Annotated in this window: 58 protein-coding genes, 1 tRNA gene, 1 rRNA gene and 2 riboswitches; of the genes, 41 read left to right on the top strand and 19 right to left on the bottom strand. The window is 43.4% G+C overall.

Annotation, left to right across the window (positions count from 1 at the left end):
• Positions 1–5: 5 nt before the first annotated feature.
• The 3 genes from WA279_RS19695 to WA279_RS19685 all read right to left on the bottom strand — a co-directional run bounded on the left by WA279_RS19695 (position 6) and on the right by WA279_RS19685 (position 3,615).
• Positions 6–419, bottom strand: a complete 414-nt coding sequence (locus WA279_RS19695) for a thiol-disulfide oxidoreductase DCC family protein (RefSeq protein ID WP_015384506.1) — start codon at positions 417–419, stop codon at positions 6–8.
• A gap of 20 nt (positions 420–439) precedes the next feature.
• Positions 440–2,314, bottom strand: coding sequence for a transglycosylase domain-containing protein (locus WA279_RS19690; protein WP_336156415.1), 1,875 nt, complete (start codon positions 2,312–2,314; stop codon positions 440–442).
• A 92-nt stretch (positions 2,315–2,406) separates the two neighbouring features.
• The gene (locus WA279_RS19685; RefSeq protein ID WP_442894670.1) at positions 2,407–3,615 is read right to left on the bottom strand and encodes a multidrug efflux MFS transporter; all 1,209 of its coding nucleotides are present in this window, start codon (positions 3,613–3,615) and stop codon (positions 2,407–2,409) included.
• On the opposite strand from WA279_RS19685, the gene WA279_RS19680 reads away from it, so the two are divergent.
• Positions 3,518–3,721 carry a hypothetical protein gene (locus WA279_RS19680; RefSeq protein WP_003243502.1) on the top strand — a complete coding sequence of 68 codons (204 nt, stop codon included), beginning with the start codon at positions 3,518–3,520 and terminating at the stop codon, positions 3,719–3,721. The two genes, WA279_RS19685 and WA279_RS19680, sit on opposite strands and share 98 nt — an antisense overlap.
• A 75-nt stretch (positions 3,722–3,796) precedes the next feature.
• Positions 3,797–4,414, top strand: coding sequence for a 3'-5' exonuclease KapD (kapD, locus tag WA279_RS19675; RefSeq protein WP_003228846.1), 618 nt, complete (start codon positions 3,797–3,799; stop codon positions 4,412–4,414).
• Positions 4,415–4,440: 26 nt separating this feature from the next.
• Here kapD and kapB read toward each other — a convergent pair whose 3' ends face one another.
• The 3 genes from kapB to patB form a co-directional block, all read right to left on the bottom strand.
• On the bottom strand, positions 4,441–4,827 hold the full coding sequence (gene kapB / locus WA279_RS19670; protein WP_336156412.1) for a kinase-associated lipoprotein KapB: 387 nt from the start codon (positions 4,825–4,827) through the stop codon (positions 4,441–4,443).
• A 45-nt stretch (positions 4,828–4,872) separates the two neighbouring features.
• A complete protein-coding gene (gene kinB, locus WA279_RS19665) occupies positions 4,873–6,159 on the bottom strand; it encodes a sporulation sensor histidine kinase KinB (protein WP_327828686.1) in 1,287 nt (428 codons plus the stop codon).
• 126 nt (positions 6,160–6,285) lie between these two features.
• Entirely contained in the window at positions 6,286–7,449 is a 1,164-nt protein-coding gene (gene patB / locus WA279_RS19660; RefSeq protein WP_336156411.1) for a cystathionine beta-lyase PatB, read from the bottom strand.
• A gap of 86 nt (positions 7,450–7,535) precedes the next feature.
• Here patB and WA279_RS19655 point away from each other — a divergent pair, with 86 nt between their 5' ends.
• The gene (locus WA279_RS19655; RefSeq protein WP_014480684.1) at positions 7,536–7,796 is read left to right on the top strand and encodes a YugE family protein; all 261 of its coding nucleotides are present in this window, start codon (positions 7,536–7,538) and stop codon (positions 7,794–7,796) included.
• Positions 7,797–7,824: 28 nt separating this feature from the next.
• Here WA279_RS19655 and WA279_RS19650 read toward each other — a convergent pair whose 3' ends face one another.
• Positions 7,825–8,646, bottom strand: a complete 822-nt coding sequence (locus WA279_RS19650) for an alpha/beta fold hydrolase (RefSeq protein WP_336156410.1) — start codon at positions 8,644–8,646, stop codon at positions 7,825–7,827.
• 147 nt (positions 8,647–8,793) lie between these two features.
• Here WA279_RS19650 and WA279_RS19645 point away from each other — a divergent pair, with 147 nt between their 5' ends.
• From WA279_RS19645 to yugI, 3 genes are all read left to right on the top strand, one after another.
• On the top strand, positions 8,794–9,294 hold the full coding sequence (locus tag WA279_RS19645) for an Lrp/AsnC family transcriptional regulator (protein WP_009968070.1): 501 nt from the start codon (positions 8,794–8,796) through the stop codon (positions 9,292–9,294).
• Positions 9,295–10,455 (top strand): aminotransferase, encoded by a 1,161-nt coding sequence (locus WA279_RS19640; RefSeq protein WP_003228862.1) that lies wholly within the window; start codon positions 9,295–9,297, stop codon positions 10,453–10,455. It begins immediately after the preceding gene.
• A 201-nt stretch (positions 10,456–10,656) separates the two neighbouring features.
• Positions 10,657–11,049, top strand: coding sequence for a S1 domain-containing post-transcriptional regulator GSP13 (gene yugI / locus WA279_RS19635; protein WP_003228864.1), 393 nt, complete (start codon positions 10,657–10,659; stop codon positions 11,047–11,049).
• Between the two features lie 76 nt (positions 11,050–11,125).
• Here the strand turns inward: yugI and WA279_RS19630 are convergent, their stop codons facing one another.
• Positions 11,126–11,362 (bottom strand): DUF378 domain-containing protein, encoded by a 237-nt coding sequence (locus WA279_RS19630; RefSeq protein ID WP_003220771.1) that lies wholly within the window; start codon positions 11,360–11,362, stop codon positions 11,126–11,128.
• A 229-nt stretch (positions 11,363–11,591) separates the two neighbouring features.
• Here WA279_RS19630 and WA279_RS19625 point away from each other — a divergent pair, with 229 nt between their 5' ends.
• The 5 genes from WA279_RS19625 to WA279_RS19605 all read left to right on the top strand — a co-directional run bounded on the left by WA279_RS19625 (position 11,592) and on the right by WA279_RS19605 (position 16,388).
• On the top strand, positions 11,592–12,755 hold the full coding sequence (locus tag WA279_RS19625) for an iron-containing alcohol dehydrogenase (protein WP_003228869.1): 1,164 nt from the start codon (positions 11,592–11,594) through the stop codon (positions 12,753–12,755).
• 102 nt (positions 12,756–12,857) lie between these two features.
• Positions 12,858–14,030 (top strand): iron-containing alcohol dehydrogenase, encoded by a 1,173-nt coding sequence (locus tag WA279_RS19620; protein ID WP_336156409.1) that lies wholly within the window; start codon positions 12,858–12,860, stop codon positions 14,028–14,030.
• 111 nt (positions 14,031–14,141) lie between these two features.
• A complete protein-coding gene (locus WA279_RS19615) occupies positions 14,142–15,494 on the top strand; it encodes a glucose-6-phosphate isomerase (protein ID WP_003243401.1) in 1,353 nt (450 codons plus the stop codon).
• 58 nt (positions 15,495–15,552) lie between these two features.
• Positions 15,553–15,924: a hypothetical protein gene (locus tag WA279_RS19610; protein ID WP_015251349.1), complete on the top strand. Its 372-nt coding sequence runs from the start codon at positions 15,553–15,555 to the stop codon at positions 15,922–15,924.
• Between the two features lie 59 nt (positions 15,925–15,983).
• Positions 15,984–16,388 carry a YugN-like family protein gene (locus WA279_RS19605; RefSeq protein WP_003228878.1) on the top strand — a complete coding sequence of 135 codons (405 nt, stop codon included), beginning with the start codon at positions 15,984–15,986 and terminating at the stop codon, positions 16,386–16,388.
• On the opposite strand, the gene kbfO is transcribed toward WA279_RS19605, so the two are convergent.
• Both kbfO and mstX read right to left on the bottom strand, forming a co-directional pair.
• A complete protein-coding gene (kbfO, locus tag WA279_RS19600; protein WP_003228881.1) occupies positions 16,385–17,371 on the bottom strand; it encodes a potassium channel protein KbfO in 987 nt (328 codons plus the stop codon). The two genes, WA279_RS19605 and kbfO, sit on opposite strands and share 4 nt — an antisense overlap.
• Positions 17,368–17,700, bottom strand: coding sequence for a biofilm formation protein MstX (gene mstX / locus WA279_RS19595; RefSeq protein ID WP_336156408.1), 333 nt, complete (start codon positions 17,698–17,700; stop codon positions 17,368–17,370). The genes kbfO and mstX overlap by 4 nt, the downstream gene beginning before the upstream one ends.
• 46 nt (positions 17,701–17,746) lie before the next feature.
• Between mstX and WA279_RS19590 the strand changes: the two genes are divergently transcribed.
• The 8 genes from WA279_RS19590 to WA279_RS19555 all read left to right on the top strand — a co-directional run bounded on the left by WA279_RS19590 (position 17,747) and on the right by WA279_RS19555 (position 22,881).
• Complete coding sequence (locus tag WA279_RS19590; RefSeq protein ID WP_015483620.1) at positions 17,747–18,010, top strand: membrane protein; 264 nt, start codon at positions 17,747–17,749, stop codon at positions 18,008–18,010.
• A gap of 41 nt (positions 18,011–18,051) precedes the next feature.
• Entirely contained in the window at positions 18,052–18,729 is a 678-nt protein-coding gene (locus tag WA279_RS19585) for a zinc metallopeptidase (protein WP_003228889.1), read from the top strand.
• Between the two features lie 43 nt (positions 18,730–18,772).
• Positions 18,773–20,062 carry a hemolysin family protein gene (locus tag WA279_RS19580; protein ID WP_336156406.1) on the top strand — a complete coding sequence of 430 codons (1,290 nt, stop codon included), beginning with the start codon at positions 18,773–18,775 and terminating at the stop codon, positions 20,060–20,062.
• Positions 20,063–20,188: 126 nt separating this feature from the next.
• On the top strand, positions 20,189–21,853 hold the full coding sequence (locus tag WA279_RS19575) for a glycoside hydrolase family 13 protein (RefSeq protein WP_336156405.1): 1,665 nt from the start codon (positions 20,189–20,191) through the stop codon (positions 21,851–21,853).
• Positions 21,854–21,878: 25 nt separating this feature from the next.
• Entirely contained in the window at positions 21,879–22,013 is a 135-nt protein-coding gene (locus WA279_RS19570; protein ID WP_003243642.1) for a hypothetical protein, read from the top strand.
• Positions 21,973–22,371, top strand: a complete 399-nt coding sequence (locus WA279_RS19565; protein ID WP_003243483.1) for a secondary thiamine-phosphate synthase enzyme YjbQ — start codon at positions 21,973–21,975, stop codon at positions 22,369–22,371. The genes WA279_RS19570 and WA279_RS19565 overlap by 41 nt, the downstream gene beginning before the upstream one ends.
• A 24-nt stretch (positions 22,372–22,395) precedes the next feature.
• A complete protein-coding gene (locus WA279_RS19560) occupies positions 22,396–22,533 on the top strand; it encodes a hypothetical protein (protein WP_336156404.1) in 138 nt (45 codons plus the stop codon).
• Between the two features lie 93 nt (positions 22,534–22,626).
• Positions 22,627–22,881, top strand: coding sequence for a hypothetical protein (locus WA279_RS19555; RefSeq protein WP_069322855.1), 255 nt, complete (start codon positions 22,627–22,629; stop codon positions 22,879–22,881).
• A gap of 13 nt (positions 22,882–22,894) precedes the next feature.
• Here WA279_RS19555 and WA279_RS19550 read toward each other — a convergent pair whose 3' ends face one another.
• Complete coding sequence (locus WA279_RS19550) at positions 22,895–23,632, bottom strand: protein-glutamine gamma-glutamyltransferase (protein ID WP_015384485.1); 738 nt, start codon at positions 23,630–23,632, stop codon at positions 22,895–22,897.
• A gap of 157 nt (positions 23,633–23,789) precedes the next feature.
• Between WA279_RS19550 and mcpB the strand changes: the two genes are divergently transcribed.
• From mcpB to rhaA, 9 genes are all read left to right on the top strand, one after another.
• Positions 23,790–25,778 carry a methyl-accepting chemotaxis protein McpB gene (gene mcpB / locus WA279_RS19545; RefSeq protein WP_336156401.1) on the top strand — a complete coding sequence of 663 codons (1,989 nt, stop codon included), beginning with the start codon at positions 23,790–23,792 and terminating at the stop codon, positions 25,776–25,778.
• 176 nt (positions 25,779–25,954) lie between these two features.
• Positions 25,955–27,943, top strand: a complete 1,989-nt coding sequence (tlpA, locus tag WA279_RS19540) for a methyl-accepting chemotaxis protein TlpA (RefSeq protein ID WP_336156400.1) — start codon at positions 25,955–25,957, stop codon at positions 27,941–27,943.
• Positions 27,944–28,065: 122 nt separating this feature from the next.
• Complete coding sequence (gene mcpA / locus WA279_RS19535; RefSeq protein ID WP_003228911.1) at positions 28,066–30,054, top strand: methyl-accepting chemotaxis protein; 1,989 nt, start codon at positions 28,066–28,068, stop codon at positions 30,052–30,054.
• A 112-nt stretch (positions 30,055–30,166) separates the two neighbouring features.
• Entirely contained in the window at positions 30,167–32,155 is a 1,989-nt protein-coding gene (tlpB, locus tag WA279_RS19530) for a methyl-accepting chemotaxis protein TlpB (RefSeq protein ID WP_336156399.1), read from the top strand.
• 136 nt (positions 32,156–32,291) lie between these two features.
• Positions 32,292–34,361, top strand: a complete 2,070-nt coding sequence (locus tag WA279_RS19525) for a bifunctional aldolase/short-chain dehydrogenase (protein ID WP_336156397.1) — start codon at positions 32,292–32,294, stop codon at positions 34,359–34,361.
• 57 nt (positions 34,362–34,418) lie between these two features.
• Positions 34,419–35,195 (top strand): rhamnose catabolism operon transcriptional regulator RhaR, encoded by a 777-nt coding sequence (gene rhaR / locus WA279_RS19520; protein WP_181220077.1) that lies wholly within the window; start codon positions 34,419–34,421, stop codon positions 35,193–35,195.
• Between the two features lie 4 nt (positions 35,196–35,199).
• The gene (gene rhaB, locus WA279_RS19515) at positions 35,200–36,657 is read left to right on the top strand and encodes a rhamnulokinase (RefSeq protein ID WP_336156396.1); all 1,458 of its coding nucleotides are present in this window, start codon (positions 35,200–35,202) and stop codon (positions 36,655–36,657) included.
• A 17-nt stretch (positions 36,658–36,674) separates the two neighbouring features.
• Positions 36,675–36,989, top strand: coding sequence for an L-rhamnose mutarotase (gene rhaM, locus WA279_RS19510; protein WP_003243762.1), 315 nt, complete (start codon positions 36,675–36,677; stop codon positions 36,987–36,989).
• 24 nt (positions 36,990–37,013) lie between these two features.
• Positions 37,014–38,288 (top strand): L-rhamnose isomerase, encoded by a 1,275-nt coding sequence (gene rhaA, locus WA279_RS19505; protein WP_336156395.1) that lies wholly within the window; start codon positions 37,014–37,016, stop codon positions 38,286–38,288.
• 40 nt (positions 38,289–38,328) lie between these two features.
• On the opposite strand, the gene iolU is transcribed toward rhaA, so the two are convergent.
• Positions 38,329–39,315, bottom strand: a complete 987-nt coding sequence (gene iolU, locus WA279_RS19500) for a scyllo-inositol 2-dehydrogenase (RefSeq protein ID WP_003228926.1) — start codon at positions 39,313–39,315, stop codon at positions 38,329–38,331.
• Positions 39,316–39,496: 181 nt separating this feature from the next.
• Here iolU and WA279_RS19495 point away from each other — a divergent pair, with 181 nt between their 5' ends.
• The 3 genes from WA279_RS19495 to WA279_RS19485 all read left to right on the top strand — a co-directional run bounded on the left by WA279_RS19495 (position 39,497) and on the right by WA279_RS19485 (position 41,765).
• On the top strand, positions 39,497–40,663 hold the full coding sequence (locus tag WA279_RS19495; RefSeq protein WP_336156393.1) for an AI-2E family transporter: 1,167 nt from the start codon (positions 39,497–39,499) through the stop codon (positions 40,661–40,663).
• A gap of 92 nt (positions 40,664–40,755) precedes the next feature.
• Positions 40,756–41,586, top strand: a complete 831-nt coding sequence (locus tag WA279_RS19490; protein WP_014477785.1) for an undecaprenyl-diphosphate phosphatase — start codon at positions 40,756–40,758, stop codon at positions 41,584–41,586.
• Positions 41,587–41,692: 106 nt separating this feature from the next.
• Positions 41,693–41,765 (top strand) — tRNA-Ala (locus WA279_RS19485).
• Between the two features lie 105 nt (positions 41,766–41,870).
• On the opposite strand, the gene cdoA is transcribed toward WA279_RS19485, so the two are convergent.
• Positions 41,871–42,356 (bottom strand): cysteine dioxygenase, encoded by a 486-nt coding sequence (gene cdoA / locus WA279_RS19480; protein ID WP_021480465.1) that lies wholly within the window; start codon positions 42,354–42,356, stop codon positions 41,871–41,873.
• 502 nt (positions 42,357–42,858) lie between these two features.
• Between cdoA and WA279_RS19475 the strand changes: the two genes are divergently transcribed.
• The 3 genes from WA279_RS19475 to WA279_RS19465 all read left to right on the top strand — a co-directional run bounded on the left by WA279_RS19475 (position 42,859) and on the right by WA279_RS19465 (position 45,775).
• Positions 42,859–44,394: an MFS transporter gene (locus WA279_RS19475; protein ID WP_251188254.1), complete on the top strand. Its 1,536-nt coding sequence runs from the start codon at positions 42,859–42,861 to the stop codon at positions 44,392–44,394.
• A 160-nt stretch (positions 44,395–44,554) separates the two neighbouring features.
• Positions 44,555–45,403, top strand: coding sequence for an exo-glucosaminidase LytG (gene lytG, locus WA279_RS19470; RefSeq protein WP_336156392.1), 849 nt, complete (start codon positions 44,555–44,557; stop codon positions 45,401–45,403).
• Between the two features lie 108 nt (positions 45,404–45,511).
• Positions 45,512–45,775 carry a YiaA/YiaB family inner membrane protein gene (locus WA279_RS19465; RefSeq protein ID WP_003222348.1) on the top strand — a complete coding sequence of 88 codons (264 nt, stop codon included), beginning with the start codon at positions 45,512–45,514 and terminating at the stop codon, positions 45,773–45,775.
• Between the two features lie 36 nt (positions 45,776–45,811).
• Here WA279_RS19465 and ktrB read toward each other — a convergent pair whose 3' ends face one another.
• The 4 genes from ktrB to gbsR all read right to left on the bottom strand — a co-directional run bounded on the left by ktrB (position 45,812) and on the right by gbsR (position 49,475).
• Complete coding sequence (gene ktrB / locus WA279_RS19460) at positions 45,812–47,149, bottom strand: Ktr system potassium transporter KtrB (RefSeq protein ID WP_336156391.1); 1,338 nt, start codon at positions 47,147–47,149, stop codon at positions 45,812–45,814.
• A gap of 6 nt (positions 47,150–47,155) precedes the next feature.
• Complete coding sequence (gene ktrA, locus WA279_RS19455) at positions 47,156–47,824, bottom strand: potassium uptake protein KtrA (protein ID WP_003228942.1); 669 nt, start codon at positions 47,822–47,824, stop codon at positions 47,156–47,158.
• A 72-nt stretch (positions 47,825–47,896) separates the two neighbouring features.
• Positions 47,897–48,045: riboswitch (cyclic di-AMP (ydaO/yuaA leader) on the bottom strand.
• A gap of 144 nt (positions 48,046–48,189) precedes the next feature.
• Positions 48,190–48,735, bottom strand: coding sequence for a biofilm surface layer hydrophobin BslA (bslA, locus tag WA279_RS19450; protein ID WP_187954175.1), 546 nt, complete (start codon positions 48,733–48,735; stop codon positions 48,190–48,192).
• A 197-nt stretch (positions 48,736–48,932) separates the two neighbouring features.
• Complete coding sequence (gene gbsR, locus WA279_RS19445; RefSeq protein WP_336156389.1) at positions 48,933–49,475, bottom strand: transcriptional regulator GbsR; 543 nt, start codon at positions 49,473–49,475, stop codon at positions 48,933–48,935.
• Between the two features lie 198 nt (positions 49,476–49,673).
• Here gbsR and betB point away from each other — a divergent pair, with 198 nt between their 5' ends.
• From betB to WA279_RS19430, 3 genes are all read left to right on the top strand, one after another.
• Entirely contained in the window at positions 49,674–51,146 is a 1,473-nt protein-coding gene (betB, locus tag WA279_RS19440) for a betaine-aldehyde dehydrogenase (RefSeq protein ID WP_336156388.1), read from the top strand.
• A 16-nt stretch (positions 51,147–51,162) separates the two neighbouring features.
• A complete protein-coding gene (gene gbsB / locus WA279_RS19435) occupies positions 51,163–52,371 on the top strand; it encodes a choline dehydrogenase (protein ID WP_014477776.1) in 1,209 nt (402 codons plus the stop codon).
• A gap of 86 nt (positions 52,372–52,457) precedes the next feature.
• The gene (locus WA279_RS19430) at positions 52,458–53,036 is read left to right on the top strand and encodes an MOSC domain-containing protein (protein ID WP_123373916.1); all 579 of its coding nucleotides are present in this window, start codon (positions 52,458–52,460) and stop codon (positions 53,034–53,036) included.
• Between the two features lie 5 nt (positions 53,037–53,041).
• Here the strand turns inward: WA279_RS19430 and WA279_RS19425 are convergent, their stop codons facing one another.
• Entirely contained in the window at positions 53,042–53,530 is a 489-nt protein-coding gene (locus tag WA279_RS19425) for a DinB family protein (RefSeq protein WP_003242867.1), read from the bottom strand.
• Positions 53,531–53,697: 167 nt separating this feature from the next.
• Here WA279_RS19425 and WA279_RS19420 point away from each other — a divergent pair, with 167 nt between their 5' ends.
• From WA279_RS19420 to WA279_RS19410, 3 genes are read left to right on the top strand one after another with little or no spacing between them, the layout of a single operon-like run.
• Entirely contained in the window at positions 53,698–54,222 is a 525-nt protein-coding gene (locus WA279_RS19420) for a hypothetical protein (RefSeq protein ID WP_336156387.1), read from the top strand.
• Between the two features lie 20 nt (positions 54,223–54,242).
• Positions 54,243–55,772 carry a flotillin lipid rafts scaffold protein FloT gene (gene floT, locus WA279_RS19415; RefSeq protein WP_336156386.1) on the top strand — a complete coding sequence of 510 codons (1,530 nt, stop codon included), beginning with the start codon at positions 54,243–54,245 and terminating at the stop codon, positions 55,770–55,772.
• 17 nt (positions 55,773–55,789) lie between these two features.
• Positions 55,790–56,311, top strand: coding sequence for a GNAT family N-acetyltransferase (locus WA279_RS19410; protein ID WP_047183082.1), 522 nt, complete (start codon positions 55,790–55,792; stop codon positions 56,309–56,311).
• Positions 56,312–56,352: 41 nt separating this feature from the next.
• Here the strand turns inward: WA279_RS19410 and thiT are convergent, their stop codons facing one another.
• Positions 56,353–56,931, bottom strand: a complete 579-nt coding sequence (thiT, locus tag WA279_RS19405) for an energy-coupled thiamine transporter ThiT (protein WP_326208120.1) — start codon at positions 56,929–56,931, stop codon at positions 56,353–56,355.
• A 99-nt stretch (positions 56,932–57,030) separates the two neighbouring features.
• A riboswitch (TPP riboswitch) is annotated at positions 57,031–57,132 on the bottom strand.
• A 465-nt stretch (positions 57,133–57,597) separates the two neighbouring features.
• On the opposite strand from thiT, the gene WA279_RS19400 reads away from it, so the two are divergent.
• Positions 57,598–57,671: ribosomal RNA gene (locus WA279_RS19400) — 16S ribosomal RNA — on the top strand; the annotation flags it as partial.

Raw genomic sequence — 57,671 nt, 5'->3', positions numbered from 1 at the left:
TTTATTTACGGTAAAAATCTTTTTTTAATAGAAGGGGAGGGGAGCATACATTCATTTTTTTTGCCAAACCACTTATAGCGGTTGTTGGCAATGAAAGAATAGACCATATCTCTGACAGGCTTCGGCACTGCGAAAAACAGGACGAAGAGCCGCCATGGGCCTCGCAGATGCCTGAAAACCTTAATGGCTGCAGTTGACTTTGTGTACACTTGGCCGTCTTCAATAAAGACAAAGCTGTCAAACCGATCAGTCGGAAGCCCGCTTTTTTTCAGCAGGCTCTGTCCTGTTTCCGACTGCAGCGATGTGAAAGAAATCAATCCGTCCGGATCACGTTTAATGATAAACTGCACGGCGCCATTGCATAAATTGCAGACACCGTCAAACAGCAAAACGCGATTTGGAATTTGTTCTGAAGTCACTCCATATCCCCTCCGATCCTTTAATAAGCCGCTTGCAGCGTTCCTTTCCAGATGGAAAGCTGAGGGCTGATGCTGTGAAGATATTCAACGCTGGTCGGTGTATCCTTTCCGACCCAGACACCCATTGTATACGTATCAGTCAGGCCGACAAACCACATATCGTGATAATCATTTGATGTTCCGGTTTTACCGCCGATGTAAGGCGCATTGAAATATGCTTTTTTCCCTGTTCCGCTTTTCACAACGGAAGACATCAGTTTTTTCAGCTGCATGTTCGTGCGGACGCTGAATATTTGAGTCGCTTTATCATTCCATTTGTAAAGCGTTTTTCCTTTAAGGTCTGTAACCTTTGTAATCGCATGGCTCGGCGTATAGCTTCCGCTGTTTCCGAATGTCGTATAAGCCTTTGTCATCTCAAGAGGCGTCATGCCGTTTGTAAATCCGCCAAGCGCCGCCGGAAGAAGATAGTCACTGTCGACAAGTTTGGCAAAATGATACGGCTCAATATAACTGAATGCCTTTTGGATGCCGACGCGGTCGAGCATTCTAATAGCCGGGGTATTATATGAATTTTTAAACGCCGTATCAAGCGTCACTGTGCCGTAAGTGCGGTTATTGTAGTTTTGCGGACAGTAGTCTTTGCTGCAAAACTTGCTGGCATCAATGTTGCTGCTTGTTGTCGCGCCGGTCTGTTCAATATAAGGGCCGTAATCAAGAAGCGGCTTAATGGATGAACCCGGCTGCCTGTACGCCTGGTAGGCGCGGTTAAAGTCATATTTTTGATAGTTTTTCCCGCCGGATAGAGCGATGATTTGATGCGTCTGGTGATTAATCACAGCCGCTCCGCCCTGTACGTCCGCATACGGGAGCTTGGAATTCATTTGTGCCACAACTTGATTTTGCATATACGGATCAAGTGCAGTATAAATTTTCACACCGTCTTTCATCAGCGTGCTGACTCTTGCGGACAGCTCGTTCTCGATCTTTTCTTTTTGTTTTCCTGATGCTTTTTGAAGTCGTTTATCAAAGCCTTCTGATTCAGACACCAGCTGAGTGAATTCATCATTGACGTAGGAAACGTAGTCAGGATATTTGTCTTCTCTTTTTTCAACATCCAGTTTGATTTTTTGTTTTACGGCTTTTTTCAGCTCTTTGTCCGTAATGACCCCGGCATCTTTTAGCCCTTTAAGCAAACGTTCTTGACGGCTTTTCGTGTAGTCAAAATGCTTGAGAGGATCATATAATGTAGGGTTATTAGGTATAGCACAGATAAAAGCCATTTCTCCCACTGTGAGAGATTTCAGCGGTTTGCTGAAATAGAATTGAGCTGCTGAACCGACGCCGTAAACACCGTTGTTGAAATAAATGGTATTTAAGTAAGCTTCAAGAATTTCATTTTTCGTATATTTTTTCTCCAGCTGATAGGAATACGCGAGCTCTGTCAGCTTGCGGCTGAAGGAGCGTTCGTGGCTCAAATACAAGTTTCTTGAAAGCTGCTGTGTGATGGTGCTGGCACCCTGGTCAATTTTCTTGTCTTTTACGTTAGAAGCAGTAGCCCGCACCATTCCCATAAAGTCAAAGCCTTTATGCTCGTAAAAATGGCGGTCCTCAGATGTTAAGAAAATCTGTTTGACTTCCTCGGGAATCTTGTTAAATGGAACGAGCACACGGTTTTCGTGGTCGCTAACGATTTCCGAGACAAGGGAGCCGTCCCTGTCATACATGTAGCTGTTCTGAACAAGGCTGATATCTTTCAGATCAATATTTTTATCAAGCACCTGATCCAGGGACTTCATTTGTTTTACTTCTTTTCCGGAAGCGATAACTGTAAATGCAAACAATGGGATTATGCAAAGGAGCAAAATCCATCCGATTATTTTTCGTAACATGGTCACTCTCTTTTCTCCTAAATTCTAGCCATATCGTACCATTCTTTTGAGATTACGAGAAGGTTAAATTTAGAAGATTCCTCAGTTTTTTCTCGGAATCAGCTTGCTTTGGCATAAGAATCTTTCCGAAGTTTCTGCATGATCCAAAGCATGCAGGCGCCGGCGAAAAAGAGAAACGCCGTGACGTAAAAGATGGCCGAAATGGTAAAATGGCTCGATATGATTCCGCCGAGCAGAGGCCCGAGCACGTTTCCTAAAAAGCGAAAGCTGACATTGTAGCCGAGAACTTCACCTTGAATGCTGCCGGGAGCCTGAACGCGGATCGCTGCCGTAATGCATGGCAGCAAACCGCCCATCGCCATTCCGAATAAAAATCTGAAAACAAGGAGCACGCTGAGTGAGGACGCGAGCGCCTGCGGAATAAAAAAGAAAGAGGCTGCGAGCAAAAGTCCGATTAAAATGCGGCGGTGGCCGTAGCGGTCGCCCAGATCACCCCATTTTCTAGCCAGCAGCAAACTTCCGAGTCCCGTTGCTGAAAATGCCATGCCGGAGAAAAAGGCAAGATTGACAGGTCCGTGCAGCTCATTTACATATAAAGCGAGCAGGGGCTGGATACTGAAATTGCCTGTTTGAATCAGCATGGTTAACAGCATCATGACCCACAGCGCCGGATGGTGAAAAATATAGGAGAGCACTTCTTTTCTCGAGTAAGACGTACGTTTGGCTGTTTTCTCTGCAAGAGGCTTTTCTTTGACACCAAATAACACGAGAAGAACAGACGAGAAAATCACAAAGGATGTGATAAAAAAGGTATACGTAAAGCCGAAACGATCAGCAAGCATGCCTCCCAAAAGCGGGCCGAACAAGCTTCCGGACACTTGCCCCATTTGCAGCGTGCCAAGTGTTTTGCCGGCTGAGCTCTTCGGAGTCTGTGCCGAAATCATCGCAAGAGATGTCGGGATGAATCCGGTTACAAGACCCATTGCCATACGCAGAAAAAACAATTGGTACACCGATGTAACAAAGCCCATGAAGAAAATGCTGAGGGCAATGCCCGTTCCGGTTGCCATAAGGATTTTCTTGTATCCGCGTTTGTCTCCGAACCGTCCCCAAAACGGGGATACCAAAAACGCCATGAGAAATGTAATGCCGAACACATAGCCGCTCCACCTTTGCACAAAGCCGTTTGAAAAAGAGCTGAGCGTCTCAATGTATAAGGAGAGAAAAGGAACGATCATCGTTGTGCTAGCGGAGACAAAAAAATTCGCCAGCCACACAATGACAAAGTTTTTCTTACGGATAGAAATAACATCACCTTCTTATTATTTCGGGTTCCTTACTAATTATAAAGAAACGATTCACAATTTAAAAGAAACGAAGCGGCTGGGAAAATTCATTATTTTTAGAAAATGAAGAAATGTCGAGAAGGGGAATTGATATACTATAAAGATAGCATTTTCTGATCGGAGGAAAGGCAGGTGTAAAAAGGTGACGACAAACAGCTTACTCATTATTGATTTCGAATTTACAATGCCTGATGGAAAGTACAGTCCTCAAAACTTCTTCCCGGAAATCATTGAAGCCGGAATTGTAAAGTCGATTGATGATGAAGTGGTTGAGACGTTTTCTAGCTATGTTAGACCGAAAAAGTTCCCGAAGCTTACGAAACGCTGCAAATCATTTTTAAAAATAACCCAAAAACAGGTAGACGAAGGAATGAGATTCGAGGATTTCATCCGTAAACTAAACGAGCTGGATCCTGAGAAAAACAGCACAATTATTACGTGGGGAAACATGGATATGAAAGTGCTGAAGCAAAACTGTATGTTTAACCATATCCCTTTCCCGTTTAAGGGAGAAATGAGAGATTTATCGCTTGAATACAAAAACTTTTTTGGAGACCGGACATTGACGGGTTTATGGAAAGCTGCCGAAGAGTATGGAGATTCCGGAACCGGCACCCATCATAAAGCGCTTGATGATGCCCTCACAGCATATAAACTTTTTAAGCTTGTTGAGCAGGATAAGCAGTATCTTGAAAAGCCAAAACCGCCCACAATCGGCGAAAGAATTGATTTAACCGAACTGTTGAAGCGCGCGACGTAAAAAACCCAATCTTTTGTCAGACTGGGTTATGGCAGGTTAAAATATTCTTTTTCTAAAATGTCCAGATTATGAAGGGAGCGTTTTGCCCACTCCGAACCATCCTCATTCAATTTGGCTCTCAGCTGTGCTGTCGCCTCCCGCAGAGATTCGGTATAATCCGGCACTTCACCGTCATAAGGCTTCACCATATGGTGGGGGATATTGGTCTGTTCACCATATGCGAGCGCTTTTCTCTCATGAAAAAATGGCACATCCGCCTGTTTTGGATGATGAAGGTCTCCTTGAGAGGGATGGGTAAGAACCGCTTTCACTTTCACTAAATAGTGCTGCGGCCTGCAAGCCGTGATTTCTCCTATGTATACACCTGTTTTGTAAAATCCTTTAACGATAGAGCCTGTCTCAAACGTGCTCATCTGTCATCACCTCGCATTTATTCTATTAAAGTTCCAATCGATTTGCTAGTGAGGAAGATCAGCGGGAAGCTTAATGGTCACCGTAGTGCCTTTTTGGAAGCTGCTGTTAAATGAAATGGTCCCGTGATGATGTTCAATAATGGAAAAGGTTACGGTGAGGCCGAGTCCCGTTCCGTTCGTTTTTAAGGAATAATAAGGTTCGCCGAGTTTTTGCATTTGATGGTCTGTCATCCCGACCCCATTGTCTGTGATGTTAATCATGATCGTATGGCCGTTTCTTTTGGCTGATATGTGGATTACACCCTTCCCGTGAGGAACCGCTTCAATACTGTTTTTCATCAGGTTGATGACAGCCTGCTTCAGCTTTGTTGCGTCTCCGTATATCAAAAGGTCCGGTTCTGTTTCAGCCTCGACGGTTACTGACTTGTAATTGGCGTACGACACCATAAGGGAGCTTGTCTCTTTGATAAGGGCTGATAGGTCAAAAACCTCTTTTTCGTATAATTGCTGTTTGGCCATATCGAGATAGTTTGTAATAATGCCTTGCGCCCGGTCAAGCTCTGACAGTACAAGCTTTTTGTAATCCGCACTCGACTTGTTTTGTAGAGTTTCGTCATTAAAAAGCAGCTGGACAAACCCGCGGACAACTGTCAGCGGATTCCTGACCTCATGAGCGACGCTCGCTGCCAGTTCACTCACAATCGTCATTTTTTCTGAATGGATAAGCTGCGAACGCAGGGCGATATTTTCGGCGATGCTTTCGATAATATAGATGCTTAATAGAAGAACACTGGAGCGGAAAAGCCCTGAGACTGCCGCCTCGTAAACAAAAATTCCTGATTTTTGAAAATTTAAAATATTCAAGGCGGTTAGAATCCAGCTTGAGGCGAAAAATAGGAAAATCTCCACGCAACTGATCAATAAAGACAGCAGCAGTTTTTTCGCTTTGGACATGAATGGCCATTTTTTCTGAAATAAGATTGGGATAATGATAAGAAAAGGCAGCAAAGTGAAAACAAACATTGCGGAAGGTTCGTAAAAAAGCAGTTCAAAACATAGGACAGATGCGGCGACTGTAAGTCCGGAAGCGGTACTAATGTAAAATAAACAAATGATGACGGGAATCATCTGAAGGCCGTATTGTATGTAGTCCATTTCATGAATCGGGAAAATAATGCATAAAACGGAGGCGCCGCAGGCGAAGAGCGTGACCAAACCGCTGTTTATTTTTGGCACAAGAATCGCAGGTTTTCCAAGCCAAAACACTTGGTAAAGAAGAATAGGAAACAAAATAAAGCAGATGTGCAGGAGATAGTCTTTTAGAATTTCCATTCGTGTGAAATCCTTTCGTATAAAATATGAATCTATTATAACACTAAATATTAGAAGTAAAATATAAAATTCCTTTATTAAGAACGCCTTTACAAATGAAGACGTAAAGGCGTTTAACAGCTATATTTACGATAATGCGGCTTTGATGCGGCGCAGGCCGTCCTGCAGGGTTGCAAGAGAGCATCCTGCGTTCAGGCGCATAAATCCTTCTCCGCCAGGCCCGTATTTCGTCCCGGGCTCTAAAATAACTCTTCCTTTTTTTAGCATTCTTTGCTGAAGCTCTGTATCGGACAAGCCGTAAGCGCTGAAGTCGAGCCAAATCAAGTATGATGCATCCGGCTTCATCATTTTGACCTTTGGCAGCTCGTTGCTCAAAAAGGCTTCCGCTTCGTTCATGTTTTTCTCAATGTAAGAGATCAATTCATCAAGCCACGGTCCCCCTTTTGAATACGCGGCTTCGATTGCAGTGACGGCAAATGCGTTTAGTCCGCCTAAACCATTGCGCTGAAGGCTTGCGGAAAACTTGGCGCGCTTCAGGCGATCCGGAATAATGATCGCTGAAGCCTGCAATCCGGCGATATTAAATGTTTTGCTTGGAGCAGCACATGTTACGGAAATATCAGCGAAATCGTCAGAGAGCGAAGCGAACGGCGTGTGTTTATGTCCGTACAGCATTAAATCGGAATGGATTTCATCCGATACAACTGTGACGCCATGCTCAAGACACAATTCGCCTAGCTTCAGTAAATCTTCCCGGCCCCATGAACGCCCAGAAGGGTTATGAGGATTGCATAAAATAAACAATGTAACGCTTGGGTCACGAAGCTTCGTCTCCAAATCTTCAAAATCCATTGCATATGCGCCGTCTTTTTCTAGCAGCGGATTATGTAAAATGTGCCGGCCGTTTTTCTCAACCATATGGTAAAAAGGCGTATAAACTGGAGGCTGAACAACTACTTGATCGCCCGGCTCCGTAAAAGCTTGTACCGCCATGCTCAAAGCCGTTACAACGCCGGGGCTGAATGTGATGCTTTCCGGATTCACCTTCCAGCCGTGCCTGTTTTGCATCCATCCGCACACAGCATCCTTCGTTTTTTGATCTGGAGTTGTATAACCAAAAATACCGTGGTCAAGACGCTCTTTTAACGCTTCAGTTATCGCTTCTGGCGCGCGAAAATCCATATCCGCCACCCACATCGGGAGTGCGTCTGTCACGCCAAATAATTCGCCTGTTTTGTCCCATTTGACAGATTGGGTGCCAAGGCGTTCTTCTCGTTTATCAAAGTTCATTCTGTTACCCCCTCATGTATGTTTATTCTTCTAAGCTTCACTATGATAAGATAGAACTGCAAATTTTATTATAAGCGGTGATGAATATGGAAGAAAGTCAAGCGGTCAGGGAAATGATTAAGATCATTGCCAAATGGGACCCGTTTAAATATGGAGAAGAGTTTTACGAAACGGAGGCTGTTGATGTCGTGCAGGCAGTCTATGATGAAGACGATCCTGACGTGCTGGCGAAAAGCATTCAGCAAATATTTGAAACTTCTTTTGAACAAACGCTGCCGATCGACAGCTGCCGGGAAGTGGCTGGCCAGCTTTTATTCATTAAAAACAGCAGCTCTTGCACGCCTTAAAAAAACCGGTTCAGCACCGGTTTTTTTGTTATTTGATAAAATCAGCAATGTGTTCAGACACAAGTTCAGGCCGTTCTTCAGGCACCAGATGTCCGGTCTGGCCAAGTGAGTACAGCACGGAATTAGGCAAATCTGCGTGCAGCCGTTTACCGATCTCCATTGGGACAATTCGATCCTCCTCGCCCCAAATCAATAGAGCAGGCTTGTTCATTTTCTTCAATTGCTCGGGTTCTAAATCTCCTTCTCTGTGGCGGATAAACCTTGTCATGGCTTTGAAAATCTGCTCGTCCTGAAACGGTCTGCCATAGCCGTCAATCATCTCCTCATCAATCAGCGATTTGTCATGCACCACATTTAATAAATTTTTCATCACGCCTTCTTTCGAGAGCCAGCGTTTGATGTAAAGATGAAAATACGGGATATGGGTCCCGAAAATGATCGTCGGGTGTGAACGTTTTAAATACCCTGAACTGCAAAGCAGCACAACCTTTGAAAAAAGCTCAGGCTTTTGGAGAGCAGCAGACAGCGATATCTGCCCGCCCATAGAATGCCCGACAAGCACAGCCTGTTTCACTTGCAAGTGCTCCAAAATCCCAATGACAAGCTTAGCAAGGTTTTGATAGGTATAGATAAACGTTCTTGATTTTTCAGATTGGCCGAAAGGAGGCAAATCAAGCGCGATGATGTCGTACTTGTCCCGAAGGAGAGGAATTACTTTTCTGAAGCTGAATGCAGATGATAAAAAACCGTGTACGCAGACCAGCGTTTGCTTGCCGGGATTTTGATAATGTTCGTAGTATACATTGACTCCATCGACCGTAAACCGCCTTATTGGTGAAACCGCCTCCATTCTGTGTCACTCCCTTTTTTTGATGGTTGTATTATGCCCTGAAATTGTCAATTCTAGCGGAAGTTTCTCCTCGTTTTTTCTTAGCATTCGTCAAAAAACGTGATATAATGTCATGAGATTTCTTGACATTGCAAAGGTGTGAATCAAATGAAATTGACAGAAAAAGAAACAGAAATATTAGAAATTTTAGACGAAAACAGCCGCGCCGATTTAGAAACAATCGCAAAGATGGCGGGCATCCCTGTAAATGAAGTAAAAACAATTATTGACAAACTGGAGAAAGAAAAGGTTATTATCGATTATTCCGCTATGATTGACTGGCGAAAAGTCGACGGACATGAGGGCGTTACGGCCATGATTGACGTCAAAGTAACGCCGAAGCGGGGCGTCGGTTTTGATGAAGTGGCGGAACGGATTTACCGATTCCAAGAGGTTGAATCAGTTTACCTGATGTCAGGCGTATACGATTTGTCTGTCGTGATTCGCGGCAATTCGATGTCTGACGTAGCGCGTTTTGTTTCGGATAAACTGTCCACACTTGATTCAGTTGTATCTACGACAACTCATTTTATCCTGAAAAAATACAAGCATGACGGCAAAGTGTTTGAAACAGGAGACGACGACAAAAGAATCGTGGTGTCACCGTAAATGACTTCGTATTTATCTGACTATGTACAACAAATAAAGCCGTCCGGCATCCGCAAATTCTTTGATTTGGCGGCAACGATGGAAGGCGTCATTTCTTTAGGCGTCGGCGAGCCTGATTTTGTTACCGCGTGGAATGTCCGCGAAGCAAGCATTCTCTCTCTTGAACAAGGATATACGTCATACACGGCCAATGCGGGTTTATACTCATTGCGGGAGGAAATCAGCCGTTATTTGAGCAACAGGTTTGACCTTAGCTACTCGCCAGATAATGAGCTGATTGTGACAGTGGGGGCAAGTCAGGCTTTGGATATTGCGATCCGCGCCATTGTGAATCCAGGTGAGGAGGTCATCATTCCTGAGCCGTGTTTTGTGGCGTACGATGCGCTTGTTTCTTTGGCAGGCGGTATCCCGGTTCACGTTCATACAACGGCAGACAAAGGATTTAAAGCAACGGCTGCTGATTTTGAAGCGGCAGTCACTGAAAAAACAAAGGCCATTCTCATCTGCTCACCATCGAATCCGACAGGTTCGGTTTATTCGAAGGAAGAGCTGAATGAGATTGCTGAGTTTGCCAAAAAACATGATGTCATCGTTTTAGCCGACGAGATCTACGCAGAGCTGACATATGATGAGGAATTTACAAGTATAGCGGCATTACCGGGAATGAAGGAACGGACGGTAGTCATCTCAGGCTTTTCAAAAGCATTTGCAATGACGGGCTGGAGGCTCGGTTTTGCCGCGGCACCATCCTTGCTTCGGGATGCCATGCTTAAAATTCATCAGTATGCGATGATGTGCGCGCCCGCAATGGCGCAGTTTGCCGCCCTTGAAGGCCTGAAGAACGGCATGGAAGACGTAGAAAAAATGAAAAAAAGCTATCGAAGAAGACGGAATCTGTTTGTAGAATCGCTCAATGAAATCGGTCTCAGCTGTCATCATCCGGGCGGCGCTTTCTATGCTTTTCCATCAATTAAAAGCACGGGAATGAGTTCAGAACAGTTTGCTGAGGAGCTACTGACGCAGGAAAAAGTGGCCGTTGTTCCTGGAAGTGTGTTTGGTCCGAGTGGTGAGGGGTATATCCGTTGTTCATACGCAACCTCGATTGAACAGCTTCAAGAAGCGTTAGTCAGAATGAAACGCTTCCTGCACAAAACAACATAAAAAAAGATACGAACCTTTTGTTCGCATCCAATAAAAGGGGGGAATACTAGAAAGCCTTTGGTATTTTCAGTTTACCCCCTTTTTGCTGTGCATAAACCTGATTTTTTATAAAAAAGTTTTCTTTGCGGAAATAAGACATGTATGATATAATTTTAAATTGCGTATAAACAGATATATAATTTAACTTAGGAGTTGTTATGAATGGCAGCAAAATTTGAAGTGGGCAGTGTTTACACTGGTAAAGTTACAGGATTACAAGCGTATGGTGCGTTTGTTGCATTAGATGAAGAAACTCAAGGTTTAGTACACATTTCTGAAGTGACTCACGGTTTCGTAAAAGATATCAACGAGCACCTTTCAGTTGGCGACGAAGTACAAGTAAAAGTACTTGCTGTTGATGAAGAAAAAGGCAAAATCAGCCTTTCAATTCGTGCGACACAAGCTGCGCCTGAGAAAAAAGAAAGCAAACCAAGAAAACCTAAAGCTGCTCAAGTAAGCGAAGAAGCTTCTACACCACAAGGTTTCAACACATTAAAAGATAAGCTTGAAGAGTGGATCGAAATGTCCAACCGCAAAGATCTTATCAAAAAATAAGTATGAAAAAAGCACCGGACAGGAATGTTCGGTGCTTTTGCTTTCATGCAAAATCCTATTTCAGCGTATTGATATCCTATCGCATTTCAGGATTTGCTGCTTCTTCACGTGATCTTTCCTCGTTTGGCTTAAATAGCAGACCGAGGTTGATTAAGCCGGCGATTCCGACAAGTCCGTAAATGATTCGGGAAAGGGCTGACCCTTGACCGCCGAAAATAGCCGCTACTAAGTCAAATTGGAAAAATCCGATCAGTCCCCAGTTAATAGCGCCAATGATGGTTAATACAAGACAAATTCTCTGAATGGTACTCATGTTTTGCAACCTCCTCCATGAATTATTAAAACAGTTATAGATTGTGACATATTGGAGAATCTATACATGCTTTCTCCATATGAGGGAAACTGGCCTGCCCTCGCTTATATCAGCTTCTTTCCCAGCATTTTGCAAGATAAAACCATCAGATATGCTGAGAGGCGAGAGCTGATTGCTTTACATGTGGTGAGGACATTCTGCATAATAAAAAATCTAAGGAGGAGATGTCATGCAAAACTTTACATACTGGAATCCGACCAAATTAATTTTCGGGCGCGGCGAAGTGGAAAGACTTCCGGAGGAACTCAAACCTTACGGAAAAAACGTATTGCTTGTGTACGGAGGCGGCAGCATTAAACGCAGCGGTCTGTATGATCAAGTGATTGAACAGCTGAATAAAGCCGGAGCGACCGTGCATGAATTAGCAGGTGTGGAACCGAATCCTCGTGTGTCGACTGTTAATAAAGGTGTTGCCATCTGTAAAGAACAAAACATTGATTTCTTGCTGGCTGTCGGAGGCGGAAGCGTAATCGACTGTACAAAAGCGATTGCCGCAGGAGCGAAGTATGATGGTGATGCGTGGGATATCGTTACGAAAAAGCATCAGCCAAAAGATGCTTTGCCATTCGGAACGGTATTGACTCTCGCTGCAACTGGTTCAGAAATGAACTCAGGATCTGTTATTACAAACTGGGAAACAAAAGAAAAATACGGCTGGGGCAGCCCGCTCGTATTCCCTAAATTCTCGATTCTTGATCCGGTGAATACATTCACCGTACCTAAAAACCACACGATCTACGGGATGGTTGACATGATGAGCCACGTATTCGAACAATACTTCCATCATGTATCAAACACGCCGTATCAGGACCGCATGTGTGAATCACTTTTGCGTACAGTCATTGAAACAGCGCCTAAGCTGATCAATGATCTCGAAAATTACGAATTGCGTGAGACGATCCTGTACACAGGAACAATCGCATTAAACGGCATGCTTTCTATGGGGGCAAGAGGGGATTGGGCTACTCATAATATTGAACATGCAGTATCAGCCGTTTATGATATTCCGCATGCCGGCGGACTGGCAATTTTGTTCCCGAACTGGATGAGACACACATTGTCTGAAAACCCTGCCCGCATGAAACAGCTTGCAGTTCGCGTGTTTGATGTTGAAGAAGCAGGTAAAACAGATGAAGAAATCGCCCTTGAAGGTATCGATAAGCTGTCCGCATTCTGGACAAGCCTTGGCGCTCCGAACCGTCTTGCTGATTATGATATTAATGATGAGCAGCTTGACACAATTGCTGACAAGGCAATGGCTAACGGTACATTCGGTCAATTTAAATCACTCAACAAAGAAGATGTGCTGTCAATTTTGAAAGCATCTCTATAAAAAAAGGGGAAATAGCTGTTTGGCTGCTTCCCTTTTTCTTTTTGTCAACTTATGTTACAATGGAAAATCTGTTTTTTACCAGCATCATTTGGAGGTTTTACTATGGAAAATTTCACTTATTATAATCCGACAAAGCTGATTTTTGGAAAAGGTCAGCTTGAACAATTAAGAAAAGAATTCAAACGATACGGCAAAAATGTACTGCTTGTTTACGGGGGCGGCAGCATTAAACGCAACGGCCTTTATGATCAAGTCACAGGCATTTTAAAAGAAGAGGGCGCTGTTGTTCATGAGCTGTCAGGTGTAGAGCCGAACCCGCGTCTTGCAACAGTGGAAAAAGGCATAGGACTTTGCAGAGAGCATGACATTGATTTTCTGCTTGCTGTCGGCGGAGGCAGTGTGATTGACTGTACAAAGGCAATCGCAGCTGGCGTCAAATACGATGGCGACGCTTGGGATATTTTCAGCAAAAAAGTAACAGCGGAGGATGCGCTGCCGTTTGGCACTGTTTTAACTCTTGCTGCAACAGGGTCTGAAATGAACCCTGATTCCGTGATTACAAACTGGGAAACAAACGAGAAATTTGTATGGGGCAGCAATGTCACTCATCCGCGTTTCTCTATTTTAGACCCTGAAAATACGTTCACCGTTCCAGAAAATCAAACAGTATACGGCATGGTTGACATGATGAGCCACGTATTCGAACAATACTTCCATAATGTTGAAAACACGCCGCTTCAGGATAGAATGTGCTTTGCTGTTTTGCAGACGGTCATCGAAACAGCTCCTAAGCTTCTTGAAGATCTGGAAAACTACAAACTTCGTGAAACGATTTTGTACGCTGGTACTATTGCTTTAAACGGCACGCTCCAAATGGGCTACTTTGGTGACTGGGCTTCTCATACAATGGAACACGCTGTTTCAGCTGTATATGATATTCCGCACGCGGGCGGTTTGGCTATACTGTTCCCAAACTGGATGAGATACACGCTTGATACAAATGTAGGCCGTTTTAAAAACCTAATGCTCAACATGTTTGACATTGATACTGAAGGCAAAACAGATAAAGAAATTGCGCTTGAAGGAATCGATAAACTGTCTGCGTTCTGGACAAGCCTCGGTGCACCTTCTCGTCTTGCTGATTACAATATTGGAGAAGAAAAGCTTGAACTGATTGCTGATATCGCAGCCAAGGAAATGGAACACGGCGGCTTCGGCAACTTCCAAAAACTGAACAAAGATGACGTGCTTGCCATCCTTCGCGCGTCTCTATAAACCCAAAGGGCGGAATCCAGTCATTCCGCCCTTTCTTCTTGACTTGATTTCACAGATAAGTTCATATAAAGTGAAAGATGAAAACATTATACCGTTATGGAGGGACAAGCAATGACGCATGTACGCTTTGACTACTCAAAAGCGTTGACTTTCTTCAACGAACATGAACTTACATATCTGCGGGACTTTGTAAAAACAGCACACCATAATATCCATGAAAAAACAGGCGCGGGCAGCGATTTTCTAGGCTGGGTGGACCTCCCTGAACATTATGATAAAGAAGAATTCGCGCGTATCAAAAAAAGCGCGGAAAAAATCAAATCTGACTCTGATGTCTTGCTTGTTGTCGGCATCGGCGGTTCTTATCTTGGAGCGCGGGCAGCGATTGAAGCGCTGAATCACGCGTTTTATAACACTTTGCCAAAAGCAAAACGCGGCAATCCGCAAGTCATTTTTATCGGGAACAACATCAGTTCATCCTATATGAGAGACGTCATGGATCTTCTTGAAGATGTTGACTTCTCTATTAATGTGATTTCTAAATCAGGTACGACAACTGAACCTGCAATCGCTTTCCGTATTTTCCGCAAGCTTCTTGAAGAGAAATACGGTAAAGAAGAAGCGAAAGCGCGGATTTATGCAACAACTGATAAAGAGCGCGGCGCATTAAAAACGCTTTCTAACGAAGAAGGCTTCGAATCATTCGTTATTCCTGACGATGTCGGCGGCCGTTATTCAGTTTTAACAGCTGTAGGTCTCCTGCCGATTGCTGTCAGCGGCGTCAACATTGATGACATGATGAAAGGCGCCCTGGATGCGAGCAAAGATTTTGCAACATCTGAACTGGAAGATAACCCAGCATACCAATATGCGGTTGTTCGCAATGTCCTTTATAATAAGGGCAAAACAATTGAAATGCTCATCAACTACGAACCGGCGCTTCAATACTTTGCGGAATGGTGGAAGCAGCTGTTCGGAGAAAGCGAAGGGAAAGATGAGAAGGGCATTTATCCTTCTTCAGCGAACTATTCAACAGACCTTCATTCTTTAGGCCAGTATGTACAAGAAGGCCGCAGAGATTTATTCGAAACGGTCCTGAACGTAGAGAAGCCTAAACATGAACTGACAATTGAGGAAGCGGATAACGATCTTGACGGCTTGAACTATTTAGCCGGTAAAACTGTTGATTTCGTTAACAAAAAAGCATTCCAAGGCACGATGCTTGCCCATACAGACGGAAATGTTCCGAACTTAATCGTTAACATTCCTGAGCTGAATGCATATACTTTTGGATACCTTGTATATTTCTTCGAAAAAGCCTGCGCGATGAGCGGTTACCTCCTTGGCGTCAATCCGTTTGACCAGCCTGGTGTAGAAGCGTATAAAGTCAATATGTTTGCGTTACTCGGCAAACCTGGCTTTGAAGAGAAAAAAGCAGAGCTTGAAAAACGTCTGGAAGATTAATGTGAGAAAGCTGACTGGCATTTGCCGGTCGGCTTTTTATAAAATCAGAAAGGTGCTGATGTTCATGAAACAATTGGTTAAACATCTCATCATTGCCGGTTTTTCTGCAGCTATTTTAAGTTTCCTTATCTCCTTTGATGCCGTGTATACAGAGTTTTCTTCAAGCTTTGGCGGCACGCTGTCACATTTTTTCATCCACGCCTTTCTTCTCATTGGTTTGCCGCTTGCCCTTTTTACCGATGCGGTACATCGGATTTTGCATTTAAAACGAACCCATACTCTTTTCACTAAATTAGGACTCTATGCAACGGTTGTTTATGTGTCTTGGGATTCAGCTGTATGGCTTGCAGCGGCAATGGCTGTTTACTTCTTAATTGAATGCGCTTTCTTTTCTGTTGGCCGCGCGAAAGAAACAACGATTTCCATGTAGGCGCCTCTGAATGAAGTCTTGTTCGGCGGGACAGGATAAGTGAAAAAAGGGGCATTCTGATGATACCAATACCTTCCGCGATAGATGGGCAGTCTTTTCTGCTTCAAGAACTGGAACAAGTGATGAAGCCGCTCGGTTATGTGATAAACGGCGGCTGGGAATACGATCATGGCTACTTTGATTATAAAATTGATGATAGAGACGGCTATTTATTTTTAAGAATTCCCGTCAATGCGGTACAGGGCAGTCTCGATGAACGAGGGGCGGCCGTCCGGATCGGAACGCCATTTATGCTGAGACAGGTGTTTCAGGCGGATGTTGACGATCACGCCGAGGGAGGGCCTTTCCAATCACTGTTTAATCAATTTTCCGAACCGGAAAGGCGGGACGCGGAAATTGATCCGGCATTTTTGGATATCGGCGCCTCTCTCGTGAAAGAATTGGAGGATGTTCTGTTACACTAGATGGCAAGGAATTGGTCTGTTTCGAGCACCTTGTATGTAAGAGGAGGGGAAAGCATCGGTCCCTCCTTTTTTTGTACGCCTATAATTGTTGTGTTGTGATCAAGGAAATAGAGAACACAGGTTTTGTAAGCCGCTCCCTTTAGTTCGTCAGGAACAGCAAGAAGCTCCACATGCTGATCAAGTGTCAGCTTGATTCCGTTCTGCTGTTTAGACGGCCGTAACTTGACTTGGTAATGCTGCAGCATCGCCCGGCTGATAAATTCTGAAGTTCCGATGATTTGGTTTGCGCCTGCCCGCTCCGCATTGGTGACAAAACGGTCAGTCAAAATCTCGACGATGCAGTAAGCAAGGGGATTAAGCCCTTTAACAGATAAAAGAGTCAGCACTGACAGCATATCAGCATCAGTTTCACTTTTATACTGATCGGCAGTAATCATCACTGATTCCGCTTCAGTAATATTGGCCCGTTTCAGTGTCCCATCATCGGCAGCGTGCCCGCGTATGAAATGAACGTTTTCAATAAGCGGGCCTTCTGTTAAGGATTCATCGATTAGTACGACTGTTTTGGAAGGGGCGGCAAGCTGAAGGTCCTTCAAAAGCCGGTTTGTTTTTTCATTCCACCCGATCAGAATGATGTGGTCCCGGCCTTTGTAAGCAACTTTTCCTTCGATGTAGCGATGCTGTCTGCTGAATGCGGCCGCTGATAACGTAGCGAAATACGCTGTGACAAAGCTTGCTCCGCTCAAAATCAGCAGTATTCCGGCTGCCTGTCCCAGCGGCGTGTGCGGCACATAGTCTCCATAACCAACTGTCGAAACCGTAACGACAGCCCACCAAATGCCTTCGAATACCGAAGTGAACTGCTTAGGCTCAAGTATATAAATGATTTGGCCGAACAAAAGAATCAGACATAAAATAATTACCCCGATTCGGATAAATAACGGCCACCTGAGCCATGAAATAAATATCCGATTTGATTTCATTCTTTTTCTCCTTCTTCAGATACTGAGATGGATAAAATCTGTTTAATAATTGTATTTAATTTCTCATTTAGCTTTTGCTGGCCGTACTTATCTCGGGCCTGCTTCATTAACACGGCTGTATCATCATCAAGCTGAATAAGCGGTTCATCAATTTCCGATTCATTATACAGCTGGATAAACGCGTCCAGTCCTTCATTCATTCGGTCGATTGCTGTGCTCAGCTGTTCCTTTTCCTCACTCGTCACTTTCATAGCTTCCATCACACCCGTGCTTTTTTCTAACAGTATGTCCCACTTCCGGTGATGTTTTTCAAAAAATGTACAAAACATATAAAACCGGATTTCTCCATAAACTAAAACAAAAAGGATGAAAAAGATGACGATCTTTCAAAGAACGATCGTGGTTTTGATCGGTACGCAGCTGGCGGCATCCGCGGTGATTTTGTTTATTTTCGATTTGAATTCATATAATCACTTTTCCGGAAGCTTCTCCTGGCTTCATTTTCTGAAAGAACTGGCCGGCAGTTTCGCCTTTTATTTGTTTTCAGCAGGCCTGTTCTTTTTGCTGATTGGATTGTGTGCTCCAAGCCGGAAGAAAAAGCGCATTTCTGTACACGGGAAAGAAAACTCATTAAAATAATCGTAATAGAGAAATGATCATGGAAAAAGGATGATGAAAAAATGCTGTTTATATTTTTAACAATAGCCGCATTGGGATTGTCGTTTTGGGCACAATTTAAAGTAAAGAGCAACTTTGAAAAATATTCAAAAGTGGAAGCCTCAAGCGGACGTACAGGGGCAGAAACGGCAAGACGGATTTTAGATATAAACGGTCTTTACGACGTGCCGGTCGAACCGGTAAGAGGCACTTTAACAGACCATTACGACCCGACAAGACGGGTGGTGCGTTTATCTGAGCCGGTCTATTACGGCCGCTCAATTTCCGCCATATCCGTAGCTTCCCATGAAGTCGGACATGCCTTGCAGCATCAGGAGTCATATGGTGCGCTTGTGCTGAGACATAAAATCTTCCCAGTCGTGAATTTTGCATCCGGTGTAGCTCCTTTGCTTTTCTTAGGAGGCATGCTTCTCGGCAGCCTGAATTTGATCGGGCTTGGCATCATACTGTTTTCAGCGGCAGTCTTTTTCCAGCTGATTACATTGCCTGTCGAATTCAATGCAAGTTCACGTGCGAAGCAGATTATTGTGTCAGAAGGATTCATCCGAAACAATGAAGAAAATGGGGTAAATAAAGTGCTGAGTGCTGCTGCCTTAACGTATGTGGCTGCCGCCCTGGTTTCCCTGTTTGAACTACTTCGTTTTGTGATGATTTTCTTAAACGGTCGTGATGAGAATTAACGTTAAGGAGGTGGCCCCTTACCATTTATGGTAAGGGCTTTTTTTGCTTATTTTACAATTGATCGCCATTTTTGTTTTGATTGGCATTACGGCTGTTTTCGTTGCAGCGGAATTTGCGATCGTCAAAATCAGAGGTTCAAAAATCAATCAGCTCATCGAAAGCGGTGACAGCCGAGCACTAGCCGCACATAAAATCATCTCCAATCTTGACGAGTATTTATCAGCCTGCCAGCTCGGGATTACGATTACTGCCCTCGGCCTTGGATGGCTTGGTGAACCGACATTTGAACGCATTCTTCATCCCTTATTTACAATGACAGGCATGCCGGAACCGTTTAACCACATTGTCACATTTGTAGTTGCATTTATCATCGTCACTTTTTTGCATGTGGTGATGGGGGAGCTTGCTCCGAAAACGGTTTCTATTCAAAAAGCTGAAGCTGTAAGCTTATGGATTGCAAAGCCGCTGATCTGGTTTTATAAAATCACGTACCCGTTTATTAAGGCATTAAACGGCTCTGCAAGCTTTCTTGTGAAATTGTTTGGCTTTCATTCAGTAAAGGAGCATGAGGTTGTCATCAGCGAGGAGGAACTAAGACTGATCCTTTCAGAAAGCTATGAAAAGGGAGAAATCAATCAGTCTGAATTCCGCTATGTAAATAAGATTTTTGAATTTGACAACCGGGTAGCGAGAGAGATTATGATTCCGCGGACAGAAATTGCGGTTATCTCTCTGGAGCAGTCGCTTGAAGAGGCAATTCATCACATCATTAATGAACGGTATACACGCTACCCTGTCATCAAAGATGACAAGGATCATATTTTAGGGATCATCAACAGCAAAGATATGTTTAAAGCTTATTTTCTCGGCCAGCCGATAAAGCTGAATCAAATCATGAGGCCCGTTATCAGAGTCATTGAAAGCATTCCTGTTCAGCAGCTGTTAATCCGCATGCAGAAGGAGCGGATTCACATGGCGATTCTCGTGGATGAATATGGGGGAACTGCGGGGCTTGTCACTGTAGAGGATATTATCGAGGAAATCGTCGGGGAAATTCGCGATGAGTATGATCAGGATGAAACACCGCATATCCTGAAAAAGGGCGAGCACCATTATGTGATGGATGGAAAAGCGTTAATAGACGAAGTGAATGACCTTCTCGACATTGCGATTGAAAATGAAGAAATTGATACGATTGCAGGCTGGCTTTTAACGCAAAAAATGGAGCTGAAAGCAGGAGATGTGATACACGCGGAGGGCTGTGAATTTAAAATCCTCGACGCCGAAGATCATCACATCCGTTTTGTAGAAATTAAAAAAACTGATTTTTAATAAAAAACAGCCGGGGAACGAACGGCTGTTTTTTGTGTCATCAAGTCATTTCTTAAAAAGCAATGCTGTGAAGCCTTTTTTCTACATAGGATATATAAGACCGGTACACTGGGAAGGAGTGGCTGTATGAAAAAGGCTTGGTGGAAGGAAGCCGTTGTTTACCAAATTTACCCCCGCAGTTTTAAAGATTCAAATGGAGACGGAATTGGGGATATTCAAGGAATCAGATCCAAGCTTTCTTACATAAAAGAGCTGGGCGCTGACGTCATATGGATTTGCCCGCTGTATGACTCACCGAATGCCGATAATGGCTATGATATCCGGGATTATCAGAACATATTAAGCGAGTTTGGCACCATGGAAGATTTTGACGAGCTGCTTGGTGACATTCATGATCTGGACATGAAGCTGATTATGGATCTCGTTGTGAACCACACAAGCGACGAACATCCATGGTTCATAGAATCCCGTTCATCCATACACTCGGAAAAGCGCGACTGGTATATTTGGAAAGACGGCAAAAACGGAAAAGCGCCCAACAATTGGGAAAGCATTTTCGGCGGGCCGGCTTGGGAGTATGATCAAAAGACAAGCCAGTATTATCTGCACCTTTTTGATAAAAAACAGCCTGATTTGAATTGGGAAAATGAACAGGTGAGGAAAGCCGTTTATGACATGATCAATTGGTGGCTTGATAAAGGAATTGACGGATTTCGGGTGGATGCCATTACGCATATTAAGAAAAAAGAAGGGCTTCCCGACATGCCGAATCCAAAGGGGCTGGACTATGTCCCTTCCTTTCCTTATCATATGAATGCTGACGGCATTATGGATTTGTTAACAGAGCTGAAGGAAAACACATTTTCCCGCTATCCGATTATGACAGTTGGTGAAGCAAACGGCGTCGCTGCAAAAGAAGCAGCTGATTGGGCTGGAGAAAAAAACGGCATATTCAGCATGATTTTTCAATTTGAGCATCTCGGCCTGTGGGATGTAGAGATCAATGAAAGTATTGATATCGTTGCATTTAAACGAATTTTAACTGACTGGCAGGACAGTCTGGAAGGGATCGGCTGGAATGCTTTGTTTATGGAGAATCACGACCAGCCCCGTTCAGTTTCTGTGTGGGGAGACGACGGAGTGTACCTGAAAGAAAGTGCAAAAGCGCTTTCCGCTGTTTATTTTCTCATGAAAGGCACACCGTTTATTTATCAGGGACAGGAACTCGGGATGACGAACGTGGCTTTTCCATCTATTGAGGACTATGATGATGTCGCAATGAAACGCCTGTATGAAACAAAAACAGCGAAAGGCACATCACACGAGGATGTGATGAAGATTGTCTGGAAAAAGGGAAGAGACAATTCGCGAACGCCGATGCAATGGAATGCTGGTCCATACGCCGGATTTTCTGAGGCCAAACCGTGGATCGGAATCAATGAGAATTACAAATGGCTGAATGCCGAGGCGCAAAAAAACGATAAAACATCCGTTTATCATTTTTACAAAAGCTTGATCAAGCTGCGCCAAACATATGATGTTTTTATTAACGGGACATACGAGCTCGTTTTACCGGAAGATCAGCAAATCTTTGCATATCTTCGGAAAAACGAGAGCCATACTGCACTGATTGCGGCCAATCTGACAGGAACACCGGCGTTGTTCAAGCACTCTGGATTGCCATTGTCATCAGATGCACTCGTCTTGTCAAATATTGAAACAGAGCCGCACAAGCATATGACATCAGTACTCTTAAAGCCGTATGAAGCAAGAATATATCTATGGTGCTAAACTCCAGCCTTAGACTGGAGTTTTTTTGTTTTATCGGGTTTATGAGAGCGGTTTAACAGGAAAAAAAAGAACACAGAACGAATTAAGCGATGAGAGCGGACAAACGAAAGGAGAAACAAATGCTGAAAACACTGCAAATCAAAACAACCAAACGAGATGAAATGATTGATATCACCCGGGAGGTGGAAGCGTTTCTTCAAGAAACAGGTATAACGAGTGGCGCAGCGCTGATTTACTGTCCGCATACGACTGCGGGCATTACAATTAATGAAAATGCCGATCCGGACGTCAAAAAAGATATGCTCAGAAGGTTTGATGAGGTATATCCGTGGGAACATGAGCTGGACCGCCATATGGAGGGCAATACAGCTGCACACATGAAGTCGAGTACAGTCGGAGCTTCACAGCATGTCATTGTGGAAAACGGCCGGCTTATTCTTGGAACGTGGCAGGGCATTTATTTCTGCGAATTTGACGGGCCTCGCACCCGGACATGCTATATCAAAATGATGGGATAATAGGCTGTTTTTTATGACAAAAGCATGATCGCTGAACAAGCGCCGATAGCCGGAGGGCTTGTCACACCCGCCCACGCTGCGGCTTTATCGAATGAAGGCACGCTTGGCATTCGGCTATCTCAGTCACGACATGCTCGAAAAGCTAATCCATATGCGAAATAAATAAAGGAAAGCCTTGCATGAGGGATAGTCAATCAATGGATGTAAACGTACCGAGCTTTGCCGAACGTAACTTGATAAACTGAGGTGACAGATATGAACATTCTTCAATATTCTTATAAAAAAAGAGGGAAAATTGAGTTTGTATTTGAAGACTGGCCTCACTCAAAAGTTACAATGGTTCCTATCAAAGGCTACTATTTTGTCCGCTTTATCAAATGGAGCAGCCAGGATCCAATCGTGACAAGAAATGACCTTGAAAAAATGGAGTGGGCTGCGAACCAATATTTCGGCACAGCCCCCTTCTATCGAAAACGAAAGGCATTTGAAACCCCATCGTCCGGAAAATAGGCGATGGGGCTTTTTAGCGGACGATGCGGAAAAGAGACGGAACATCCAGTCTGGTCGCCTGAGACAGAAGGTAGGCTGACTGTAAGGCTCCTTTTTTCCTAAAAGAATTCAGCTTATCAATAATTTGCTGTCCGTTTAAGATTCCAAGACCATGGGCAAAATATTTATCTTCCCCCAGTAAAATCACATTTTCGCCTCTCCATTGCGCCTTTTGCGGATCAAATTCAGGATTCTTAAAATACAAACAATCTCCAAGGAAAAAATGGTGTCCTGTTTCCGTATATATCGGCAATTTCTCATAATGCCAGTCATATAAAATAATTCTGTCAAAGCTGGCATTGAATTTATCTTCTCCGATTGTATCGATTAAGGCCAAGTAATAAATGATAACGATTGCGGTTGCGCATTCAAACGCATAAAACGGGCCGTTCTCAGCAATGTCACGAATCGCTTTTGAAGGCGGCATTCTGTATTTCAGCTCCAAGGCGCCCTCCGGTGAAACCCTCCAATACGTTGTATTCCCGTATGTTTTTAAAAAAGTGGCAAACTTCGCCCCGCTTTTGTGCAGCGTCTTTGCCGCTGCTACAATATTCATCCGCAGTTTAAGCTCAAACATCAGTTCAGCAATTGAATGATAATCAAACTGAACAGGCGTCTCAATCATCTCTTTTAACAGCGGATTCAGATTTTGATCAATCTGCCAATTTTCAATATCCTGGGGACGGAGCAATTGTCCTGATACAATAATCATGTTTAGCCCCCCTTGTTTTTTATAAGATATGCAAAGGGCTTGGGCAATGAAAGTTAAAAAGGCAGAAGACAGCCAAAAAGAACTTCTTCCATTTTTTATTTTAAAACTTTTTTAAGCAGCCGATATATACTGTATCAAACCTGAAGGAGCAAGTGACATGAAGACTTTTATCAATTGGCTGAAGAAACCGTCTATTTCAAAGAAATTAATCGTCTCATTTATTGCGATTCTCATTATCCCTATTCTTATATTAGAATTTAGCTCTTACCGAAGCGCCAGCGGAAAGCTGGATCAGGAAATTATGGGAAATGCGAAAAACAGTGTCGATACATTTAATACAACTGTTACAAATGATCTGGGAGAAAAAGCGAAAGCAGTCACCTTTTTCAGTGAATCTCTTAAAAGATCCGCATTCAAAGGGAAAGCAAATCAAGAAGAGATCAAAGCTAAATTTTCACAATATGTATCTATTAATCAAGGAGTAGCCAGAATTTATGGGGGCGCAGATAACGGCACTTACGTACAAGCGCCAAAAGAAAAATTGCCGGAAGGATACGACCCGAGACAACGCCCTTGGTACCAGGATGCGATGAAGGCCGGCGGTGAAATTGTCGTGACAGATCCTTACGTGGCTGCGAGTGACGGAAGCATGGTCATTACCATTGCACAGGAGCTGAAGGACGGATCTGGCGTTGTCGCCATGGATATTACCATTGATAAATTGTTAGAACAAATGAAACAAATCAAGGTCGGAAAAGAAGGTTATGCTTTCATTGCAACAAAAAACAAAACCTATGTCGCCCACAAGAACCATAAGGCTGGAGAAAAGCTTTCAGGCGACTGGGTAGCCAAAATGTATGCGAATGACAGCGGTGAACTCCAGTATACTCTTAATAACGAAGATAAAAAGATGACCTATACTACAAACGAACTGACTGGTTGGAAAATAGCCGGCACAATGTATATGGATGAAATTAAGGATGCCTCAAAGTCTGTGCTGACAACAGGAATGATCGTGCTGATTGCTTCGATTGTGGCAGGCGGAATTTTAATTCTGTTTATCGTTCGTTCGATTACAAAACCGTTAAAACGTCTTGTCCAATCATCGAAAACGATCAGCAGGGGGGATCTGACCGAAACGATCGAAATCCATTCAAAGGATGAGCTTGGGGAGCTTGGGGAAAGCTTCAATGAAATGGGACAATCTCTTCGCTCGCTGATCAGCGCTATTCAGGACTCGGTGAACAATGTGGCTGCATCTTCCGAACAGCTTACCGCATCTGCCGGGCAGACGAGTAAAGCCACCGAGCATATTACGATGGCGATTGAGCAGTTCTCAAACGGAAACGAGGAGCAAAGCGAAAAGGTTGAATCCAGCTCTCATCAGCTGAACTTAATGAATGAAGGACTCCAGCAAGTCTCACAAACATCGTCAGATATTACAAAGGCATCTATCCAATCAACGGAAATCGCCGGAACGGGTGAGAAGTTTGTGCAGCAGACAGTCGGACAAATGAACTCGATTAATCAATCTGTTCAGCAGGCTGAAGCTGTTGTCAAAGGCTTAGAAGGAAAATCAAAAGACATCACAAGCATTTTGAGAGTCATCAACGGAATCGCTGACCAAACAAATCTGCTTGCACTAAATGCAGCCATTGAAGCGGCGCGTGCCGGAGAGTCAGGACGCGGCTTCTCTGTCGTAGCGGAGGAAGTGCGCAAGCTGGCTGTCCAATCAGCAGATTCAGCGAAAGAAATCGAAAAGCTGATCCAAGAAATCGTCGCAGAAATCGACACCTCTCTTCACATGTTTAAAGAGGTCAATCAGGAAGTACAGTCCGGACTTGTTGTCACAGACAATACAAAAGAAAGCTTCCAGAGCATTTTCAGCATGACAAACGAAATCGCGGGTAAGCTGCAGACGATGAATTCCACCGTCGAGCAGCTGTCAGACCGTTCACAGCATGTTTCAGCAGCAGTCAGCGGCATTGCAGACGTGTCGAAAGAAAGCTCGGCAAGCATCCAGGACATTGCCGCATCAGCTGAAGAACAGCTTGCTTCCATGGAAGAAATCAGTTCCTCAGCGACGACTCTTGCGCAGATGGCAGAAGAGCTTCGCGATCTGACGAAACAATTTAAAATTGAGTAAAAATCGAAAAACAGCGCTATCAAGGCGCTGTTTTTTTATAGGGTAAACGATAATAAAGTCCTAGTTAATCCGGTGAGTTTAGAACTATTTTTCATTTTTTCCTCCATTTTCAATGTAATTTAAAGGAAGATCCGCCGATATAATTTGTAAATTATTGAAAGAAGGTTCAAAAGGAAATGAAAAAAACACTCACCACTATTCGCAGATCATCAATTGCAAGGAGACTTATTATTTCTTTCCTGCTGATCTTAATTGTCCCGATAACCGCCCTTTCGGTTAGCGCTTATCAATCAGCAGTTGCCTCACTTGATGTACAGATGACGCAAAGCGCAAAGGAAAATGTTCAGATATTAGATCACATCATTGATGATAAAATCAGCACGACTGAAAAAAGCCTCGCATATTTCAGCGATTGGGCTACAGCAGAAAAATTTCAGGATAAAAAGAAATCAGAGCTGAAACAGGAGTTTAAACAATTTATCCAAATGAATGATAATGTCGCTGCGGTATTTTCAAGCGGCAAAGACGGGGACTTCACACGTTATCCGTACGCTGACATGCCAAGCGACTTTAATGCTTTGGAACGAGATTGGTACAAAGAAGCAATGGCCAATAAAGGCAAAACAATTGTCACTGAGCCTTATGAATCGATTTCATCAGGAAAAATGGTCGTCACCATCGCCCGTCAAACGGTGGATGGGTCAGGCGTTGTCGCCATTGATATGAAAATTGATGACTTAGTCACTACCGCGAAAGGAATCAATATCGGAAAAGAAGGCTATGCTTTTATTTTGAGCCAAAACAAGAAAGTCATCGCCTACTCCGGAGAAAAAGCGGGAACAGAGCTAAAAGGGGACTGGGTTGATAAGCTCTACAAGGATAAAAGCGGGGACTTTGAATATACGTACAAAGGCAAAAAGAAAAAAATGGCATTTGCAACAAGCGAAACAACAGGCTGGAAAATTAGCGGCACGATGTATGCAAACGAGATTCACGATGCTGCAAGCAGGGTTCTGATCATGGCTTCAATCGTTCTGGCGATTGCTATCGGAGCTGGAATGACGGCGATTTATTTTGTGATTCGATCCATCACAAAGCCATTGAGACGCATTGTCGCATCCGCTGAAAAAATTAGTGAAGGCGATCTAACCGAAACGATTGAAATCAATTCAAAAGATGAACTCGGCGTTCTGAGCGAGAGCTTCAATCATATGGCACACTCGCTTCGCTCGCTCATTCACGGGATCAAAGACTCAGTAGAACACGTTGCCTCCTCGTCTGAAGAGCTGACTGCATCGGCAGACCAGACAAGCAGAGCCACTGAGCACATTACGATGGCTATCGAGCAATTTTCAAACGGCAGTGAAAGCCAAAGCGAGAAAATAGAAACGACAACCGAACAAATTAATGAAATGAATGACGGATTGGCAGAGCTGGCGCGGGCTGCAGCAGTGATTACAGAAACATCCGCAGATTCAACAGAAGTGTCAAGCAAGGGGGAGACACTCGTCCAGAAAACAGCCGGCCAAATGAACACAATTGACCATTCCGTAAAAGCAGCGGAACAAGTGGTGAAAGGGCTGGAGATCAAATCAAAGGATATCACGAATATTTTGCGTGTCATCAACGGCATTGCGGATCAAACCAATCTTTTGGCTTTAAATGCCGCCATTGAAGCTGCCAGAGCGGGTGAATATGGCCGGGGCTTCTCAGTCGTCGCTGAGGAAGTGAGAAAGCTCGCGGTACAGTCGGCTGACTCAGCAAAAGAAATTGAATCGCTGATCAGTGAAATAGTAAAAGAAATTCACACATCACTGAACGTGCTTCAGTCCGTAAACAAAGAAGTTGAAACAGGGCTTGTCATGACGGATGAAACTAAACAGAGCTTCAAACATATATCGCAAATGACCAATCAAATTGCTTCCGAGCTGCAAAACATGAATGCAACGGTTGAGGAGCTGTCAGCGGGAGCTCAAGAAATTTCCGCAGCTTCAAATGATATCACAGCCATTTCTAAGGAAAGCTCGGATGGCATCCAAGATATCGCTGCTTCAGCTGAGGAACAGCTGGCATCCATGGAGGAGATTAGTTCATCTGCACTGACGCTTGAAAGAATGTCTGAAGAACTCCGTGATCTGACAAAACAATTTAAAGTAGATAAATAATAGGTCTAAAATACTATTTATTTATGGGAAATTAGTTACTTTTATTGAATTTCTTCTTTTTTGCTGTATATATTTACCCATTTCCAGCCGATATGAAGGGTAGCATAAAAAAGGAGAAATGAATGATGAAAAAAATACTCCAACTCATAAAACAAAGATCAATTACACGGAAGCTTCTCGTTTCCTTTCTGTCGATCCTCATCATACCGGTTGTCATATTGGCGATCTTTGCGTATCAATCGGCTAGCAGCTCACTCGACAGACAGATGATGGGGAGCGCATTGGAAAATGTACAGCAATTAAACGAAATTATTAACACCAGCATCGGCGAAAAAGAAAACAGTGCTGATTATTTCAGCGAATGGCTGACAAAAGAGAAATACAATGCAAAAAGCAATGCAAGCATTGCAGAGAAATTCTCACAATATATCAGCATTAACAAGGATGTAGAATCCATTTATACAAGCGACACAAAAGGGCACTTTACCCGCTATCCGGATCTTCCGATGCCAAGCGGCTATAATCCGGTTGAACGCGACTGGTACAAAAAAGCGGTTGCAAATAAAGGGAAAGTCGTGATCACAGACCCTTATAAAACCGCGTCGACAAATACGATGGTTGTGACAATCGCCCAGCAGACAAAAGATGGTTCAGGCGTTATTGCAATCAACATGACGATTGAAAATCTGCTGAAAACAACCAAAAAAGTCAACATCGGCACACAAGGCTACGCATTTATCATGACGAAGGACAAAAAAGTTGTCGCACACCCGAATGAAAAATCAGGAACTGAATTAAAAGGCGACTGGCTCGATAAGATGTTGAGTGCTGATAAAGGCGATTTTCAATACACCATGGATGGCGATAAGAAAAAAATGGCCTTTGACACAAACAAGTTGACGGGATGGAAGATCGGCGGCACCATGTATTTGGATGAAATCCATGAGGCAGCCCAGCCTGTCCTACACCTTGCTTTAATTGTCTTGGCCGCAGCTATTATCATAGGGATTATCGTCATGACTTTGATCATTCGGTCGATTACAACACCGCTGAAACAGCTTGTTGGTTCCTCTAAGCGGATCAGCGAGGGAGATTTGACGGAAACCATTGATATCCGTTCAAAAGATGAATTGGGCGAGCTCGGCAAAAGCTTTAACAATATGGCGTCGTCACTTCGTTCTCTCATACACGCCATCCAGGATTCGGTAGATAATGTTGCCGCTTCCTCTGAGGAGCTCACTGCATCAGCTGCGCAAACGAGCAAGGCAACAGAGCACATTACATTGGCGATTGAACAATTTTCTAACGGCAATGAAAAACAAAACGAAAACATTGAAACGGCAGCAGAGCACATTTATCAAATGAATGACGGGTTGACGAATATGGCTCAAGCTTCTGAAGTGATCACTGATTCATCTGTTCAATCGACAGAAATTGCAAGTGAAGGCGGCAAGCTTGTTCATCAAACCGTCGGCCAAATGAATGTCATTGACAAGTCCGTTAAAGAAGCGGAGCAAGTCGTACGCGGATTGGAAACGAAATCGAAAGATATTACAAACATTTTGCGTGTGATCAACGGCATCGCAGACCAGACGAACCTGCTTGCCTTAAACGCAGCAATTGAAGCAGCGCGCGCAGGCGAGTACGGCCGCGGCTTCTCCGTTGTAGCGGAAGAAGTAAGAAAACTGGCAGTACAGTCAGCAGATTCAGCAAAAGAGATTGAAGGATTAATCATCGAAATTGTGAAGGAAATCAATACATCACTCGGCATGTTCCAATCTGTCAATCAAGAGGTGCAGACAGGACTTGACATCACAGATAAAACAGAAATGAGCTTCAAACGCATTTCTGAAATGACGAACCAAATCGCCGGCGAACTGCAAAATATGAGTGCGACGGTTCAGCAGCTTTCTGCGAGCTCTGAGGAAGTTTCGGGAGCATCCGAGCACATTGCATCGATTTCAAAAGAAAGCTCAGCGCATATACAAGATATCGCGGCGTCAGCTGAAGAGCAGCTAGCTTCCATGGAAGAAATCAGCTCGTCTGCAGAGACCCTTTCCTCTATGGCGGAAGAGCTTCGCGATATGACCAAACGATTCAAAATCGAATAATAAGCCTTAACACCCAAGCTTTTGCGCTTGGGTGTTTTTTTTAGTTTTTTTATTAAACCTTTTATCCTAGTTTGACGATATTAGATTTATCTTAAAGGAGGAGTCAACGAGAATGGGAAAATTCATACAATGGATCAAACAGCCATCGATCAGCAAACCGCTAATCGCTGCGTTTCTGGCAGTGCTTATTTTGCCGGTTGGGGTTTTAGTATATTTCAGTTATCAATCAGCTTGGAACGCGTTAGACAGAGAGCTCATAAGCAGTGCGAAGGGAAATGTTGAAGAACTAAACAGTACGCTGCAAAATAAATTAGAAGATAAAGTAAAAGCAATAAATTATTATAGTGAGACAGTCGATAAAGACATATTGTTAGGCAAAAACAAAACATTACTGAAAGAGAAATTTAAGCAGTACACGACACTTAACGACGATGTAGGCGCAATCTATGCTGCTTCAGAAGATAAGAAGCTTTATAAATATCCGGATAGCGGTATTCCGAAAGGCTTCGATCCAACAGGACGTGACTGGTACAAACAGGCCGTTGCGGAAAAAGGACAGGCTGTTTTCTCAGAACCGTATACTGATGAAGCAACAGGGAATACCGTTGTCACAATTTCAAAACAATTAAAAGACGGGTCAGGGGTTATAGCGCTTGATTTAAACCTGGATGAAGTGCTTACTGCATCAAAAAGAATCAAAATCGGTAAAGAAGGCTATGCATTTATAACGACAGGCAACAAAAAATATATCGCCCATCCGACCATTAAGCCGGGGACAACCGGTTCCGGCGATTGGACAAACCAAGTATATTCCAAAAAAGAAGGCTCATTTGAATATACATTCGAAGGCAAAGAAAAGAAAATGGCCTTTACGACAAATAAACTGACTGGCTGGAAAATCGCGGGCACATATTTTGTCAGTGAATTGCAAGATGCTTCAAGCCCGGTGCTGAACACTGCGGTTATCATTTTATGCGTGTCAATAGTAATCGGCGGCATACTCATACTCTATATTATCCGTGCCATCACCAAGCCGTTAAGAAAACTTGTCATAACGTCTGCAAAAATCAGCAGCGGAGATCTCACAGAAGTCATTGACATTCACTCGAAAAACGAGTTTGGCCAGCTTGGCGAAAGCTTTAATGAAATGTCTGCATCATTGCGTTCTGTAATCGGCGTTATTCAAACGTCTGTCGAAAACGTCGCCTCATCTTCTGAGGAGCTGACGGCAAGCGCGGCTCAAACGAGTAAGGCAACTGAACATATTACACTCGCCATCGAACAGTTCTCAGATGGCAACGAGGCGCAAAGTGAGAAATTGGAAACGAGCTCAAACCACCTTTCTCAAATGAATCACGGGATTTCAAAAGTGGCACAAGCTTCTTCAACCATTACGAAATCATCGATTCAGTCCTCTGAGGCAGCGGGCAGCGGCGAGAAACTGGTGGAACACACAGTCGGCCAAATGAAAACAATTGACCAATCCGTTCAAAAAGCGGAAGCGGTTGTGAAGGGCCTTGAAACAAAATCGCAAGACATCACAAGCATCTTGAATGTGATTAATGGCATTGCTGATCAAACCAACCTGCTAGCATTAAATGCTGCGATTGAGGCGGCAAGAGCGGGAGAATACGGAAGAGGCTTCTCAGTAGTTGCGGAAGAGGTTAGAAAACTTGCTGTACAATCAGCAGACTCCGCCAAGGAAATTGAAGGATTAATTCAAGAGATTGTCAGGGAAATCAGCACCTCACTTTCAATGTTCCAATCCGTGAATCATGAAGTGAAAGAAGGCTTGCAGATTACGGATCAAACAGCGGAAAGCTTTAAACAAATCTATGAGATGACAACCCAAATTTCCGGCGAATTGCAAAACTTGAACGCGACGGTTGAACAACTGTCAGCCGGATCACAGGAAGTGTCAAGTGCTGTTGAAGATATTTCTGCAGTGGCGAAAGAAAGCTCAGCAGGCATTCAGGATATCGCAGCTTCGGCGGAAGAACAGCTTGCGTCCATGGAAGAAATCAGCTCTTCAGCGGAAACGTTGGCAAACATGGCGGAAGAACTTCAGGACATTACGAAGAAATTTAAAATTGAATCTTAATGAAAAAAGAAAGCGGCATATCTGCTGCTTTCTTTTTTGTTAAAAAGCAAAAATAAACAAAAACAATTCAAAAACAAACAGAAATCATATATAATGAAAACGGATACAAATAAAAGGGGATGGAGGAATATCAAATATGGTGAAACATATATGGGATTCAGAGCGAGCTGCACAGCTGCCAAAAGGTGTAGAGGAATTGGTGTACAGGTCCAATCTGATCGGGTCAGACCGCACTGTCTGCAACTGGGGCGGGGGGAATACATCTATGAAAACAACGGAAAAGGATTTTAGAGGCCGTGAAATAGAAGTCATGTGGGTAAAAGGAAGCGGTTCGGATTTGGCAACAATGAAAGCGCATAACTTTACCGGCTTGAAATTAGATGATATCCGCCCGCTGATTAAAAGGGACCAAATGCCAGATGAAGAAATGGTAAATTACCTGTCTCATTGTATGATAGACAGCAAACATCCCCGCCCTTCAATTGAAACGCTATTACACGCTTTTCTGCCATACAAACATGTTGACCATACCCATCCAGATGTGATTATCAGCATATGCTGTGCGGATAATGGAAAACAAATCGCTGAAGACATTTACGGAAATCGGTTTGTATGGGTGCCATACGTCCGCCCTGGATTTACTTTGTCTAAAATGATCGCTGAAGGCGTAGCAAACAATCCCCACGCCGAGCTTGTATTAATGGAGAAACACGGCTTAGTCACTTGGGGAGAGACGTCTGAAACATGTTATCAAAAAACGATATCCATCATTCAAGAAGCCGAGCAGTATATTAACGATCGTATCAATCAGCATGAGGCATTTGGAGGCAAAAGGTATCAGCCGCTGCCGGAGGATAAAAGAAAACAAATCTTGGCAGGCATCATGCCTGTGATCAGAGGAGCAGTAAGTGAAGAAAAGAAAATGATCCTTTCCTATGATGATCATGACGATATCTTGGAATTTGTAAACAGTGTCCAAGCGCCAGCACTTTCGCAAATCGGTGCGGCATGCCCGGATCACCTTGTTCACACAAAACGGGTTCCGCTGTACATTGATTGGAATCCGGAAACTCAAGATGTGCACAAGCTTGCAGATCTGATCAAGTCAGGAGTCGAGACCTTTACATCAGAGTATCAGGCTTACTTTACACGCAATCAGCAGGATGAGGATCAAATCTTTGAATCCGCCCCGCGGGTGATATTAATTCCTGGAATCGGAATGGTGAATACAGGAAAAAGTTATGCCATGTCTAAAGTAAGCGGGGCTTTATATCGGAGGGCCATCGCCGTAATGAAAGGAGCAACCGCTCTGGGGCAATTTGTTTCTTTACATGAAAATGAATCCTACCATGTCGAATATTGGCCGCTCGAACTATATAAACTCACGCTGGCCCCGTCGGAAGCAGAATTTTCCCGAAAAGTCGCGTTTATAACTGGAGGAGCCGGCGGAATCGGCAGTGCAGCATGCCGCCGATTTGCAGCTGAGGGAGGGCACGTGATCGTAGCTGATCTGAATATAGAAGGTGCACAGAAAATTGCCGGGGAAATAAACGATGCATACGGAGAAGGACGGGCAATGGCTGTCAAAATGGATGTGACAAAGGAGGAAGACGTACAGTCAGCTTTTGAACGAGCGGCGCTTGCTTATGGCGGCATTGATATCGTCGTCAATAATGCCGGGCTGGCCACATCAAGCCCATTTGACGAAACAAGTTTAAAAGAATGGAATCTTAATATGAATGTTTTAGGAACAGGCTATTTCCTTGTAGCCCGTGAAGCATTTAAACAGATGAAACACCAAAATAGAGGCGGAAGCATGGTATTTGTCGGATCGAAAAATTCGGTTTATGCGGGCAAAAACGCCTCTGCCTACAGCTCGGTTAAGGCGCTTGAAACCCATTTAGCAAGATGCATCGCAGCAGAAGGCGGAGAATTCGGCATTAGGGTCAACTCCATTTTGCCTGATGCAGTTCTTCAAGGATCGGCAATCTGGGGTTCAAGCTGGCGGGAGGAACGAGCCGCGGCGTACGGGATTGAACCAGATCAGCTGGAGGAACATTACCGGAAACGGACAGCATTGCTCGTCAATATTTACCCGGAGGATATTGCCGAAGCCATTGCATTCTTCGCTTCTTCCAAAGCCGAAAAAACAACGGGCTGCATGATCACGGTAGACGGCGGCGTCCCTGCTGCTTTTACGCGTTAGAAATATGCTATGATAAAAAATATAAGATGGACTACGATATGAGGAAGGGCGTTACTGATGCTAGTAGCAGAACGGCAGCAAAAAATAGTGGAAATAGTGAATACGCGTTCAAGCATCCGCGTTTCCGAATTAAGTGACATATTTTCAGTCACAGAGGAAACCATTCGGCGTGATCTTGAAAAGCTTGAAAAAGAACATAAACTGAGCCGGAGCCACGGAGGAGCGGTCAGTATTCAGCAGAAGGAATCAGAAATTCATTTTTCCGAAAGGGAAATCACGAATGTCATCGAAAAAAAAGCCATCGCTCACGAAGCGGCCAAATATGTAAAAAGCGGAGACCGAATTATTCTCGATGCAAGCACAACTGCCTGGTACATGGCGAAAATACTCCCTGACATTGAGCTCACCGTGATTACAAACTCAATGAAAGCAGCTATTGAACTCAGCAATAAAGAAAACATATCAGTCATTTCAACAGGCGGCATTTTGCTTGAAAAATCATTATCGTTTGCCGGCCCGTTAGCAGAGCGTTCACTTGAGACCTATCATGTCAATAAAACCTTTCTGTCATGTAAGGGATTTGACGTACACAACGGGATGAGTGATTCAAATGAGTGGCAGGCGCTGCTCAAAAAACGGATGATCGAAAGGTCGGACCAGACCATTTTGATGGCCGATTCAAGCAAATGGGGGAACCGCGAGTTTTCACATATCGCCTCGCTGCAAGATGTCAGCCGCCTTATTACGGATTCTGGACTTGATCCGGCATCGGTAAAAGCTCTTGAGGACAAAAAGGTGAAGGTGACAGCTGTTCCTCTTTCGAAGAGAGGGTGAAAGGATGATTTATACTGCCATTGATATAGGCGCATCAAGCGGGAGAATCATGGTAGGTGAACTGAATGAAGGGAAGCTTGACATACAAGAGATTCACAGGTTCGCTAACGGTTTCAGTCAAAGAGACGGGCATTGCTTTTGGGATATTGATCATTTGCTAAAACAAATCCTGCAAGGACTGCAAAAAGTAAAGACGCTTGGGTATGAACACTGCACCGTAGGCATTGATACATGGGCAGTCGATTATGTCTTACTGGACGAAAAAGGCGATCGGTTGCGGGAAGCAATCTCCTACCGTGATAGAAGAACAGATCACACAATAGACAAACTGGAACATACCCTCTCAAAAGCCGCAATTTATCAAAAAACAGGAATACAATTTCAGCCTTTCAACACGATCTATCAATTGTTTGAAGAAGACCGTGAGCTGCTGAAAAAGACAGACAAAATTATGATGATTCCTGATTATTTAGGCTATTGTTTAACCGGAAAAGCTGTAACGGAAATCACAAACGCGTCCACAACACAGCTTTTAAACGCCTCAACGGGAAATCTTGATCCTGAATTGCTTGAAGCCGTGTCTGTTCTGGAACAGCAATTTGCGCCGCTCACTGAACCGGGGTGTGAACTTGGGAAGCTAAGAAATGAGTGGTTCCTGGATTATGATCTCCCGGCGTGCAAGGTGATGACAGTCGCAACACATGATACGGCCTCGGCCGTCATTGCGGCGCCAGGCGTACATGATGGCTGGGCGTATATCAGCAGCGGAACATGGTCGTTAATCGGGGTTGAAAACAAAACACCGATAATAACTGATCTTGCTTTAGTAAACAACTATACAAATGAACGCGGCGCAAACAACACCATTCGCTTTCTCAAAAACATTATCGGCATGTGGGTGATACAAGAAGTCAGACAGCAGTTACAAGCAGATTACTCTTTCCAGCAGCTTGCAGAAGAAGCCAAAAAAACAGAACCATTCCAGCAATTTATAAACTTAAATGATAAACGATTCCTTAATCCAGAAAACATGATAAAGGAAATACAACATTATTGCAGACAAACCCGCCAAAAGATTCCCCGCACTGCAGGCGAACTTGCCTGCTGCATCTACAGCAATTTAGCCATCATCTATGCGATAGCCATCAAAGAGCTCGAAACAATCACAGAAAAACCGATCGAGCAATTTCATATCATCGGCGGCGGAGCCCGGAATGATTTCTTAAATCAATTAACGGCAGACATGAGTGGAAAAGCGGTATATGCAGGGCCGATAGAGGCAACTGCCACCGGAAATCTTTTGATGCAAATGATTGCTGCCAAAGAAGTCAAAGACATAAAAGAAGCCCGGCAAGTCGTCAGAAATTCCTTTCCGATCAAAGTGTTTACACCTAAAGACATTGACAGAAGCACCATCATTCAGTCATTTCAGCAAACCATTTTGAAAGCGTTATCTAAATGATGAAGAGGTGAAAAGGTTTGAAAAGAAAAGCCAGTATCATGTTTGTCCATCAAGACAAGTACGAAGAATACAAACAGCGGCATGATGACATTTGGCCTGAGATGGCAGAAGCACTCAAAGCTCATGGAGCACACCATTATTCTATTTTTCTAGACGAGGAAACAGGCAGGCTTTTTGCATATTTAGAAATAGAGGATGAAGAGAAATGGAGAAAGATGGCGGACACGGAAGTTTGCCAAAGATGGTGGAAATCGATGGCGCCATTAATGAAAACAAATTCGGATTTCAGTCCTGTTGCGATAGATCTAAAGGAAGTTTTTTATTTGGATTAAAAACTGATAAAGGGAGAGAGCCGCATGACCATAAAAGCCAATTATGACAGTGCAAAACAGGCATATGAAAAATGGGGAATTGATGTTGAAGAGGCGCTTCGGCAATTAGAGCAAGTGCCCATTTCGATCCACTGCTGGCAGGGTGACGATATTGAAGGCTTTGAAGTAAATAAGGGCGAGCTTTCAGGCGGAATTGACGTGACCGGCAATTATCCCGGAAAAGCGCAAACTCCTGAAGAATTAAGAAGAGATTTGGAGAAGGCTCTTTCTCTCATTCCTGGAAAGCACCGCGTAAACCTGCATGCGATATACGCAGAAACAAACAGGGAAGCGGTAGAACGTGACGAATTGAAGCCGCAGCATTTTGAAAACTGGGTGAAATGGGCAAAAAACCTTGGTCTCGGTTTAGATTTTAATCCAACCTTGTTTTCGCATGAGAAAGCGGCTGACGGACTCACCCTTTCACACCCTGATCCGGACATCAGAGAATTTTGGATCAGGCATTGCATCGCTTGCCGCCGTATCGGGGAATACTTCGGGAAAGAATTAGGAACACCTTGCTTGACGAATATTTGGATTCCCGACGGCTATAAGGATATCCCGAGTGATAGGCTGACACCGCGTAAAAGACTAAAAGAATCACTGGATCGGATCTTCTCAGAGGAGATCAGTGAACATCACAATCTTGATTCAATCGAGAGCAAGCTGTTCGGGCTTGGCTCCGAATCATATGTTGTCGGATCTCATGAATTTTATTTAGCTTATGCTTTGATGAATCATAAGCTTTGTTTACTTGATACAGGCCATTTCCATCCGACTGAGACGGTATCAAACAAGATCTCGTCCATGCTGCTTTACACAGACAAGCTTGCCTTGCACGTATCGCGGCCTGTTCGTTGGGATAGCGACCATGTAGTGGTTTTGGATGATGAATTGAGAGAAATCGCTCTTGAAATTGTACGAAATCATGCTCTTGAGAAGGTCGCCATCGGTCTGGATTTTTTCGATGCCAGCATTAACCGTGTAGCCGCCTGGACCATCGGAACGAGAAATATGATCAAAGCTTTATTGTATGCCCTGCTTCTCCCGAACGGATATTTAAAACAATTGCAGGAAGAGGGCCGCTATACAGAAAGGCTGGCCCTGATGGAGGAATTCAAAACATATCCTTTCGGAGCCATCTGGGATTCCTACTGTGAGCAAATGGGCGTTCCGGTAAAAGAGGCATGGCTTTATGACATCAAAGAATATGAGCAACAGGTGCTTTTAAAAAGGAAGGCATCTTCTCCGATTGTCTAATAAAAAATCCGCCGCGGCATTTGCACGCGGGCGGATTTTTTTAAGCTTGATCAGCAGGGTATACAATCCCCATTTGCTTTCTTGCTTCTTCCATAATTTTTGCGGTGGTCAAAGACCGTTCAAATGTATTTTCTTCAGATTCCAGCTTATTCTCTTTTATAAGCGTGACAAATTCTTCTGCTTCATAGAACATCGCCGGTTTAGGATCAGGGATCGCGATGTTTTCAAGGCGGCCGTCCCGGTAGCGGATTTCAACACGTTCAGGCCGGTGAATCGTATCGATTACAATCGTCCCGTCTTCACCCTGGATTTCAGCCGGGGCATAGGAAGTAGAGATTTTGGAATGCATCAGAACAGCTTCGAACCCGTCGTAAGACAGAATGACAGTTCCTTCTCCGTCCACTCCGGAGGATAAAGCATATCCGTTTGCTTTTACATCCTTCGGCGCGCCAAACAACACAACAGCCGGATAAATACAATAGACGCCAATATCCATTAATGACCCATTGGAAAGCTCAGGCTGAAACGCATTCAAAACAGTTCCGCTTCTGAACGCGTCATATCGTGAGGAATACTGGCAGTAGCTTGCGGTAAATCTGCGGACAGTGCCGATTTTATGCAGGTGTTTTTTCAGTTCTTTGAAATTCGGCAGGAAAGTGGTCTTCATTGCTTCCATGAGAACAACGCCGTTTGCCTTAGCCGCTGAGATCATCTCTTCTGTTTCTTTTGTATTCGAAGCAAACGGCTTCTCACAAAGCACATGCTTGCCATGGTTCATAAAGAGAACGGCTTGTTCCTTGTGAAGAGCGTTCGGGCTCGCTATGTATACGGCATCAAAGCAATCGCTCGCCGCCATTTCCTGAAGGTCTGAGAAGGCATGCGCAGCGTTGTGTTTAGCAGCAAACTCGCCAGCGCGTTCAGCCGATCTTGAATAAACAGCAGTCAGCTGAAAATCTTCGATATCCGCTGCTGACTCAAGAAAGCGGTCTGTAATCCAGTTGGTTCCTATTATTGCAAAACGTATCACTCGTATCGCTCCTTTTGCATGATATAGCTAAATTATAGCTTAAAAAGAACAAAATCACATGATAGATATAAATAGAATGTTAAAACCGAGAAAGCTTTTCCAGCAATTAACGGTTTTTATTTTTCATTATAGGGACGATAGTGTACAATTTAATTAAACTATGTATGACGGAGGAACGATAGTGGAGACGTTGCAAACATGGAGCGGCAGATTCAAGCGATTCTTCTTGGATAATAAGTTTGTTTTATTTTTGCTTGTGCTGCTACTGATTGGTTTAAATATTCTAGTATTTACAAAAACATCATTTATTTTCACCCCGATTATTGTTCTGCTCAAAACGATATCACTTCCGATTATTTTGACAGGCATTGTTTTTTATCTGTTAAACCCGGTCGTCGATTTCCTTGAGAGAAGAAGAATAAGAAGAATCTATTCTATTTTACTGTTGTATCTATTGATTATTGGGCTGATCACGATCACAATCGTGTCCATCATTCCCTTTTTAAAAGAACAAATTATGAGTTTAATCGACAACATCCCGAGATATGTGGACGTCGTAGAAAATCAGACGAAACAGCTGATCGGCAGCAACTTCGTCAATCAGGCCCAGCAAACGACGAACATCAATATATCTGATCTCGCAACAAAGGTTTCAGATCAGGCAGCGACAATTGTGAACAGTACCTTTACCGGCGTTGGGAATTTTATCGGCGCCCTGACTGAGATTATCATTTCAATTGTTACGGTTCCGTTTATCCTTTTCTATTTGTTAAAGGACGGAAAAAAATTGCCGGTCTACATACTAAAGTTTGTTCCGACGCAATTGAAAGAACAGACATACACAGTCTTAAGCGAAATGAATCATCGGTTAAGCTCTTATATCAGAGGCCAGATCATTGTCAGCTTCTGTATCGGGTTTTTGCTGTTTATCGGTTATTTGATTATCGGGCTGGATTATGCTTCATTGCTAGCCGTCATTGCGGCTTGTACTAGCATCGTTCCATATTTAGGGCCAACGATTGCCATTACGCCTGCGATTATCATTGCCATAGTGACATCGCCGCTCATGCTGCTTAAATTGGTGATCGTTTGGACCATTGTTCAGCTGATTGAAGGGAAGCTGATCTCTCCGCAAATTATGGGAAAAAACCTTCACATCCACCCTATCACAATTATTTTTCTGCTGTTAACAGCTGGCAAACTGTTTGGCGTTGTTGGAATCATTCTTGCCATTCCGGGCTATGCAGTTGCTAAAGTCATTACGACACATTTATTTGACTGGTTTAAAATGCGGTCACATTTATACGACGAAGAAAAAAATGAAAATACGCCGGGTCATAAAGTGTGATTTTCGTTTATAGTTATATAAGACGGGCTTTCCATTTATGGAAAGCTCCCGTTATGTAAAAAAATAAATGTCTAATGGGGAGAATCAAAATCATGACTCTATGGGAATTGTTTGTAGCCGCCATTTTAGGAATCGTAGAAGGATTAACAGAGTACGCGCCGGTTTCTTCGACAGGACATATGATTATAGTAGACGACATCTGGCTTAAATCAAGTAATCTGATGTCAGAAGAAGCTGCTAACTCATTCAAGGTGGTTATTCAGCTAGGCTCCATTTTAGCAGTAGCTATCGTGTTTAAAGACCGAATTTTAAATTTACTCGGCTTGAAAAAAAATATTACAAGCGACCAGGAGCAGGGACATAAATTAAGCATTGCCCAAATTGCCGTCGGACTCGTGCCTGCAGCTGTTCTCGGCTTTTTGTTTGAAGATTACATTGATGAATATTTATTTTCCGTTAAAACTGTGGCCATCGGTTTAATTGCCGGGGCAATCCTGATGCTTTTTGCTGACTGGGTCAATAAGCGGAAAACAGCGACAGACACACTCGACCGCATTTCCTATAAACAGGCGATAGCAGTCGGCTTATTCCAATGTCTTGCCCTTTGGCCGGGTTTCTCACGTTCTGGTTCAACCATATCCGGAGGTGTTATTCTCGGATTAAACCACCGAGCTGCAGCCGACTTTACGTTTATTATGGCGATGCCGATCATGATGGGAGCCAGCTTTCTAAGCCTCGTGAAGCATTGGGACAGCTTAAGCTCGGATCTGATGCCATTTTTCATCGTCGGCTTTATCTGTGCCTTTGTGGTCGCACTGTTTGTCGTCCGTTTCTTCTTAAGGCTGATTAACAAAATCAAACTTGTCCCATTTGCAATCTATCGAATTATTCTCGGTGTGATTTTGCTTTTGATCATGATGTAAGTCGAAAATAAGGCTCTTTTACGAGCCTTATTTTTTCTGTCAATTCAAGAGGAAACAGCTTGTTTTTCAAAATAAAATCATCTATAATAAACATGACGTTACATACGGGGCCATAGCTCAGCTGGGAGAGCGCTACGCTGGCAGCGTAGAGGTCAGGGGTTCGAGCCCCCTTGGCTCCATACCTTTAAACCCTTATTTTATAAGGGTTTTTTGTTTTGAGGAAAAGGTTTCATTCTCTGAATCCTCCAGTTGAGCGAAGTCAAAGTGAGCAGTTTATCTGTCTATCATGAATTTTCCAATACCTCCTTTTGTTCCTCAAAGACCGTCATGTCTTCCAAAGGAGGGGAGTAGACATGAAGAGACACCATTCGTTCGGATGTGGGATTAGACATTTTGTGAATTAAACCTTTGGTTGAAATAAGGCATTCTCCTTCGTGGACAAAGTATGAATTGGAGAGTTCTGCGTGTTCGCCGGCTGAGCGATAAATAGAATTAAGAAGCTTTCCTTCTAACACCATTGCACAACCAATGGATTGACCATGATCGTGTACTGTTGTCTCCTTGTTTGGCGGAATGTTAATCACGATAATTTCCAATTCATTATTTCGATAGATGGCATTTCGGCCGTAAGCGTACTGGTCTGGTTCCTTAATATACGGTTGACTCAATTTTGCCGCGTTTGGAATTTGTTTTAAAGACGTTGCTAAATCTTTAACCGATGGATTTTTCAAGCCGCTAAAAATGTCTTGGATACACTCATACAGTTCCATTCGTTTTTGCCTCCCGGAATATTTAGAATTTCCTTACATTGGTATTTCATAGGTTAATTCATGGTATTTACCCATATACAATTTAGAGGCGGCAAACGCCCAGTGAACACAAAAAAATGTGCGGCCAAAATGTTGTCTTATCACCAACTTATTCGAGTTTATTAGTTGGAATAGTGGATTGAAAGGATTAAAACGGCCTGATTTAATTCGCTTGAGGGAACGGGCAGGGATTCATAAGTGCAGTTCTAGACACAATATCGGGGAAAAGCTTTCAAGCTTTCTATGTTGTGCTTGAAATTTACTCCATTGACAAAACACAATCGATTTGAAATAATATTTGATTATATGCTCATTCATTCACATAATTATAATAAAATAATATCATTTCCCCTGATAGGGAGAATATTAGAATGAAAGCTAATGGTATGCAAAATCTATTAGCTTCTTTTGTTTTCAAAAAATGATGTGTTTCGCATGTATTCATATAGGAAGGAATGACAACATGAAGACAAAACACTATTGGGTGATTTCTTTGCTCGCCGTCTTAGCGGTCGGGCCGGGATTGATGTCTAACACGGCATTGTCGTCAGTTCAAGGCCTTGTTCAGAAAGCGGTTGGAACAAGTGTCTTTACATCAGTAAATCCGATATTGATCGGCAATATGGCCTTTGCCTTGTTAGTTCCGGCAGGACCGCTGCTGAGGAAAAAATTCGGTGCTCGTCCCGTCTATCTGGCTTCATTACCTGTCTTTATACTAGGTTCACTGCTCATCGCATGTTCAAGCGATATTGCATGGATGGCGGCAGGGCGCTTTTTACAGGGGGCGGCAACAGGCGTCATGCTGATGATTATGATTCCAATGCTTGTACTGTCATTCCCGATTGAACGCAGGAATTATGCACTGCTTGTACTGATCGGGGGATTCTATGGTTCTGTTATCATCGGCACAATCCTGGGAACCATTGCAACAAGCTGCGGGCATTGGAGATGGCTGTTTTTCATCTTTGGCACCTTGTCCCTGATCGGTGTCGCGGTGAGCTATTTCTTTCTTCATGACGAGCATCACGGAGCGGCGGATCAAGAACAGCCGCTTGATCGTGCAGGAATTCTTTTATCTGTTTTCCTTGCCGCAGCCTCAGCGGTTTCATTCATTTTTCTGCAAAAATGGGGGCTGTCATCGGGTTATGTATGGATTGGTTTCGGGGTGACGTTATGTTTGCTCATTGGTCTATTGATTGTGGAATATAAAGTGAAAAACCCCTTCATATCTATTAAACTGATGCTGCTGCCAAAACCGGTGCTTGGCTTATTGATCATAGCTGCAGGGACGATAACGGTAGCTGTCAGCCTGTCTGCTTTTCAAGGCTTGCTCCGTCAAATGTATGATATTTCTCAAGAGCATCTCATTCTTTTAAACTTGACTCTTCTATTCGGAGTGGCGATCGCGGCTATTTTGAGCGCTCTGTTTTATGATAAAGTCGGACCAGGGATGCTCGGTATTATCGGCGGACTCATTCTCGTCTTTGTGAATTTTCAATGGCTGCATATGCAGGATCGATCTTCTCTTTATATGTTCGCGGCACTCTTTATCATGCTTGCAGCGGGAACAGGCCTGACAGTCGCCGCAGGGCTGATGGGAGCTGCCATGGGAGGCCCGCTGCCTGATTTGGTCAAGAGAATGACAGCTGTTCAGTTTTTAAGATTGTTTGTCTATATGGGAGTCCCCATTCTCATCGGCTTTTTCACGAAAAAAGATGCTGCCAGACAAAGCGGTTCGGTACAGGATTCTATGATGACTGCTTATCATGATCTCTTCTTCATTTCTTTTATCCTTAGCGTGCTGCTCGTCTGCCTGTCATTTTGTATGAATGCCACTGGAATGGGGCACAAGCTGGCACATAAACCACATGATAAAGCGAAAACAGCTCCGGAAAAACCGGCCGTCTCAGCACAAGGTTTGTCGAAGGCAACTGTCAAATCATATAAAGTAATAAATGATACGGAATATCGTAATGCACTCAGAAATTTACAAAAATAGAAACATGGTAAAAACCTTTTCATTGAGCGAAAAGGTTTTTATTTTGCAATCTTTTCCCAACTTTATCCCTAAAGAATTGAAAAATATTAGAAGTGCAAGTAAAATTCTAAAAGGTAGATTCTTTTACATTCGTAATCTTTTAATTCGAAGGAAGGTTTTCATGGCCCGTCAAAAACTGAAAAAACGTAAACTCTTGATTTCACTATTTTTCCTTGTATCGATTCCGCTAGCTCTGTTTGTTTTAGCGACAACTTTATCAAAACCGATTGAAATATCCAAAGAAACTGAAGAAATCGATGAACAGCAAGTATTTATAGACAGTCTGTCCGGACATGCCCAAATTTTGTATGAAAAATACCATGTTCTCCCCAGCATCACAATTGCTCAGGCCATTCTCGAATCGGACTGGGGGAACAGTGAACTGGCTGCTAAGGCCAACAACCTTTTTGGCGTAAAAGGGAATTATAAAGGCCATCATGTCACGATGGAAACGGACGAAGTTGAAAAAGGGAAAAGAAAAACCATTCGCGCGAAGTTTCGAAAATACAGCACGTTTTTTGAATCTATGGATGATCACGCCCAATTGTTCGTCCGTGGCACATCGTGGAATAAAAAGAAGTATAAACCGGTGCTTGAGGCAGGGAATTATAAGGAAGCGGCAACCGCCCTGCAAACATCAGGATATGCTACAGACCCTGACTACGCTGACAAAATCAGTGCTATTGTAGAAAAATACGATTTAGATGAGTACGATGAGGTAAATCCATCCCTCAAATCTGTGGATTTAAACGCCTCTATTAAAGACAGTGCCGTTCAAGACGTATGGTCCAAGCCTTCTACTGATGATCGGTCCATAAGGCTTACCTCTGCCCAATCTTACGTCGGCAAAGACATAAAGGTTGTGTCTAAAAAACAGAAAGGCCAGTCTGTATGGTACCAATTCCAAATCAATGATAAACTTATCGGCTGGATTGATGATTCAGCTGTTGAAATAAAGGAGGCAACCTAAGCCCTTTTTACTGGTATTTTTAATTCTTTGTTCCATTCCGGGGAATTTGAGGTATAATATTCCACGGAAGTTATCACTTTTTAACTATGCTTTCGGGAGGGAACAAAGGTGCAGAAATATAGACGCAGAAACACGGTTGCCTTTACAGTATTAGCTTATTTTACTTTTTTTGCGGGAGTGTTTTTGTTTAGTATCGGACTCTATAATGCTGATAATCTGGAACTCAATGAAAAAGGTTATTACATCGCTGTTATGATACTTGTAGCAGTTGGTGCGATTCTTACACAAAAAGTGACCCGTGATAACGCGGAGGATAACGAAATCATCGCGGAACAGGAAAAAAGACAAAATCAATCTCATATCGAATCATAAAAAAATCCGGCGACTGTACGCCGGATTTTTTTGATATCACCCTGTAAACACTTCGCCATCAGGGTAACGGATATTTGATTGCTCTGTTTTTGCGAATGAAAACACGAACGTTAAAGGACCAATTCTTCCGATAAACATGATGACAATGATGATACACTTGCCAGCTTTTGTCAGTTCAGGAGTAAGCCCCATCGTAAGGCCGACAGTTCCGAATGCGGAAAAGGTTTCAAACACAATTTGAAGAAATGGCGCTTGTTCTGTGATCGTCAGGGCGAAAATCCCTAAAAACACGATGAACAAACTGGTGACGCTCACAGCTAAAGCTTTAATGATAATCGGATATTTGATGGAACGGCGGAAAATAACCGTTTCTTTTTTACCTCTCAAGTAAGCAATAACAGATGTTAAAATCACGATGAACGTAGTCAGCTTAATGCCGCTCGCCGTTGATGCGCTTCCTGCTCCGATAAACATCAATAATAAAGTAAATACAATTGTTCCTTCTCTCATGCTTCCAAAATCTAGAGAATTGAAGCCTGCGGTTCTCGGCGTCACTGCCTGAAAATAGGACGCCCACAGTTTATCCACTATATGCAGGTGGCCGAGCGTCCCAGGGTTGCTGTATTCTAAAATAAAGACCGTAAGCATAGCAATCGCATTCAACATCAGCGTTCCTGTAAGCATGAGCTTTGTATGTAAAGAAAAAGCTTTAAAACGCCGATTTTTCATCACATCAAACAGAACCGTAAATCCGATCCCTCCTGTAATAAATAAGAAAGTAATCACGAGGTTTACTGTAGGATCGCCAACGTAGCTCATCAAATTATCAGGCCACAACGAAAACCCGGCATTGTTAAAAGCAGATATTGCGTGAAACAAACTTGCAAACAAGCCGGATGACCAGCCGTATTGAGGTACAAGCCGGATGGATAAAATGAGTGCTGCTATCAATTCAATACTGATCGAAAACAGAAACAGGACTTTGACAAGGCCAATGACACCGCCGATTGTCGGCTGGTTTAAGGCTTCCTGGACGAGCATTCGTTCTTTTAAGCCGATTTTTTTTCCTAATATCATGACGATCAAGACCGCAAATGTCATAAATCCAAGCCCGCCAATCTGAATCAGCCCCATAATTACTGTTTGCCCGAATACCGTAAATTGAGTACCGGTATCGACAACAGCAAGCCCTGTAACAGTTGTAGCGGAAGCCGCAGTAAAAAGGGCATCTATCCATGACAATGGCTTCGTAGTGGAAATCGGAAGCATTAATAGGACAGCCCCGATGATAATGGTAAGGAAAAAACCAATGGCAAGCACTTGAGGCGGTGTAAACCGAACCCATTTGATCACTTTATCCTTTTGAAGTGTCACCTTTGTCTACATCCCTTCGTTTTCAAAACGTTTAATATCCTTTTTGTGGCCCATGATCACCAGGCAATCTTGCTCGTGAATGATGTCTTCAGGCGCGGGGGAAAGACAGATATCTCCATGATGTTTGATGGCCAGGATCGTGCAGCCGTACTTTGCTCTTACATTCAGGTCAATAATCGATTTTGAATCAAGCTTGCGCGTAGCCAACAGCTCGACAATACTGTATTCATCAGATAGATCAATGTAATTCAAAACATTTTCGTCTGAAAGGCTTTGTGCGATTTTAACTCCCATATCTTTTTCAGGATGAATAATCCGGTCAGCGCCGATTTTTTCAAGCACCTTGTGATGATAATAGTTTTGAGCCTTCACCCAAATATTTGGAATATCAAGCTCCTTTAATAATAGGGTGGTCAGCGTACTCGCTTGAATATTTGCTCCGATGGCAACAATCACATATTCAAAATTGCGTATTCCTAATGAAAGCAATTCGTTTTCTTCGGTGGCGTTGGCAATTACCGCATGAGTGGCGTAAGAAGCATATGCATTGACCTTTTCTTCGTTGATATCAACCGCAAGGACCTCATGCCCCATTCTATGAAGTTCTTTACAAATGCTGCCGCCAAACCGCCCCAGCCCGATCACGGCAAATTGCTTATTTTTAATTCTTCCCAATGTTCATATCTCCCTTAGTGAATTAACGTTTTTGAAGCAAAAAAGACCATTGCAAAGAATGGCCGATAATAGACCTCCTCTCTGTATACGCCTACGAGGTTAGCTGTCGGATTAGGGATTCAGAGTACCCCCTCTTACTTAGTAAGATTCACCCCAAGGCTGTTAATAAAACAGCCAATCGTTGGTTCCCCCGTTCGTGTTTGATTAAGCGGTAAAAGAGACTGTATGAAATTGAACACTCAAGAATTTACTCCTGTTTCTAGTGTTTGTCAATTTAAATTTTAAACCAGATAAAAGATAACGGGGATTAGAGAAAAAGGGGAGGGTAAAACGCAAAAAAGACCGGCGTTAACCGGTCTTTTACATTAGTTGCAACCGCAAGGCTGAGTCGGAGGAGTGCTGCGCTTAGCCACGTCAATGCTGGCTTCTGCGTAAAATTTATTTCCGATGCTTAATGATTTATTCTCCGCACGGAAAGTATATGTACCAGCGGCAGGAAGTGTTTTGTTATTCAGTTTTAATTTGAATTCGCCAGCTCCTAACAAATCAAGTGCCAAAGGAACTCTTACTGTTTTCCCGTTATTGAGGATCTGTGTTGTACGCAAGGCATTTCCGTTCAATGTATCTTTCGTGTTTGCAGTAAATCCGCTTGGCAATGTAAACTCCATAACGCCAAGGCTGAGAAGCGTGTTTGGACGGTAAGTCAATTCGATATCTGAGAAAGACCATTCCGTTTTGCTGGCGCCAGTAATTGTTGCGAACAATGAAGCTGTAGACTGTGTTCTCATAGTAGATTCAGTATGAGCTTTAGTTGATGTAGATTCAGCCGCGAAAGAAGCTGTAGGTGCAGAAACGAGTAACCCGAGACTTAATGCACTAATTGCCAAAGAAGATAATAATCTGCGTTTCATAACAAAATTCCCCCTAAGAAATTATAAATTAAACAGGCCTGCCCGCTTTTCACCTCCTCTGAAAGGCCAAATACAAATTTTACCTACATAAAATTACCATCAAATATTTTGGAAGTAAATGGGGTGTTTTTCCCGTATTTTTCAAATTTGTAGTAGTTACATCAAAAAAACGCCTGGTTTCCCAGGCGTTTTCTGCTTTACTTTGTTTCGATCGGTATAAATTTAAAAATTTCTCCGGTCTGCACCGATTCAGCAAGCCGTTTCAGCCAGTCATAGTAAGCTTTAGAGCTTTCCAGCTGATCATATAACTGCAGTGCTTCATTTTTGATATCCTCATCGAGATCTTCCTTGCTTAAAACCTTTTGTAAATCAGCTTGAGCTTCCTCGATCGCTGCTACATTCACTTGAACCTCCCGCTCCCATTTAGGTGGAAAGAAATTTATGAAAAATTTAAAGAAATCCTTCTCAGCCACAAATGTATGCTTGCGGATGCCCCGGTGAAATGTTTTTTTTACTACATTTAAGTCTTGAAGCTTTTTGACGCCTGTGCTCATGCTTGGTTTGCTCATTTGCAACTCCTCACGCATTTCGTCAAGCGTCATCTCATCTCTCATATACATCGTTCCATATAAAATCCCGACACTGCGGGTAATTCCGTAAAGATCCATCGTTTCAGCAATGGAGTCAATAACAAGATCCCGAGCCTGTTCTATAGCTGCAAATTCTGGATTTTCATCCATACTGACCCTCTTTTCCTTTAGAAAATTAAATTCGTTAAGTTATTTCTTTATGTTCTTTATCTTAACGAAACATGAGGAAAAGTCAAAAAGAAAAATCGAAATGGGACTTTGACAGTTTAAAAACCATATGTTAGATTAAGGTTGTTAAAAATATTAAATTTTTATTTAACAAACTTTATTTACGTCAAGGAGGCTTATATGAGTCAAACATTATTCATTGACGGAGAATGGATCAGTGCCGAAAAAGAACAGATCCGCAGTATTATCAACCCATTTAATCAAGAAGAAATTGCAATTGTAAGCGAGGGAGGGCGAGAGGACGCCATCAAAGCAATCGCAGCCGCACGCAGAGCATTTGACAAAGGAGAATGGTCATCGCTATCCGGGCTAGAACGCGGAAAAATTGTTCTGAAAATTGCGGAATTAATCAGACGCGATCTTGAGGAGCTGGCTGAGCTTGAATCTCTTGATACAGGAAAAACACTCGAAGAAAGCAAGGCCGATATGGACGATATCGCCAATGTTTTTCAATATTACGCCGGCTTGGCAGACAAAGATGGCGGAGAGATCATTTCATCTCCGATTCCTGATTCAGAAAGCAAAATTATTAGGGAGCCAATCGGGGTTTGCGGCCAGATCACTCCATGGAATTATCCGCTCCTTCAAGCGAGCTGGAAAATCGCCCCTGCACTGGCTGCAGGAAACACAATCGTCATGAAGCCGAGTGAGATTACGCCGCTGACGACAATCAAAGTCTTTAAGCTGATGGAAGAAGCCGGTGTTCCAAAAGGTGTAGCAAATCTTGTTCTTGGACCGGGAGCCACAGTGGGCGACGAGCTTGCCGTAAACAAAGATGTCGATTTGATTTCATTTACGGGCGGAATTGAAACAGGCAAAAAAATCATGCGGGCGGCAAGCGGAAACGTCAAAAAAATCGCCCTTGAACTTGGCGGGAAAAACCCAAATATTGTTTTCAAGGACGCGGATTTAGAAGTTGCGGTTGATCAGGCCTTAAACGCTGTATTTTTCCACGCCGGCCAAGTATGCTCTGCAGGTTCCCGCTTGCTTGTTGAGGATGCCATTCATGATCAATTTTTGGCGGAGCTGGTCAAACGGGCAAAACGCATAAAACTCGGAAACGGTTTTCATGCTGAGACAGAAAGCGGTCCGCTTATTTCGGCGGAGCACAGGGCAAAGGTAGAAAAATATGTAGAGATCGGAATAGAGGAAGGCGCGAAGCTGGAGACAGGAGGCAAACGCCCGGAAGATCCTGCGCTTCAAAACGGCTTTTTCTATGAACCTACTATTTTCTCAAACTGTAATTCTGACATGAGAATCGTTCAGGAAGAGGTTTTCGGTCCTGTATTGACAGTCGAAACCTTCAGCTCTGAAGAAGAGGTAATCGAGCTTGCGAATGATACCATCTATGGCTTGGCTGGAGCGGTATGGTCAAAAGACATTGAAAAGTGCGAACGGGTAGCAACCCGCTTGAGAATGGGGACCGTTTGGATCAACGATTTTCATCCGTACTTTGCACAAGCGCCATGGGGCGGATATAAGCAATCCGGGTTTGGACGCGAGCTTGGAAAAATAGGCCTTGAAGAATACACAGAAGTCAAACATGTATACCGCAATACAAAACCGGCAGCGGTTAACTGGTTTAATTCATAAGAGGGGGAGATTGATGATGACATTAAATATGAAGGTAGAAAGCATGCAGAAATTCCACACATTTGAAATTCCGACTGTGATTAAGCATGGAATCGGAGCCATCAAGCATACGGGTGAGGAAGTAGCTGCACTGGGCGTATCAAAAGCGCTCCTTGTCACAGACCCAGGGATTTATAAAGCCGGTGTTGCGGATCCTGTAATCGAATCACTTAAAGAAGCAGGCATTGAAGTGGTGCTCTTTCATAAAGTTGAGCCAAACCCGCCTGTCCGTCTGGTGAATGAAGGATCTGAGCTTTACAAAAAAGAGAACTGTAATGGTTTGGTGGCAGTCGGAGGCGGAAGCTCCATGGATACAGCAAAAGCAATCGGAGTAGAAGCGACTCACGAAGGAAGCGTGCTTGATTATGAAGCGGCAGATGGGAAAAAACCGCTGGAAAACCGCATTCCTCCGCTGACGACAATTCCCACTACAGCTGGAACAGGATCAGAAGTAACCCAATGGGCGGTTATCACAGATGAAGAAAGAGAATTTAAATTCAACACGGGCGGTCCGCTGATTGCAGCGCACTTGACCATCATTGATCCTGAGCTTCATGTTTCAATGCCTCCGCATGTAACAGCTATGACAGGAATTGATGCGCTCGCCCATGCCATTGAGTGCTATACAATGAAATTTGCACAGCCAATCACGGATGCAGTTGCCTTAATGGCGATTGAGTATGCCGCTCATTACATTAAGAGGGCATTTGCTGACGGAGAGGATCTGGAAGCAAGGTACGGAATGGCGCAGGCTGCGATGCTTGCCGGTCTTTCTTACGGAAGTGAATCAGCGGGCGCGGCTCATGCGATGAGCCAAACGCTTGGCGGTATTATCCCAGTCGCTCACGGCCAATGTGTAGCGGCGATGATGGGCCCTGTCATGGAATACAACTGGAAGGGCTATCCTGAAAAGTTTGCGCGTATTGCGAAAGCGTTCGGTATTGATACAAGCAAGATGACAACAGAAGAAGCTGCGAAGGCATCTGTCAATTGGATGTATGATCTGGTCGAAGATTTAGAAGTGCCGACTTTAGAAGAGCAGGGAGTATCACCTGATATGATCGAACGCTTGTCTAAAGAAGCAATGAAAGATCCGCAAACCTTCGGAAACCCTAGAGATTTAAATGAAAAAGCATACAACTGGATCTACAAACGCTGCTTTAACCTTACGCCTAAAACGGTATAATCAAAATCCCGCTCCTTTACAGAGCGGGATTTTTTGGGATAATGAAGCATAGTGGAAATTTTAGATAAGAAGGAAGGTGCCAGCTGATGTGGAAGCGTATGACTGCAAAAGCGGAAGGCTTATATATCGCAGATACAGAAAGCTTCGTAACAAAGCAAATGGACAAGCTTGATTTTGATTATGGCGGCATCCCCGGAGACTTGCATTTTGGTCTGACCAAAAAAGCGGGAGCCAGAGAACCAATGTTTTCAAGAGGGACTGAAATTTTCAACCGCAGACAAATTTCAATTGTTTCAATAGAGGAATGCAACGAAATCGCTTTAAAAATGGGAGTGCCGAGGATTTTGCCGGAATGGCTCGGGGCGAATGTGGCAGTCAGCGGTATGCCAGATCTTACTTCATTAAAAGAAGGAAGCCGGATTATTTTTCCGAGCGGAGCGGCTCTGCTGTGTGAGGGCGAAAATGATCCGTGTATCCAGCCGGGAGAAGTCATTCAGTCTTTTTATCCGGACCAACCGAAGCTGGCGCCGGCTTTCGTCCGCCACGCACTGGGCATTAGAGGGATTGTCTGTATTGTGGAGAGACCTGGTGCTGTTTACACAGGTGATGAAATAGAAGTTCATTCCTATCAGCGAAAAGTCAAACGAAAAGCAGAAAGGGTCTGATGAAATCAGGCCCTTTCTATCTTTTCTTTAATTTCTTTCATTTGGCTGAGATGCCGTTTTTCATGATGGCCGATAAAATCGATCCACTGTCTGACAGTCAGCTCTTGAAACACAGGATGCGGAAGCACTCTTTCAAAATCTTCTTCTTTCAGAGAGGCAATCGCAGCAGTCAGCTGCTCTCTTACCACATCAAGCTCACGTTTCATTTGGCTGCCTGAAATAAAATCATGCGCAGGCTCAAGATGACTCGGGGCTTTCCGTTTATTATTTCTGTCCTGTGCTACCTCAAGCGGTTTTTCTTCAATTTCTTTAATCGGAGCGTCCTTTACACGTTCCTTCAACATTTTTTGTGCGGTCATATCGATTTTTTTCAAATGGTCAAGAACTTCCCGTATGCTCCATTCTTCAGCAGAAGGCTTTTGGTTCAGCTTTTCGTCAGAAAGTCCTTTCAATTCGTTCCACGTTTCTAATCTGGCTTCATTAAAGATACTCATCATATCTCCTCCTAAAATGACATTACCATATATATAAGCAATTATCATTTATAAAGCACTTCAAATGGGTTATTTGTCTTAAAATTTTGAAACTTTTCCCGTGGTGTCTCGTATAAATGGTAACGGCAGCCGTTCATCAATGCATTGATGAAGAAAGGATGAGGAAATTGGAGTTACTTGGAGTACCTATACAAACAATTTATCTTTATACGCTGATCATTGCGGGCAGCCTTACGCTGTTATTCCTGTTTTTCGGAGATGTATTTGCAGGGCTGTCAGAAGGCATTCCGTTTCTTAATCCGACATTAGTACTCTCATTTTTCACATGTTTTTCAGCTGGCGGATATATAGGAGAGCTTGTATTGCCTCTGTCAAGCTTGCTGATTGCGCTTTTATCTTGCATCCTTTCGATCCTGATGGTGATATTGCTTCACATCTTTGTACTGGTACCATTATCTTCTGCAGAAGAATCATTGGCATATAGAGAAGATGATCTCAGAGGAAGACTCGGTAAAGTGATTACAGCTGTTCCGGTTGACGGGTTTGGTGAAGTGGTCATAGAAGGGATAGGAGGCACCATTTCAAAGTCAGCGGTCAGTTTTGATAATCAGCAGATCAGTTACGGGACAACGGTGTTAGTCGTAGATATTAACAACGGAGTTCTTTCGGTTACTCCGCATGAACCCACTTAACATAAAAGGAGGAATATGATATGACAATGCCGATTATAATGATCATCGGAGTTGTATTTTTTTTATTAATTGCACTAATAGCTGTGTTTATTACGAAGTATCGTACAGCAGGGCCTGATGAAGCGTTAATTGTAACAGGGAGCTATCTGGGGAATAAAAATGTTCATGTCGATGAAAGCGGCAACCGTATTAAAATCGTCCGTGGCGGAGGAACCTTTGTCCTTCCCGTCTTCCAGCAGGCAGAGCCGCTAAGCTTATTATCAAGCAAACTCGATGTTTCGACACCTGAAGTCTATACAGAACAAGGAGTGCCAGTAATGGCCGATGGAACTGCGATTATTAAAATCGGCGGTTCTATAGGAGAAATCGCAACAGCAGCCGAACAATTTTTAGGGAAATCAAAAGACGACCGTGAGCAGGAAGCGCGGGAGGTTTTAGAAGGCCACCTTCGTTCCATTCTCGGCTCAATGACAGTAGAAGAAATCTATAAAAACAGAGAAAAATTCTCTCAAGAGGTGCAGCGTGTCGCTTCACAGGATCTCGCGAAAATGGGGCTTGTAATCGTCTCGTTTACCATTAAAGATGTTCGTGATAAAAACGGTTATCTTGAATCATTAGGGAAACCGAGAATTGCCCAAGTAAAACGCGATGCTGATATCGCAACAGCAGAGGCTGATAAAGAAACCCGAATTAAGCGGGCAGAAGCCGATAAAGACGCAAAAAAATCAGAACTTGAACGAGCGACGGAAATCGCTGAAGCTGAAAAACTCAATCAGCTCAAAATGGCTGAATTCCGCAGAGAACAAGATACGGCAAAAGCGAATGCCGACCAAGCATATGATTTAGAGACTGCCAGAGCGCGCCAGCAAGTCACAGAGCAGGAAATGCAGGTTAAAATTATCGAACGCCAAAAACAAATAGAACTAGAAGAAAAAGAAATTCTTCGCCGTGAACGTCAATACGACTCAGAGGTAAAGAAAAAAGCCGATGCAGACCGTTATTCTGTTGAGCAGTCCGCAGCAGCAGAGAAAGCCAAACAGCTCGCGGAAGCCGATGCCAAGAAGTACAGTATTGAAGCAATGGCAAAGGCTGAGGCGGAAAAAGTAAGAATTGACGGGCTAGCAAAAGCAGAAGCGGAAAAAGCGAAAGGAGAGACAGAGGCAGAGGTTATCCGCCTGAAAGGTCTTGCAGAAGCGGAAGCAAAAGAGAAAATTGCGGCTGCCTTTGAACAGTACGGGCAGGCGGCGATTTTCGATATGATTGTCAAAATGCTTCCGGAATACGCGAAACAAGCAGCGGCACCTCTTTCAAATATTGATAAAATCACCGTTGTCGATACAGGAGGAGGCGGTGAATCAAGCGGAGCAAACAAAGTAACCAGCTATGCGACGAACTTAATGTCAAGTCTGCAAGAAAGTTTAAAAGCATCCTCAGGAATTGATGTAAAAGAAATGCTTGAGAACTTTTCAGGAAAAGGAAACGTAAAACAAAGCATTAATGAATTAACAAATGAAATCAAAGAAGCCAAAACGATCCAAAAATCAGAGTAAGGAAAGGGCAGAACCGTATGGTAACTGTACGTGAAGCGAAGTTAGAGGATATAAAGGACATTGCAAAAGTGCATGTAGACAGCTGGAGGACAACATACCACGAAATTATCCCGATTGATTATTTAAACAGCCTGAACTATAAGGAATTTGAAGACAAATGGAAAAGTCGCTCGTTAAAGGGAGTATTTGTTGCTCAGGACGAAATGGGTTCAGTATTCGGCTTTGCTTCATTTGGACCTATTCGCTCTGAACAAGAAGGCTATGACGGCGAGTTATACGCTATTTATCTTGTGGAAGAGCGCCAGCGGCAAGGTGCAGGCAGGGCGCTCTTAGCAAAAGGAGCGGAGTTTTTGCTTCAACATGGATTTTCAAGTATGTTTGTTTGGGTTATTGAGGAGAATCCCTCGATTATATTTTATCAGGCCTATTCACCTGAAAGAGTAGCGGAGGACAACTTTGAAATTGCCGGAGTAAGACTGAAAGAAGTAGGTCTTGGCTGGCCGGATCTTTCAGCTTTAAAAACACTTCTTAACAGATAACGAACAATCCCCCAGCGGAATTCGCTGGGGGATTGTCACTTTTACGCTTTGTCACTTTTAAGCAAACGGGGTGCTGTCATAAATAATAAACATAGGACAATTGCACAAATAATGAATGAAGGAACCATGTAAGTCGCATTATAAGTTAAAGAATAAATCCATACCGGCGTTCCTTTTGGAGCAAAGCTGCCGAAAAACACAGCTCCTGAAATGACATGCGCGGCATAGCGCAGCAAACTGCCGACGAAAACTGCGCTGACCACTGAAACAATCAATTTCCCTTTTGTTTTTGATACAGCGGCTTTACGGACAGAAGAAGCGAAACAGCCGCTTATGCCGATTGCTGCGAAAGCGACAATGTAATCTAACAATAGCTGTACAGGATGTTGAGCAAACAAGTTTCCGATTGCTATTTGTACTAGACCTGTCAACAAACCTGTAGTAAGACCTGCTTTGACACCCCAGCGAAACGAAATTAAAAAGATCGGAATCATCATGATGGAGACCGAGCCTCCTTGAGGCATGCTAAGAAACATTCCTGAGACAATGTCTAAAATAACGGCTGCCGCTGTCATAATGGCAATTTCAATAAGGCGAACCAGTTGCTTAGATTGATTCATATCTATCTCCTTCCATTGACAGACAACCAAAAGGACAACAAAAAAGCAGCACGCGGAAGGATGAGAAAAGTTCCACGCACTGCTTTACGATCTGCAATTCATTTGACTTTGCCACATCCCTACGCCAGCGTTAACTAACAGGTTCAAAGGGTCAGAACGAAACCGCTCACTCTCAGCTTTAATGCTCCCCTTGTGGTCATCAGTATTTAGTTCGTTTCTACTATACAAGAAAACGAAAAAAACAACAAGATCACATGACTGATGTATATGTTCTTTTAAGAAAGTTATATGATACACACGCTTTAGAAATCATGGCGAGGATTATAGTTTATTTGTTTTATAGATTTTTTTAAAAAAACTATTGCAATAAATAAATACAGGTGTTATATTATTAAACGTCGCTGATGCACAGCGGACACAAACTAGATGCTTCAAAACAACTTGAAAAAAGTTGTTGACAAAAAAGAAGCTGAATGTTATATTAGTAAAGCTGCTTCATTGAGAAGTAACGAAATGATCTTTGAAAACTAAACAAGACAAAACGTACCTGTTAATTCATTTTTATAAATCGCACAGCGATGTGCGTAGTCAGTCAAACTAGGACCTGCACGACGCAGGTCACACAGGTGTCGCCGCAGGATGCGGTGAACTTAACCTGTGATCCATTTATCGGAGAGTTTGATCCTGGCTCAGGACGAACGCTGGCGGCGTGCCTAATACATGCAAGTCGAGCGGACAGA

The sequence above is a fragment of the Bacillus sp. 204(2023) genome, assembly GCF_037027505.1.
GTDB classification, from domain to species: Bacteria; Bacillota; Bacilli; order Bacillales; family Bacillaceae; genus Bacillus; species Bacillus subtilis.
Note: the sequence above shows the minus strand (reverse complement) of the source record. Positions and strands in the feature narration are given on the sequence as shown.

Bases quoted from the DNA above. Each gene is read 5' to 3' on its own strand.
- WA279_RS19680 (WP_003243502.1), top strand. From the start codon at position 3,518: ATGTATAAGGAGAGAAAAGGAACGATCATCGTTGTGCTAGCGGAGACA.
- kapB (WP_336156412.1), bottom strand. From the start codon at position 4,827: ATGAGCACGTTTGAGACAGGCTCTATCGTTAAAGGATTTTACAAAACA.
- kinB (WP_327828686.1), bottom strand. From the start codon at position 6,159: ATGGAAATTCTAAAAGACTATCTCCTGCACATCTGCTTTATTTTGTTT.
- patB (WP_336156411.1), bottom strand. From the start codon at position 7,449: ATGAACTTTGATAAACGAGAAGAACGCCTTGGCACCCAATCTGTCAAA.
- WA279_RS19655 (WP_014480684.1), top strand. From the start codon at position 7,536: ATGGAAGAAAGTCAAGCGGTCAGGGAAATGATTAAGATCATTGCCAAA.
- WA279_RS19650 (WP_336156410.1), bottom strand. From the start codon at position 8,646: ATGGAGGCGGTTTCACCAATAAGGCGGTTTACGGTCGATGGAGTCAAT.
- WA279_RS19645 (WP_009968070.1), top strand. From the start codon at position 8,794: ATGAAATTGACAGAAAAAGAAACAGAAATATTAGAAATTTTAGACGAA.
- WA279_RS19640 (WP_003228862.1), top strand. From the start codon at position 9,295: ATGACTTCGTATTTATCTGACTATGTACAACAAATAAAGCCGTCCGGC.
- yugI (WP_003228864.1), top strand. From the start codon at position 10,657: ATGGCAGCAAAATTTGAAGTGGGCAGTGTTTACACTGGTAAAGTTACA.
- WA279_RS19630 (WP_003220771.1), bottom strand. From the start codon at position 11,362: ATGAGTACCATTCAGAGAATTTGTCTTGTATTAACCATCATTGGCGCT.
- WA279_RS19625 (WP_003228869.1), top strand. From the start codon at position 11,592: ATGCAAAACTTTACATACTGGAATCCGACCAAATTAATTTTCGGGCGC.
- WA279_RS19620 (WP_336156409.1), top strand. From the start codon at position 12,858: ATGGAAAATTTCACTTATTATAATCCGACAAAGCTGATTTTTGGAAAA.
- WA279_RS19615 (WP_003243401.1), top strand. From the start codon at position 14,142: ATGACGCATGTACGCTTTGACTACTCAAAAGCGTTGACTTTCTTCAAC.
- WA279_RS19610 (WP_015251349.1), top strand. From the start codon at position 15,553: ATGTTCATGAAACAATTGGTTAAACATCTCATCATTGCCGGTTTTTCT.
- WA279_RS19605 (WP_003228878.1), top strand. From the start codon at position 15,984: ATGATACCAATACCTTCCGCGATAGATGGGCAGTCTTTTCTGCTTCAA.
- kbfO (WP_003228881.1), bottom strand. From the start codon at position 17,371: ATGAAATCAAATCGGATATTTATTTCATGGCTCAGGTGGCCGTTATTT.
- mstX (WP_336156408.1), bottom strand. From the start codon at position 17,700: ATGTTTTGTACATTTTTTGAAAAACATCACCGGAAGTGGGACATACTG.
- WA279_RS19590 (WP_015483620.1), top strand. From the start codon at position 17,747: ATGACGATCTTTCAAAGAACGATCGTGGTTTTGATCGGTACGCAGCTG.
- WA279_RS19585 (WP_003228889.1), top strand. From the start codon at position 18,052: ATGCTGTTTATATTTTTAACAATAGCCGCATTGGGATTGTCGTTTTGG.
- WA279_RS19575 (WP_336156405.1), top strand. From the start codon at position 20,189: ATGAAAAAGGCTTGGTGGAAGGAAGCCGTTGTTTACCAAATTTACCCC.
- WA279_RS19565 (WP_003243483.1), top strand. From the start codon at position 21,973: ATGCTGAAAACACTGCAAATCAAAACAACCAAACGAGATGAAATGATT.
- WA279_RS19560 (WP_336156404.1), top strand. From the start codon at position 22,396: ATGATCGCTGAACAAGCGCCGATAGCCGGAGGGCTTGTCACACCCGCC.
- WA279_RS19555 (WP_069322855.1), top strand. From the start codon at position 22,627: ATGAACATTCTTCAATATTCTTATAAAAAAAGAGGGAAAATTGAGTTT.
- WA279_RS19550 (WP_015384485.1), bottom strand. From the start codon at position 23,632: ATGATTATTGTATCAGGACAATTGCTCCGTCCCCAGGATATTGAAAAT.
- mcpB (WP_336156401.1), top strand. From the start codon at position 23,790: ATGAAGACTTTTATCAATTGGCTGAAGAAACCGTCTATTTCAAAGAAA.
- tlpA (WP_336156400.1), top strand. From the start codon at position 25,955: ATGAAAAAAACACTCACCACTATTCGCAGATCATCAATTGCAAGGAGA.
- mcpA (WP_003228911.1), top strand. From the start codon at position 28,066: ATGATGAAAAAAATACTCCAACTCATAAAACAAAGATCAATTACACGG.
- tlpB (WP_336156399.1), top strand. From the start codon at position 30,167: ATGGGAAAATTCATACAATGGATCAAACAGCCATCGATCAGCAAACCG.
- WA279_RS19525 (WP_336156397.1), top strand. From the start codon at position 32,292: ATGGTGAAACATATATGGGATTCAGAGCGAGCTGCACAGCTGCCAAAA.
- rhaR (WP_181220077.1), top strand. From the start codon at position 34,419: ATGCTAGTAGCAGAACGGCAGCAAAAAATAGTGGAAATAGTGAATACG.
- rhaB (WP_336156396.1), top strand. From the start codon at position 35,200: ATGATTTATACTGCCATTGATATAGGCGCATCAAGCGGGAGAATCATG.
- rhaA (WP_336156395.1), top strand. From the start codon at position 37,014: ATGACCATAAAAGCCAATTATGACAGTGCAAAACAGGCATATGAAAAA.
- WA279_RS19490 (WP_014477785.1), top strand. From the start codon at position 40,756: ATGACTCTATGGGAATTGTTTGTAGCCGCCATTTTAGGAATCGTAGAA.
- cdoA (WP_021480465.1), bottom strand. From the start codon at position 42,356: ATGGAACTGTATGAGTGTATCCAAGACATTTTTAGCGGCTTGAAAAAT.
- WA279_RS19475 (WP_251188254.1), top strand. From the start codon at position 42,859: ATGAAGACAAAACACTATTGGGTGATTTCTTTGCTCGCCGTCTTAGCG.
- lytG (WP_336156392.1), top strand. From the start codon at position 44,555: ATGGCCCGTCAAAAACTGAAAAAACGTAAACTCTTGATTTCACTATTT.
- bslA (WP_187954175.1), bottom strand. From the start codon at position 48,735: ATGAAACGCAGATTATTATCTTCTTTGGCAATTAGTGCATTAAGTCTC.
- gbsR (WP_336156389.1), bottom strand. From the start codon at position 49,475: ATGGATGAAAATCCAGAATTTGCAGCTATAGAACAGGCTCGGGATCTT.
- betB (WP_336156388.1), top strand. From the start codon at position 49,674: ATGAGTCAAACATTATTCATTGACGGAGAATGGATCAGTGCCGAAAAA.
- gbsB (WP_014477776.1), top strand. From the start codon at position 51,163: ATGACATTAAATATGAAGGTAGAAAGCATGCAGAAATTCCACACATTT.
- WA279_RS19430 (WP_123373916.1), top strand. From the start codon at position 52,458: ATGTGGAAGCGTATGACTGCAAAAGCGGAAGGCTTATATATCGCAGAT.
- WA279_RS19425 (WP_003242867.1), bottom strand. From the start codon at position 53,530: ATGAGTATCTTTAATGAAGCCAGATTAGAAACGTGGAACGAATTGAAA.
- floT (WP_336156386.1), top strand. From the start codon at position 54,243: ATGACAATGCCGATTATAATGATCATCGGAGTTGTATTTTTTTTATTA.
- WA279_RS19410 (WP_047183082.1), top strand. From the start codon at position 55,790: ATGGTAACTGTACGTGAAGCGAAGTTAGAGGATATAAAGGACATTGCA.
- thiT (WP_326208120.1), bottom strand. From the start codon at position 56,931: ATGAATCAATCTAAGCAACTGGTTCGCCTTATTGAAATTGCCATTATG.